Raw genomic sequence first — 57671 nt, 5'->3', positions numbered from 1 at the left:
CTGCACAGCGCCCGCCAGTCGGTCGGCGCGCGCTCCGCCGACGCCGACGAGGCGGGGCTGCTCGGTGAGGCGCCGGGCGCGCCGCTGCTGGCGATGGAGCGCACCACCTTCGACGACACCGGCCGCTCGGTCGAGTTCGGCTCGCACATCTACCGGGCCTCGCGCTACGTCTTCGAGTTCCAGCTCCTCGTCCGCCCCTGAGGTCTGCCCCTCGGGTCCGCCCCTGAGGCACGCTCCCGTGTCCCGGTGGCCAATTGTTCGGACAAAGTATTGACGGGGCCGCGCGACCGCCGCTAGAACTCCCCCCAGCCGCAACGGGGCGGCCGGGAGAGAAGGCGGACCCACCATGCGTACCAACCGAAAGGCGGCGGGCCGTACGGCGGCGGCGCTGCTCACCGCATGCGCACTCGCCCTCGTCGCCGGATGCAGCGGCTCCGGCGGCAAGGACGCCGAGGACAAGGCCGACGACGGCGGCGGAGGTGGTACGGCCGCCAACACCCCCCGTATGAAGATCGCCATGGTCACGCACTCCGGCGAGGGCGACACCTTCTGGGACATCGTCCAGAGCGGCGCCAAGGTCGCGGCCGCCAAGGACAACGTCCAGTTCCTCTACGCGGCCAACAAGGAGGGCAAGGAGCAGGCCCAGCTGATCCAGAGCTACATCGACCAGGACGTCGACGGGCTCGTGGTCAGCCTCGCCAAGCCGGAGGCGGTGAAGGCGGTCCTCGCGAAGGCCACGGCCGCCGGTATCCCCGTCGTCACGATCAACTCGGGCGCGGAGTTCTCCGAGCCCTTCGGCGCGCTCGGCCATATCGGCCAGGACGAGGCCGTCGCCGGTGAGGCCGTCGGCGAGGAGCTGAACAAGCGGGGCAGGAAGAAGGCGCTCTGTGTGATCCACGAGCAGGGCAACGTCTCGCTCGAAGGCCGCTGCGCCGGTGTGAAGAAGACCTTCGACGGCACGGTCGAGAATCTGAGCGTCGAGGGCACCAACATGCCCGCGTCCACGTCCTCGATCGAGGCGAAGCTCCAGAGCGGCAAGGACATTGACGCGGTCGTGACGCTCGGGGCGCCGTTCGCCGCCGCCTCCGTCAAGGCGAAGCAGGGCGCGGGCTCCGCCGCGGAGATCAACACCTTCGATCTCAACGCGGACGTGGTCAAGCAGCTCAAGGCCGAGGAGATCGGTTTCGCCGTGGACCAGCAGCCCTATCTCCAGGGCTATCTCGCGGTCGACGAGCTGTGGCTCAACAAGAACAACGGCAATGTGATCGGCGGCGGGAAGCCCGTACTCACCGGACCCGCGCTCGTGACCGAGAAGGACGTGCCGGCGCTGGAGAAGTACACCGCCCGTGGCACCCGATGACATGCCCCGTACACCGATGACTGATACTTGGGCCGCCGGGCGCGGACCTACCACGCCCGGCGGTACCGGAAAGCACAGCAAGAGGGGCGCGGCGTCGTGGCAAGGGTCAGTCGTTCGGATGGGGCAGGGGTACGGGCGGTGGGCGCGGTGCTCGCGGTGATCCTCGGGGCGGCGTCCCTCGCGGGATGCAGCAGCACCGGCGGCAAGCGCGCCGAGGAGCGCGCCGCCGCGGCCGAGGCGCAGGCGCGGGGACGGGCCGCGGTGAGCACACCGCAGTGGACCGTCGCCATGGTCACCCACTCGGGAGACGGCGACACCTTCTGGGACATCGTCCAGAAGGGCGCGAAGCAGGCCGCGGAAAAGGACAACGTCAACTTCCTGTACGCGCACAGCGACGAGGGCCAGCAGCAGGCGCAGCTCGTCCAGTCGTACATCGACAAGGGTGTCGACGGGCTGATCGTCACGCTCGCCAAGCCCGACGCGATGAAGGCCGTCGTCGCCAAGGCCACCAAGGCCGGTATCCCGGTGATCACCGTCAATTCCGGCTCCGAGCAGTCCAAGTCGTTCGGCGCGCTCAGCCATATCGGCCAGGACGAGTCCATCGCCGGTGAGGCGGTCGGCGACGAACTGGACAAGCGCGGCCGGAAGAAGGCCCTGTGCGTCCTGCACGAGCAGGGCAACGTCGGCCATGAGCAGCGCTGCGCCGGGGCGAAGAAGACCTTCGACGGCACGATGCAGAACCTGTACGTCGAGGGCACCAACATGCCCGACGTCCAGGCGGCCATCGAGGCGAAGCTCCAGAGCGACAAGGGCATCGACGCCGTCGTGACACTCGGCGCGCCGTTCGCCGACACCGCCGTCAAGGCGAAGGAGACGGCCGGCAGCAAGGCCGAGATCGACACGTTCGACCTCAACAAGGCCGTGGCCGCCTCGCTCAGGGCCGGGCGCCTGGGCTTCGCCGTCGACCAGCAGCCGTATCTCCAGGGGTACGAGGCCGTCGATCTGCTCTGGCTCTACCGGTACAACGCCGATGTACTCGGCGGCGGGCGCCCGGTCCTCACCGGACCGCAGATCATCAACAAGCAGGACGCCGCCGAGCTGGAGAAATACGCGGAGCGAGGGACCCGATGACCACAACCGCACCACCCGTGAAGGACCGGCCGGGCGACGGCGGCAGCGGCGGCCCGGCCAGGGACGAGCGCCTGCTCGGTGACTCTCCGCTGCGCAAGTTGCTCGGCAGGCCCGAACTGGGCGCGGTCGTCGGCGCGGTGGCGGTGTTCCTCTTCTTCTCGGTCGTCGCCGACTCGTTCCTGAAGACCTCCAGCTTCGGCACCGTGCTCTACGCGGCGTCCACCATCGGGATCATGGCCGTGCCGGTGGCCCTGCTGATGATCGGCGGCGAGTTCGACCTCTCCGCCGGTGTGCTGGTGACCAGCTCCGCGCTGATCTCCTCGATGTTCAGCTACCAGATGACGGCCAACATCTGGGTCGGCGTCCTGGTGTCCCTGCTGGTCACCCTCGCCATCGGGGTCTTCAACGGCTTCATGCTGACGCGGACGAAACTGCCGAGCTTCATCATCACCCTCGGCACGTTCCTGATGCTCACCGGACTCAATCTCGGTCTGACCAAGCTGATCAGCGACACCGTGTCGACCAAGAGCGTCGGCGACATGGAGGGCTTCGAGTCGGCGCGCAAGGTCTTCGCCTCCGAACTGACCCTCGGCGGCGTCGAGTTGAAGGTCACCATCCTCTGGTGGGCGGGTCTGGTCGCCGTCGCGACCTGGATCCTGCTCCGTACCCGCTTCGGCAACTGGATCTTCGCGGTCGGCGGCAACGCCGAGGCCGCCCGCGCCGTCGGTGTCCCGGTCCGGCTGACGAAGATCGGCCTCTACATGGGCGTCGGCTTCTGCGCCTGGGTCTCCGGCCAGCACCTGCTCTTCTCGTTCGACGTCGTCCAGTCCGGCGAGGGCGTCGGCAACGAGCTGATCTACATCATCGCCGCGGTCATCGGCGGCTGCCTGATCACCGGCGGTTACGGCTCCGCGATCGGCTCCGCGGTCGGTGCCTTCATCTTCGGCATGACCAGCAAGGGCATCGTGTACGCGGAGTGGAACCCGGACTGGTTCAAGTTCTTCCTCGGAGCGATGCTCCTTCTGGCCACCCTGCTCAACGCATGGGTCCGCAAGCGCGCGGAGGCGACCCGATGACCAGCACGCCCGGCACGCCCACGACCCCGACCGGCGCCGCGCCGGGCGGCACGGCGACCACGACACCCCTGGTCGAGCTGGACGACGTCAGTAAGTACTACGGCAACATCCGGGCCCTCGAAGGGGTCTCGCTGGAGGTGCACCCCGGTGAGATCACCTGCGTCCTCGGCGACAACGGCGCGGGCAAGTCCACCCTGATCAAGATCATCGCCGGGCTGCACCGGCACGACGCGGGCGAGTTCCTCATCGAGGGCCGCGGGACGACGCTCGGCTCCCCGCGCGAGGCACTGGACCTGGGCATCGCCACCGTCTACCAGGACCTCGCCGTCGTACCGCTCATGCCCGTCTGGCGGAACTTCTTCCTCGGCTCCGAGCCGACGAAGGGCGCCGGCCCCTTCAAGCGCCTCGACGTCGAACTGATGCGCCGCACCACCCGCGAGGAACTGCTGCGGATGGGTATCGACCTGCGCGACGTCGACCAGCCCATCGGAACCCTGTCCGGCGGTGAGCGGCAGTGCGTGGCGATCGCCCGCGCCGTCCACTTCGGTGCGAAGGTGCTCGTTCTGGACGAGCCGACCGCCGCCCTCGGCGTGAAGCAGTCCGGGGTCGTACTGAAGTACGTGGCCGCCGCGCGCGACGCGGGTCTCGGCGTGGTGCTGATCACCCACAACCCGCACCACGCCTATCTCGTCGGCAACCGGTTCGTCCTGCTCAAGCGCGGTGTCATGGCCGGCAGCCACACCAAGGCCTCGATCACTCTGGACGAGCTGACCCGCCAGATGGCGGGCGGGTCGGAGCTCGAAGAGCTCAGCCACGAACTGGAGAAGGCTCCCGCGCCGGCCCGTCTCGGTGGCCGCCCGGTGGACGACGGTGGGCATCCGGTGGAAGAGGAGGAGAACGGCGAGCCGCCGGGCGGCGGCGCCAAGCCCTGACCGACCTCCCCACCTTCCTGATGGCAGAATCGGCGGCGGTGGCCAACCCCCCACCGCCGCCGCCCCGGACACCGGGCGCGACGTGCCCCCGACCCGCAGGGACGACACGACACGTGCGAGTACCCAGGCCGCGTTCCGGTAGCAGCGCCGCCCGCCCGGCCGACGGCCCCAGCTCGGGAAGTCCCCGGCCCCGCCCGGCCGCCCGGACCGCGGTGGTCCCCCGGACCGCGACGGCCCCCCGGCTCGTGAGGGGGCCGCTGCGATGAGCACCTACCGCGACCTCACCCACCGGGGCACCGCCCGCGCCACCGTCCTGCGCACCGTCGGCACCCGCGAGCGCCGCTCGCACGCGTCGGCGCCGCGCGTGCCCACCGTCGGCATCGACATCGGCGGTACGAAGGTGATGGCCGGCGTCGTCGACCCGGACGGCAACATCCTGGAGAAGATCCGGACCGAGACCCCGGACAAGTCCAAGAGCCCGAAGGTCGTCGAGGACACCATCGTCGAGCTGGTGCTCGACCTCTCCGACCGCCACGACGTGCACGCCGTCGGCATCGGGGCCGCCGGCTGGGTGGACGCCGACCGGGCGAAGGTCCTCTTCGCCCCGCACCTCGCCTGGCGCGACGAACCCCTCAGGGACTCGATCTCCTCCCGGCTCGCCGTGCCGGTGATGGTCGACAACGACGCGAACACCGCCGCCTGGGCGGAGTGGCGCTTCGGCGCCGGACGCGGCGAGGACCATCTCGTCATGATCACGCTCGGGACCGGTATCGGCGGCGCCATACTGGAGGACGGCCGCGTCAAGCGCGGCAAGTACGGGGTGGCCGGCGAGTTCGGCCATATGCAGGTCGTGCCCGCGGGCCACCGCTGCCCCTGCGGCAACCGGGGCTGCTGGGAGCAGTACAGCTCGGGCAACGCGCTCGTCCGGGAGGCCAGGGAGCTGGCCGCCGCCGACTCCCCGGTGGCGTACAACCTCATCGAACGCGTCAAGGGCCACATCCCCGACATCACCGGCCCCCTGATCACCGAGCTGGCCCGCGAGGGCGACGCCATGTGCGTCGAACTGCTCCAGGAGATCGGCCAGTGGCTCGGCGTCGGCATCGCCAATCTGGCGGCGGCGCTCGACCCGTCCTGCTTCGTCATCGGCGGCGGCGTCAGCGCGGCGGACGATCTGCTGATCGGCCCCGCGAGGGAGGCGTTCCGCCGCCAGCTCACCGGGCGCGGCTACCGGCCGGAGGCCCGTATCGCCAAGGCGCAGCTGGGCCCCGAGGCGGGCATGGTCGGCGCGGCCGACCTCTCCCGGCTCGTGGCACGCCGCTTCCGCCGGGCGAACCGGCGCAGACTTGAGCGGTACGAGAAGTACGAGCTGTACGCGGAGGCGATCCGCACCGGCCGGATGCCCCAGGACCTGCGCGAGGAGCAGGAACTGCGGGAGGCCGAGGAGTCCCGGGCGGCGGCCGAGCGCGAGGCGCGGGAGGCCGAGGCGGCGCGAGCGGAGGCCGAGGCGGCGACGGAGCCGAAGCCCGCGTCGGACGAGCACACCTCCGAGACGCCGCGCGCGCCGGGAACGCCGCGGGAACCCCGTAACAGCCCCAGCCGAGCCCCTCGCACCAGCCAGGAACCTCCCTCATGACCGTGCCCCACCAGTCGAAGTCCCCGGACGAGAAGCCGCCGGAGAACCACAGCCACATGGTCCGGCGCCGGTGGCTGACGGCGATAGTGATCGTGCTGCTCATCGGCGTGCCCGCCGGCTATCTCATGGTCTCGGCGGGCCAGAGCCGGCGCAGCGGCCTCGACAAGGAACTGGAGTCCTCGGCGACCGGTCTGACCGACGACGTGCCGTCCCGGATGAAGCAGCGCGTCTTCGAGGTGCCGATCCCCGCCCGCGCCACGAACGTGCGCTACTACGAGACGAGCAACTGGAAGTCAAGCCGTCTGTATGTGCAGTTCAACGTGACGTCCGGCCGGCTCGACACCTTCCTGACCGAACTGGGCACGCACCGCTCGGCGCTCAAGGAGGGCCACGTCAGCATCGCGCCCCGCGACTCGCGCACCGTCGGCTGGAACTTCGTCCCCACCCGGGTGTGGTCGGGCACCACGCACAAGCAGAAGGACCCGCGCCCCACCCAGGACATCACCGTCGACCTGAGCGACCCGGCCATGCCCCGTGTCTACGTCGTCTCCACGACCACCCCGTGACCACCACATGGTGACCACCACCCCGTGAGGTATGGCGGTGACCATCTCACTAACCTGACGCGAGTGAGTGAAGTGAGCGAAGTGAGTGACACGACGATGCCTGCCCCGACACTGACGCTGCAGTACCGCATGGACGGCCCGGACGACGCGCCGGTGCTCATCCTGGGCCCTTCGCTCGGTACCACCTGGCACATGTGGGACAGGCAGACACCGGAGCTGGCCAAGCACTGGCGGGTGCTCCGGTTCGATCTGCCGGGCCACGGCGGCGCGCCCGCCCACCCCGCCACCGGCGTCCCCGAGCTGGCGGACCGGCTCCTCGCCACGCTCGACGGACTCGGCGTCCAGCGCTTCGGTTACGCCGGCTGTTCCATCGGCGGCGCGATCGGCGCGGAGCTGGCGCTGCGCCGCCCCGACCGGGTCGCCTCGCTCGCGCTGGTGGCGTCGTCGCCCCGGTTCGGCACGGCGGACGAGTTCCGCCAGCGCGGTGTCATCGTCCGTACGAACGGTCTCGACCCGATGGCCCGCTCGGCGCCCGAGCGCTGGTTCACGGCCGGCTTCGCCGCCGCCCAGCCCGCGATCGTCGAATGGGCGGTCCAGATGGTCCGTACGACCGACCCGGGGTGCTACATCGCCGCGTGCGAGGCGCTCGCCGCCTTCGACGTACGGGCGGAGCTGGGCCGTATCGGCGTGCCGACGCTCGTCCTGGTCGGCGCCGAGGACAAGGTCACGGGCCCCGCCGAGGCCCGCACGCTGGTCGCGGGGATACCGGACGCCCGGCTCGCCCTGGTGCCGGGAGCCTCGCACCTGGCGCCCGTCGAGCAGCCGGCCGCCGTCACCGATCTGCTCGTCCGCCACTTCTCCACCGCCTGGCAGAACCCCTCCGACACCTCGACCGGTCTGACGGTGCTGCCCGACTGGGCCACCTATCCGGGGCCCGGGGCGCCCGCCGGACCGCCGACCCTCTCGCCGATGACGTCCCCGCTCGCCGAGATCGCCTCCGCCGAGCAGCCCAAGCCCGTCACCGCCGTACGCGCGGATCCTTACGAGGCGGGCATGCGGATCCGCAGGGAGGTCGTCGGGGACGCCCATGTGGACCAGGTCATGGCCGAGACGGACGGTTTCGCCGGTGACTTCCAGGAGCTCCTCACCCGCTACGCCTGGGGCGAGGTGTGGAGCCGGGAGGGCCTGGACCGGCGCAGCCGCAGCTGCGTCACGCTGACGGCCCTCGTCGCCGGGGGGCATCTGGACGAACTCGCCGTCGAGACCAGGGCCGCCCTGCGCAACGGTCTGACCCCGGCCGAGATCAAGGAGGTACTCGTCCAGACGGCCGTCTACTGCGGCTTCCCGGCGGCGAACGCGGCGTTCCGCGTCGTCGGCGCGGTCGTCGAGGAGGAGACCACCCCCGACAGGTAGCGCCGCCGCCCGGCGCCGCGTTTGCCTGTGCCATGCCGGGTGTCGACGATGGAGGTGTGCGATGCCCGTGTCGTACGGAAGACCGCCCCGCAACCGCACCACGAGGTGATCACGGTGAAACTCACCAAGAAGTCCCACGCCTGCGTCCGACTGGAGAAGGACGGGCGGACACTCGTGATCGACCCCGGCGTCTTCAGTGAGGAGGACGCGGCGGTCGGCGCCGACGCCGTTCTCGTCACGCACGAGCACCCCGACCATTTCGACGAAGGCCGGCTGCGGGCCGCCCTCGAAAGCAACCCCGGGGCCGAGATCTGGACCCTGCGCAGCGTCGCGGACCAGCTGTCGTCCGTCTTCCCGGGGCGGGTGCACACCGTGGGTCACGGCGACACCTTCACCGCCGCGGGCTACGACGTGGAGGTGCACGGTGAACTCCACGCCGTCATCCATCCCGACATCCCGAGGGTCACCAACGTCGGCTATCTGGTGGACGGTTCGCTCTTCCACCCCGGCGACGCGCTGACCGTCCCCGCCGGGCCGGTCGAGACGCTGATGCTCCCGGTGCACGCGCCCTGGAACAAGGTCTCCGAAGTGATCGACTACGTACGCGAGGTCAAGCCGCGGCGCACCTTCGACGTCCACGACGCGCTGCTCACCGAAGTGGCGCGGCCCCTGTACGACGGCCTGCTCGGCCGCCTCGGGGGATCCGGCCACCACAGGCTCGCCCCCGGTGAGGACACCGAGCTGTGACCGTGGAACAGGGACGGTCGCGAGGGTGACTGTCAGAGCCCGCGGATAGGCTGGGGACCATGCGCATCGCGACCTGGAACGTCAATTCGATCACCGCCCGGCTGCCGCGGCTGCTGGCCTGGCTGGAGAGCACGGGCACGGACGTGCTGTGCGTCCAGGAGACCAAGAGCACCCTGGAGCAGTTCCCCGCCGACGCCCTGCGGGAGCTCGGTTACGAGTCCGAGGTCAACGCCTCGGGCAGATGGAACGGCGTGGCGCTGATCTCCCGCGTCGGTCTCGACGATGTCGTCAAGGGCCTGCCCGGCGGCCCGCAGTACGAGGGTGTCGAGGAGCCCCGCGCCATCTCGGCGACCTGCGGGGGCGTCGGGATCTGGTCGGTCTACGTGCCCAACGGCCGCGAGATCACTCACGAGCACTATCAGTACAAGCTGCGCTGGCTGGAGGCGCTGCGCGCGGCGGTGGCCGAGGACAGCGCGGGCCGGCGGCCGTTCGCCGTCCTCGGTGACTTCAATGTGGCGCCGACCGACCAGGACGTGTGGGACCCGGCGCTGTTCGAGGGCGCCACCCATGTGACGCCCGCCGAGCGGGAGGCGCTGGCCGCGCTCCGCGCGGGCGGTCTGTCCGACGTGATGCCGCGTCCGCTCAAGTACGACCAGCCGTACACTTTCTGGGACTACCGCGAGCTCCGGTTCCCGAAGAACCGGGGTATGCGGATCGACCTCGTCTACGGCAACGGGCCCTTCACCGCTGCCGTCAAGGACAGTTATGTCGACCGTGAGGAGCGCAAGGGCAAGGGTGCTTCGGACCACGCCCCGGTCGTCGTGGATCTCGACCTCTGATGTTCCGGGGGACGGGGTCGGCATCGGCGGGTCTGACCGTGGGCATTCTGCCTCTGATACCGCCCGCGTGCCCTGAGGTGCGCGGGCACGGGGAAATGGCAGGCTGAGTGGTATGAACATCCCTTTCTTGGACAACTGGCGCAAAAGGAACGGCGCTGACGAGGGGGCGTCGTCGGCGTCCGTCGTCGGGGATGACGCGGAGGGCGTGGCGGAACTTCTCTCGGAGTGCGAGCTGCTGCGGGTCCGGGCGGCCCAGTCCGGGCTCGAACTGGACGATTCCCCGGCCTCGTTGGAGGCCCTGGACCAACTCCCCCCGCACTGGCGCGACGACCCGGAGGAGCTGCCCTGGCTGGGCAACGACGCGGGGCTCTATCTCGGCACGGTCATCGTCCGTACGGTCCAGGGGGCGGCCTGGCACGTCTGGCCCGGCGGCCACCCCGTGGTCCGGCTGCTCTCGGGACGGGAGATCCAGGTCGTGGAGGCCGGGCTCGACTGGGCCGCCAGTGGCGCGCCCGAACTGTCACAGGTGTACGCGGAGGCGTCCGAGGCCTGAGCGGGAGCCGCGGCTCCTGGAGGTTAATACGGCTTATGCCCGATTTATGCGTGTCGGGTGTGAAGTCCCTTGATGCGCTGGATAGTTTGCGCTGACCTCGACAGAGCCGAGAACGGGGAGGGCAGCGCATGGCCGTCGACCACGGTCCGACGGGCGGTCCGCGGGAGGAGCCGCGGCCGAATCCACGACGCATCCGTCCACGACGTGTCCACAGGGCCCCGACCGAATTCCCCGCTCCTGGAGTTCGGGCACGCGGGCGAACGCATCCCGGCGGATCTGGACTACGCTTTGCCGTTCATCCCCACGGTGACGGTGGTCCTGCCCGCAGAGGCCACGGTCGCCGCGTCGGCCCCGGGCACCACCCGGGGGTCCCTGCGCGACCGCCGTGCCCCACGCACGCGGGGATGGTCCCGCCGCCGCCCGACGCGCGGTAGCTCAAGGGACATGGCCCGCCTCCCGCTTCTCGCGGGAGGACCCTCCGGCAGCAGCCGGAGATCACTTCTCGCGCCGCGGGACCGACAGGCACCACGGGTCGGGCGCGGCCGGGGAGAAGGTCAGCTGCGCGCCGGGAGGGGCCGTGTCCGACAGGGAGCGGGCCCACGTCGTCCGGATGTACGGCGAGGGCGCCGCTCGCCGTACGCCCTTCAGCCGGTGGCCCGGTGCGAGGTGCGTACGACCGGGGCCGGCTCCCGCGCCGCCTTGGTGACATCCGCGACCAGCTCGACCACATCGGGGCCGTACGCCTGCGAGTTGACCACCTTCAGCAGCAGGCAGAAGGTGTCGCGTCCGTGCTTGCGGGCCAGCTTCTCGTGGTGCTTCGCCAGATAGCGCGAGGCCGCCTGGTTGGTGATGGCCCGCTGCCCGCAGAAGAGGAAGACCGGCCGGGAGTCCTGACCGGCGGTCAGCCGCGCCAGGATGACGTACTCCGCCACACCGGGCTCGACCCGGTAGCGCTCGGTGCCGATCTGGAAGGCCCCGCGGTCCGGGCCCGGGTCCGGATCAGTGTTGATCTTGACGCCGGGCAGCAGCGAGGAGAGATGCGCGGCCATCCGGCGGTTCGACGCGGGGCCGCCGAGACAGAACTCCGTCCGCTCGCCGAAGCCCTGCTGCGCCGAGTCGTGCTGGACTATCTGGGCGTGCGCGCCGCAGTCCTTGACCAGCGCGGACATCTCGAGAAGCGCGAAGACGTCGTGACGGTGGACGGCGCCGTCGCCGCCCGCCTCCCGGTTGACGACCAGCAGGCACTCGGAGTTGCCGGGCAGCCCGAAGAACGCCTGTTTCCGGTCGAGTTTGCGGCGCCAGATATAGCTACGGGCGAACCAGCCGAGAGAAGCACAGATACCGGCGGCGAGCACCCCGAGAACGATGTCGCGTACGTCGTCAGTCATGGGCGCGCACTTTAGCGGGAGCGCGCCGCGACGGACATCCCGCACGGACTTCGGGGCAAGTGGTTCTGGCGGGGCGCGATCAGTGAAGTTACGCTCCGCGGACGGACGCCCCCCGGAGGTAAAGATGCGCCGCCTCGCCGTACGCAACGTCTCGATCGTCGCCCTCACCGCCGCGATGCTCTCGGTGGGAGCCGCGGCCCCGCCGTCCGCACCCGCCTCGACCCCGCCGACACCCACGAAGGCCCGCGCCTCGGGTGCGGTGATTCCGGCCGCGCCGGCCATCTCGTCGGTACCGACGAAGGCCCCCGTCAAGTCACCGGTCGCCGTCGGCTGGGGCGGGGCGGTGTCGAGCGTCGACAAGGACGCCTCGGCCGCCGGCATCGACGCGCTGCGGCGCGGCGGCAACGCCGTGGACGCGGCGGTGGCCACCGCCGCCGCGCTCGGGGTCACCGAGCCCTACTCGGCCGGCATCGGCGGTGGCGGCTACTTCGTCTACTACGACGCCGGCTCCCGCACCGTCCACACCATCGACGGCCGCGAGACCGCCCCCAAGTCAGCCGACGCCACCCTCTTCCAGGAGGACGGCAAGCCGATCCCGTTCGCCGAGGGGATGACGAGCGGACTCGGTGTCGGTACGCCCGGCACCCCGGCGACCTGGGAGCGGGCGCTCGACTCCTGGGGGAGCATCTCGCTGCGCGAACTGCTGAAACCCGCCGAACGGCTGGCGAAGGACGGCTTCGTCGTCGACGGCACGTTCCGTTCCCAGACCGCGTCGAACCAGGAGCGGTTCGCCGACTTCCCGGCCTCCGCCGCCCTGTTCCTGCCCGGCGGGGAACTCCCGGTGACCGGTTCGGTGTTCAAGAACCCCGGCCTGGCGCGCACCTACGCCGAACTGGGCCGGCTCGGCACCGACGCGCTCTACCGGGGCGAGATCGCCCGCGACATCGTGAGCACCGTCCGCACGCCCCCCGTCGACCCGGACGCCACCCGGAAGGTCCGGCCGGGCGATCTGACGACCGGTGACCTCGCGGCGTACCGGACCAAGAGCCAGGCGCCGACGAAGGTCTCCTACCGAGGGCTGGACGTGTACGGCATGGCGCCGTCGTCCTCCGGCGGTACGAGCGTCGGCGAGGCCCTCAACATCCTGGAGAGCACCGACCTCTCGGCCGCCTCGCAGGAGAGGTATCTGCACCGCTTCATCGAGGCGAGCCGGATCGCCTTCGCCGACCGGGGCCGCTGGCTGGGCGACCCCGCCTTCGAGGACGTCCCCACCAAGGCCCTGCTGTCGCAGGATTTCGCCGACTCGCGTGAATGCCTCATCAAGGACGGAGAGGCGCTGAAGAGCCCCCTCGCGCCCGGCGACCCCGCGAAGCCGGTGCCGTGCGCGGCGGGCGGTACGGCGGCGCCCACGACGTACGAGGGGGAGAACACGACCCATCTGACGGCCGCCGACAAGTTCGGCAACGTCGTGGCGTACACCCTGACGATCGAGTCGACGGGCGGCAGCGGCATCACCGTTCCCGGGCGGGGCTTCCTCCTCAACAACGAGCTGACGGACTTCTCCTTCGCCCCGGCGAACCCGGCCGTCCACGACCCGAACCTGCCCGGCCCCGGCAAGCGGCCGAGGTCGTCCATCTCCCCGACGATCGTGCTCGACGACAACGACCGGCCGCTCCTCGCGCTCGGCTCGCCGGGCGGCGCGACCATCATCACGACCGTCCTCCAGACGCTCACCGGCCATCTCGACCGGGGCCTGCCGCTGGTCGACGCGATCGCCGCGCCGCGCGCCAGTCAGCGCAACGCGGCGCGGACGGAGCTGGAGCCGGGTCTCTACAACAGCCCGCTGCGGGCCCAACTCGAAGCACTGGGGCACGCGTTCACCGAGAACCCGGAGATCGGTGCCACGACCGGCATCCAGCGGCTGCCGGACGGCCGCTGGCTGGCGGCGGCGGAGAAGGTCCGCAGGGGCGGCGGCTCCGCGATGGTGGTGCACCCGTACCCGAACGGGCGGCCGTCCCCGTCCGGGGGGCGGTGACGCGGGGGACGCCACCCCTCGACGTGTACGGCGCCGCCCCCTCGGAGGAGGGGAGCGGCGCCGTACGCGTCCGTCCGGGCCGCCCCGGTCGGAGCCGGGTCAGAGCTGGGTCAGGACGCGCGGGCCCTCGTCGGTGATCGCCACCGTGTGCTCGGCGTGCGCCGCGCGGCTGCCGTCCGACGTACGGATCGACCAGCCGTCCCGCGCCGTGAAGTGGTCGTCGGCCCCGCTGGCGATCAGCATCGGCTCGATCGCGAGCACCATGCCGTGGCGCAGCACCATTCCCCTGCCGGGCCTGCCCTCGTTGGGCACGCCCGGGTCCTCGTGCATGGTGCGGCCGATGCCGTGGCCGCCGAAGCCGTCCGGGATCCCGTAACCGGCGCCCCGGCAGACGAGGCCGATCGCATGGGCGATGTCCCCGATGCGGTTGCCGACGACGGCCGCCGCGATACCCGCCTCCAGCGCCTCGAAGGCCGTGTCGACCAGCCGGGTGTCCTCGGGGCGGGCACGGCCCACGGTGAAGCTGATCGCCGAGTCGCCGACCCAGCCGCCCGCCGAGGCGCCGCAGTCGATGCTGACGAGGTCGCCGTCCCGGAGCGCGTAGTCGTCGGGGATGCCGTGCACGATCGTGTCGTTGACCGACGCGCAGATGACGGCGGGGAAGGGCACCGGCGCCCAGGAGGGGCGGTAGCCGAGGAAGGGCGAACCGGCGTCCGCCTCGGTCAGTACGGCCCGGGCGGCCAGGTCCAGCTCACGCAGGGTGACGCCGACGGCGGCCGACTCCCGTACCGCGGTGAGCGCTTGTGCGACGATCCGGCCCGCGACGCGCATGGCGTCCAGGGACTCGTCCGTTTTGATCTCTACCATTCCAATAACTATACCGGTTGCGTGCGGTATTACAATGACGGCATGGTACGCAGCCCCCTGACCCCCGAAGAGCGCGAACGCGGTGAGCGGCTGGGCAGGCTGCTCCGCGAGGCGCGAGGACCACGCAGCATGGTGGAGATCGCCGCCGCCGCCGGGCTCTCGCCCGAGACGCTGCGGAAGATCGAGACCGGCCGCGCCCCGACACCCGCCTTCTTCACCGTCGCGGCGCTGGCCGGGGCGCTGGGCCTGTCGATGGACGAGATGGTGGCGGCCTGCTCGCCGTTGCCCGCCTAGCGCGGCGGAGGGCCGGCCGAAAGAGGCGCCCACCGGGGGGCGTTCCGTATCCCGGTCACCGCGGAGGTCTCCCTCCGCCACCGCGTACGCTCGGCGCGTGACTCTCGACGAGCTCGGACGCAGCCGCTATGTCAGCCTCACCACGTACCGCAAGGACGGCACCGGGGTCGACACTCCGGTCTGGCACGCCGTGGACGGCGGTGAGTTGTTCATATGGAGCCGGAGCGACGCCTGGAAGATAAAGCGGATCCGCAACAACAGCCGTGTCGTCGTGACCGCGTGCGACGTGCGCGGACGGATCGCGCCGGGCGCGGCGAGCGCCGAGGGGACGGCCCGGCTCCTGGAGGGCGACGAGGTCTCCCGGATCAACAGACTCCTTGCCCGCAAGTACACCTGGCAGTTCTGGATCGTCCAGAAGCCCGCCGCGCTCGTACGGCGCGGCAAGCGCGTGCACACCGGAATCGCCATCAGTTTCTGACGTCTCCCCGGCGCGCCGACTTGTGAAAGAACCTTGACCTCTCACCACATTTTTTCCTCGGAAACGTGACGTCGAACACCCGCTGAAGCCATACTTGAGTGATCGCACCGCACCGTACGCGACAACCCCGCGTAGCCGTCACGTAACACGGCTGCGGTTTCATGCCGGCGGGCCGGACGGTTCCCTTACGGCAGTGCGCAGCAGGGCAGGGGCGGGAAAGACAGCGATGACCAGACATGAACTTCCGGCGGAGATCGGGGCTTTCGCACGGTACTTCCGCGGGGTGACGGAGCTTCTCGACCCGGACGGCGGCTGGTACGCGGTCTTCAGGCAGCGGGACCCCGAGGGGCTCAGGGCCTGTCTCGAAGGCGCCGAGGTACCGCCCTGGGACGTCGTGGAGTCGCTGCTCCACGATCTCGCCGCCGCCCACGAGAACCGGCCGGTCGACCGCGAGACCGCGCGCGCGAGCAGGCTGCACGCCGCGTCCGCCGCCGCGCACGACCGGCTCCCCGGCGGCCCCGACGCCCTCCAGGAGCGGCTCCGGCTGATGCAGCACGAACAGGCCGCGGCGGCGAGCCGCGCCGACGAGGTGATGCGCCGCCTCCGGCTGGTCGGTGAGGGGTCCCCCGAGGCGGACCAGCTCGAATACGACCTGGCCTGGGTCCGCGACGACTACGCGCGCGCCACGGCCCGCTGCACCGAGCTGCGCGAGCGCATGGCCACCCTCGCCGCCCAGCCGAAGGCGCCGGCGGACGCGCGGTCGGGCCAGGGCGCGCCCGCTCCGCGCTCGCCCTCTCCCGCGCACGCCGCCCCCAACCCGGAGTACGGCTCGCCCGAGGCGAGACCGACGGCGGCCGACGGGTGGTACAGGGCCGAGGAGCCGGCGGCCGACGACCGGTCGGTCTTCGGCCGTTCCGACGGCGAGCGGCAGACCGCGCCCGAGGACTGGTTCCGTCCCGAGCCGGCCAGGACCGGCGAGGGCGGCGGCCACGAGGGGCGCCGGGGCTCCGGTGACGCGGGCGACACGGGTGCCAACCCCGCCGTCCGCGTGGACGATTCACAGGAGATGGCGCAGGTGCCCGGCCAGCGCCGCAAGCTGCGCAGACAGCGGGGCGCGCGCTTCGCCTTCACCGAGGGCGCCGATCCCGCGTCGGGGGCCCTCGTCCCGCCCGCCGCCACCGAACCGCCGCGCGGCGCCCGCTTCGGCGGCGCGTCGGGCTCCGACAAGGCCCAGAAGGACGGCTCGGACACCGGGATGACCCGGCAGCAGTCCGAGGCGCGCCGCGCCGCGCTCGACACGGTGGCCGTGCTCGTACGGCTGCGGGCCAGCGGCCGCAGCGGTGAGGCACACGTCGTGCTCTGCGAGGCCGCCGCCGGACCCGCCGAGCAACTGCCCTTCCTCGCCGCCGAACTGCACCGCGCCGAACTGGGCGCCGACTGGGCGTCGGTGCTCTGGGAGGTGTCGTCCCTGCCGCCCGACCGACTCGCGGCGGCGGCGGGCGCGCTCGCCATGGCCGGCCGCGACGCCGACTGCGGGGTGCTGCTGCGCCAGGGTGTCTCCCGGTCCGCCGAGGACATCGCCCACGCGGTCGTCGCCCTCAGCGACGCGGGCCGCGCCCAGGAGGTGCAGGCACTGCTCGGGGCCTTCGTCCGGGCCCGTACGCCCGAGGACGCGGCTCTGATCGCGGTGGTCGACCCGCCCCGGCTGGTGCCGCGCCTGGTCGAAGCGGCCCGGGGCGTCTCCACCACCCATGAGCGGGATCTGGCCCGCGCGCTGCGGAGCGCGGGGATCAAGGCCTGACCTCGGACGCCGGTCCCGGCCGTGTCCGAACGGGGTTGCCGGCCCCGCGCGATGTCCTTTCCGGACCGGTCCTGCGCCGCCTGTGGACCGGCCGGGTGCGAAACATGATCGACTCAGCGGCTTGACAGCGATGGTCTTGCCCCGGTGGGACGGCGGGCTTAGGTTCTCCTCCTACGCACCGTGTCTACGGGCGTAGAAAGCCGGAGTGAACAGCCCGACCTTCCCGCCGAAGGAGCAGCTCGTGGCCAGAGTCGTACGCGCCGCACTCGTCCAGGCGACCTGGACCGGCGACACCGAATCCATGATCGCCAAGCACGAGGACCACGCCCGCGAGGCGGCCCGGCAAGGCGCCAAGGTCATCGGCTTCCAGGAGGTGTTCAACGCCCCCTACTTCTGCCAGGTCCAGGAGCCCGAGCACTACCGGTGGGCGGAGCCGGTGCCCGACGGGCCGACCGTGACCCGGATGCGGGCCCTCGCGCAGGAGACCGGAATGGTCGTCGTCGTACCGGTCTTCGAGGTCGAGCAGTCCGGGTTCTACTACAACACCGCGGCGGTGATCGACGCCGACGGCTCCTATCTCGGCAAGTACCGCAAGCACCACATCCCCCAGGTCAAGGGCTTCTGGGAGAAGTACTACTTCAAGCCGGGCAACGCGGGCTGGCCCGTCTTCGACACCGCCGTCGGCAGGATCGGCGTATACATCTGCTACGACCGGCACTTCCCGGAGGGCTGGCGCCAACTCGGCCTGAACGGCGCCGAACTGGTCTACAACCCCTCGGCCACCTCACGCGGTCTCTCCAGCTATCTGTGGGAGCTGGAGCAGCCCGCGGCGGCCGTCGCCAACGAGTACTTCGTCGCCGCGATCAACCGCGTCGGCCAGGAGGAGTACGGCGACAACGACTTCTACGGGACGTCGTACTTCGTCGATCCGCGCGGGCGGTTCGTCGGCGAGACCGCGAGCGACAAGGCGGAGGAACTGGTAGTCAGGGACCTGGACTTCGGGCTCATCGACGAGGTGCGCCAGCAGTGGGCGTTCTACCGGGACCGCCGCCCGGACGCGTACGAGGGGCTGGTGCAGCCGTGACCGGAGCGACCGCGGATCCCGCCGCCGGATCGACCGCCGCCCACACCGCCCCCGCCGCCCCCGCGTCGACCGCCGCGCACGCCGCCGGTTCGAGCGCCTCCGCCCCCTCCCACGGGGGACCGGTCCAACTGCCGGCCACCGATCTGCACGACCGGCACCGCGCCGTCCTGCCCGACTGGCTGGCGCTCTACTACCGACGGCCCCTCGAACTCACCCACGGCGAGGGCCGGCACGTCTGGGACGCCGACGGCAACCGCTACCTCGACTTCTTCGGCGGCATCCTCACCACCATGACCGCCCACGCCCTCCCCGAGGTCACCAAGGCGGTGAGCGAGCAGGCCGGGCGGCTCATCCACTCCTCCACGCTCTATCTCAACCGCCCCATGGTCGAGTTCGCCGAGCGCGTCGCCCATCTCTCCGGCATCCCGGACGCCCGCGTCTTCGTCACCACCTCCGGCACCGAGGCCAACGACACGGCGCTGCTGCTCGCCACCGCCCACCGCGGCTCCAACCAGATCCTGGCGATGCGCAACAGTTACCACGGCCGGTCCTTCTCCTCCGTCTCCATCACCGGGAACAGCGGGTGGTCCCCGACGAGCCTCTCGCCGCTCCAGACGCTGTACGTGCACGGCGGCGTCCGCACCCGGGGCCCGTACGCGCACCTGTCCGACGCCCAGTTCATCGCCGCGTGCGTCGCCGATCTGGAGGACCTGCTCGGACACACCCGTACGCCCGCCGCGCTGATCGCCGAGCCCGTCCAGGGCGTCGGCGGCTTCACCTCACCGCCCGACGGTCTGTACGCCGCGTTCCGCGAAGTCCTCGACCGCCACGGCATCCTGTGGATCAGCGACGAGGTGCAGACCGGCTGGGGCCGTACCGGCGACCACTTCTGGGGCTGGCAGGCGCACGCCGGGAACGGCCCGCCGGACATCCTCACCTTCGCCAAGGGCATCGGCAACGGTATGTCCGTCGGCGGGGTCGTCGCCCGCGCGGAGATCATGAACTGCCTCGACACCAACTCCATCTCGACCTTCGGCGGCAGCCCGGTCACGATGGCGGCGGGCGTCGCCAACCTCACCTACCTCCTGGAGCACGACCTCCCGGGCAACGCGCGCCGCGTCGGCGGTCTGCTCATCGAGCGGCTGCGCGCGGTGGGGGCCGCCGTCCCCGCCGTACGGGAGGTCCGCGGGCGGGGGCTGATGATCGGCATCGAGCTGGTGAGGCCCGGCACCGACGAGGCGCATCCGGAGGCAGCGGCGGCGGTGACCGAGGCGGCGCGTGAGGGCGGCCTGCTCATCGGCAAGGGCGGCGGCCACGACACCAGCGTGCTGCGTATCGCCCCACCGCTCTCCCTCACCGTCGCCGAGGCCGAAGAGGGCGCGGCGATCCTCGAACACGCCCTGGGCGGCCTCTAGTTCCGACGGTGCCCGGGCTTTCGGGCACCGCCCGCGCCGGTCTCCCGGACCGGGGACGGGGGCCGCGCACGGTAGCTCAGTCACGTCCCGTCATGTCACGGAGGTCAGGTCATGAGTCATCGCACGCTCGTCCGGGGCGGTCTGGTCATCACCGCCGCCGACGAGGTCCACGCCGACGTGCTGACCGAGGACGGCCGCGTCGTCGCGCTCGCCGCGGGCGGCTCGGACGTCGCCGCGGGCTGGACCGCCGACCGGGTCGTCGACGCCACCGGCAAGTACGTCATCCCGGGCGGCGTCGACGGTCACACGCACATGGAGATGCCCTTCGGCGGGACCTTCGCCGCCGACACCTTCGAGACCGGGACACGCGCCGCCGCGTGGGGCGGCACGACCACCGTCGTGGACTTCGCCGTCCAGTCGCCCGGCCAGGCACTGCGCGAGGGGCTCGACGCCTGGTACGCGAAGGCCGACGGCAACTGCGCCATCGACTACGGCTTCCATATGATCCTCGCCGACGTCAACGAACACTCCCTGAAGGAGATGGACCTCCTCGTCCAGGAGGGCATCACCTCCTTCAAGCTCTTCATGGCCTACCCCGGTGTGTTCTACAGCGACGACGGCAAGATCCTGCGCGCCATGCAACGGGCCTCCCACAACGGGGGGTTGATCATGATGCACGCGGAGAACGGCATCGCGATCGATGTCCTCGTGGAGCAGGCGCTGGCCGCCGGACGCACCGATCCGCGCTACCACGGAGAGGTACGCAAGGTGCTTCTGGAGGCGGAGGCGACGCACCGCGCGATCCAGCTCGCCCGCGTCGCCGAAGCGCCGCTCTACGTCGTCCACGTCTCCGCCGAGGAAGCCGTCGCCGAGCTGGCGGCCGCCCGTGACAAGGGACTTCCCGTCTTCGGCGAGACCTGCCCGCAGTATCTCTTCCTGTCCACCGACAATCTCGCCGAGCCCGGCTTCGAGGGCGCCAAGTACGTCTGCTCGACCCCCCTGCGGCCCCGCGAACACCAGGCCGCCCTCTGGCGCGGACTGCGCACCAACGACCTCCAGGTGGTCTCCACCGACCACTGCCCGTTCTGCTTCAACGGGCAGAAGGAGATGGGCCGCGGCGACTTCTCCAAGATTCCCAACGGGCTCCCGGGCGTGGAGCACCGGATGGATCTGCTCCATCAGGCCGTCGTCGACGGGCACATCAGCCGGCGCCGCTGGATCGAGATCGCCTGCGCGACCCCGGCCAGGATGTTCGGCCTCTACCCCAAGAAGGGCACCATCGCGCCCGGCGCCGACGCGGACATCGTGATCTACGACCCGAACGCCGAGCAGACCCTGTCCGCCGAGACCCACCACATGGACGTCGACTACTCGGTGTACGAGGGGAAGCGGACCACCGGCCGGGTCGAGACCGTCCTGTCGCGCGGCGAGGTCGTCATCGACGGCCGGAAGTACACCGGCCGCGCGGGGCACGGCATCTACACCCCCCGCGCCACCTGTCAGTACCTCATCTGAAAGTTGGGAGTGGCCCGGGTCATGGACTTCGGACTTGTTCTCCAGACCGACCCGCCGGCGTCGGCGGTCGTGGGACTCATGCGGCGCGCCGAGCGCAACGGCTTCCGCTACGGCTGGACCTTCGACTCCGCCGTGCTGTGGCAGGAGCCGTTCGTCATCTACAGCCGCATCCTCGAACACACCACCGAGCTGATCGTCGGGCCGATGGTCACCAACCCGGGCACCCGGACCTGGGAGGTGACCGCGTCCACGTTCGCCACGCTCAACGAGATGTACGGCAACCGCACCGTGTGCGGCATCGGCCGCGGCGACTCCGCGATGCGCGTCGCGGGCCGGCCGCCCAACACCCTCGCGCGGCTCGGCGAGGCGATGGACGTCATCCGTGAACTCGCCGAGGGGCGCGAGGCGCTGGTGGAGGGCAAGCCGCTGCGGCTGCCCTGGGTGCGGGACGGGAGACTGCCGGTGTGGATGGCCGCGTACGGGCCGAAGGCGCTGGCCATGGCCGGTGCGCGGGCCGACGGCTTCATCCTTCAGCTCGCCGATCCGTATCTCACCGAGACCATGGTCAAGGCGGTCCGGACGGCCGCGTCCGACGCCGGACGCGACCCGGACTCCGTGACCATCTGTGTCGCCGCCCCGGCCTATGTGAGCAACGACCTCGCGCACGCGCGTGACCAGTGCCGGTGGTTCGGCGGGATGGTCGGCAACCATGTCGCCGACCTGGTGAGCCGCTACGGCGAGCACTCCGACCTGGTGCCCGACGCCCTGACCACGTACATCAGACAGCGCGAGGGCTACGACTACAGCCACCACGGCCGCGCCGGGAACCCGTCGACGGACTTCGTGCCCGACGACATCGTGGACCGCTTCTGTCTGCTCGGCCCGGTGGAGGCGCACATCGAGAAGCTGAAGGCGCTGAAGGCGCTGGGCGTCGACCAGTTCGCCGTCTACAACATGCACGACGCGAAGGAGGCGACGATCGACGTCTACGGCTCCGAGATCATCCCCGCCCTGGGCCCCTGAACGGCACCGGTCACGCGGGACGGCCCGGCGCTCGGGGAGAGCCCATGGGCGCCACCGCGCCCGGGCGTTCGTCCGGGCGCGGTCGCCCGCCGCCCCGAAGCCGAGGTTCGCGACCGGGCCCAGCCGGTCGGCTGCGCCCTCGCATCGGGGCTGGTCGCGCCGCGAGGGGGGACCCCTGCCGTGTCGCTCACGGCACGCGGGCCGTCCAGGCGGCCGTGCCGAACTTCGTCCGGGCCAGCTCACGCGCCCGCGCCATCTCCTCGTCGGTGACCTTTCCCTCGTCGAGGCCGTACCGTCCCCGGAAGGACGCGATCATGCGCTCGATGACCGCCTCGCGCGGCAGGCCCGTCTGACGTCGCAGGGGATCCACCCGCTTCTTCGCGCTGCGCGTGCCCTTGTCGGAGAGTTTCTCCCGGCCGATGCGCAGGACTTCGAGCATCTTGTCGGCGTCGATGTCGTACGCCATCGTCACGTGGTGCAGTACGGCGCCGCCGCCCACCACCCGCTTCTGCGCGGCGCCCGCGATCTTGCCGGCCTCGGTGGCGATGTCGTTGAGCGGCTGGTACCAGGCCTTGATCCCCATGTCGCCCAGCGCGCCGAGCACCCAGTCGTCGAGATAGGCGTAGCTGTCGGCGAACGTCAGGCCGTGCACGAGGGCGTCCGGGACGGAGAGCGAGTACGTGATGGTGTTGCCGGGCTCGATGAACATGGCGCCGCCGCCCGAGATCCGCCGTACGACCGTGACGCCGTGCCGTTCGGCGGCCTCCGGGTCCACCTCGTTGCGCAGGGACTGGAAGCTGCCGATCACCACGGCGGGGGAGGCCCACTCCCAGACCCGGAGCGTCGGCGCGCGGCGGCCCGCCGCGACCTCGGTCGTCAGGACCTCGTCCAGGGCCATGTGGAGCGCGGGCGACTGGGGCTCCATACGGATGAGCTGCCAGTCGTAGTCCGTCCAGTCGGTGGCGTGCGCCAGCGCGCGCCGCACGGCGACGGCGACGCCGTCGGCCGTCAGCCCGTACATCTGTGTGCCGGGCGGGAGCGCCGTGTGGACGCGCGCCGCGAGAGCGGTCGCGTCGAGGTCGGCCGGCGCGCCTTCGAGCGCGCCGTCGATGGTGTGGATGGCCTCGTCCGGTTCCAGGAAGAAGTCCCCGGAGACCCGGACATCGCGCAGCACACCGTCCCGCGCGTCCAGATCCACGACGACGAGCTTGCCGCCCGGCACCTTGTACTCACCGTGCACCGCTGTGCCTCCAGCCCTGGGGGGTGTCACCCCTTGCCGCGTCGTCTCATCGCGTGGACGCGGGTCCGATGAGTGCAACGCGCACCCCCCGGGGGATCATCCCGGGCCCCGTTCGCCCGGAACGAGGGCCTGGGTGACGGGCAGGCGCGCGCACCGGCGGCAGGCGCGGGCGGAGGAGGCCACCAGGCCGTGGAGAAGGGCGGTGACCATGCCCGCGACCGTCACCAGCGGCCAGTTCGTGGCCAGCGGAGACACCACGGCGAGCGCGACCATGGCGACCACCATCGCCACGCAGGCGGTCGTACCGGCCCAGGCGACGGCCAGCGGCAACCGCCGGGGTGTCCGCAGCCGGCGGGCCAGCGCGCCGGTGGCGGCCAGGGCGGCTCCCGCGAGCAGGGTGGCTACGGCCGCGACCGCCGCCAGCTGGACGGCGAGCAGCTGCGCCGTCTGCTGAAGCTGCCAGCCCTGGCCCGAGGTCCAGATCAGATGCCAGCAGGCGATCAGGAACGGGACGGTGAGGGTGACGGACAGGGCGGTCCGCCGGGTCTGCGCGATGGTCAGCTCCCGCTGGCAGCTCGGCACCAGTTCGTCGGGCGTGCCGAACTCCGCCACCGCCAGGCGTGCGGCCCGCTCGGGGGGCACACCGGCGCGGATGTGCGCCTCCACCGTGTCGCCGAGGCCGTCCCGTATCTCCTGGATCATCCGGGACTTGGCCCGGTCCGGGCCGTGGAGCGCGGCGGTCAGCGCCGCTGTGTAGCCCGCGACGGGGTCGGGGGCGTACGCGGTGGTCCGGGTGGTCCCGGTGCTTGAGTCGCTCATGACGCGGGCCCGGGTGCGGGAGCGGGGGCGGCCGGGTTCAGGACCGCGCCGATCGCGGTGGTGAACTCCCGCCACGCGGTCCGTTCGCTCTCCAGGCTGCCGCGCCCGGCGTCGGTGAGCCGGTAGCAGCGCCGGCGCCGCTCGCCGACGGACTCCCAGCTGCTGCCGAGCAGTCCCAGCCGCTCAAGCCTGTTCAGGGCCGGATAGATCGTGCCCGTACGGAGCTGGAGCGCGCCCTCGCTCCGCTGCTGGACCGCCGCGATGATCGCGTAGCCGTGCAGCGGGCCCGGTTCGAGCACGGCCAGCAACAGTCCGTCCAGGTGCCCACGCACCGCGTCTGTCTTCATGAGTAGCCAGCCTACTCATAGAACGCATTGGCGTGGTACCTATTGGCAGCCAACATATTCACGCATCTGCCTGAAAGGGCCCTCGCGGTGACCAAACTGCTGCTGTCCATCCATGTCCTCGCCTCGATCCTGGTGGTCGGACCGATCGCCGTGGCCGCGTCCCTGTTCCCCCGCTACGCACGGCTGGCCGGGGAGGACGGGCGCTCCTCGGGCGCCGCCGCGCTGCTCCACCGGATCTGCAGCGGTTACGCGGTCGTCGGGGTCGCCGTCCCGGTCTTCGGGCTCGCCACCGGCGCGCAGCTCGGTGTGCTCACCGACATCTGGCTGATCGTGTCGATCGTGCTCACGACGATCGCCGCCGCGATACTGGCGCTGGCCATCCTGCCCGGCCAGGAACGGATGATCGAGACGACCGAGGCCGGGGCCGCCGGCGCCGACACCGCGCGTATCGCCGCCCGGCTGGCCGGTCTGACCGGGGTCTTCAACCTGCTCTGGGCGGTCGTCGTCGTTCTGATGATCGTGCGCCCCGGCTCCACGACCGGCGCCTGATCAGCCGTCACCGGCTCACCGGCTCACCGGCTCACCGGTTCATCGGCTCACCGGGTCGGGGCGCGCCCGCCCGCCACGGGACCCGGACCCGGAACCGCCTCCGAGCAGGGAACACCGCCCGCCCCGGCGCCGCCCCGGATGGCCGATAGGGTGGTGCGTGGTCACTGCACGGGAAGCGGCGCGAGCGCCCATCGGTCCCGCCGATGCGCGGGAGCAGCGAGGTGAGGAACCGAATGTTCACGACCCGGCCAACCCTCCAGGGCACCTTCGGCATGGTGTCCTCCACCCACTGGCTCGCCTCGCAGTCCGCGATGGCGGTGCTGGAGGACGGCGGAAACGCCTACGACGCCGCCGTCGCGGCCGGGTTCGTCCTGCATGTGGTGGAGCCGCACCTCAACGGTCCGGGCGGTGAGGTGCCGATCATCGTCGCCCCCGCCGGCGGCGAGGCCCGGGTGCTCTGCGGTCAGGGAACCGCGCCCGCCGGGGCGACCGTCGAGCACTACCGGTCCCTCGGCCTCGAACTCGTCCCCGGCACCGGCCCCCTCGCCGCCGCCGTGCCCGGCGCCTTCGACGCCTGGATGCTGCTGCTGCGCGACCACGGCACCAAGTCCCTTGCGGAGGTGCTGCGTTACGCCATCGGCTACGCCGAGGACGGCCACGCGCCCGTCGAGCGGGTCGGCCAGACCGTGGAGAGCGTCCGCGGGCTGTTCGAGACCGAGTGGACCTCGTCCGCAGACGTCTACCTTCCGGGCGGCCGGTCCCCGGCACCCGGAGAGCTGTTCCGCAATCCCGCGCTGGCCGCCACCTGGCGCCGGCTTACCGCCGAGGCCGAGGCGGCGGGCGGTGAGGACCGGGCCGCCCAGATCGAGGCCGCCCGCGACATCTGGCGCCGGGGGTTCATCGCCGAGGCGCTGATACGCGCGTCCGACCGCCCCACCCTGGACACCAGCGGCTCCCGTCACACCGGCACGCTCACGGCCGCCGACCTGGCCGGGTGGTCCGCGACGTACGAGACGCCCGCGACGTACGAATGGAACGGCTGGACCCTCTGCAAGGCCCCCGGCTGGAGCCAGGGCCCCGCCTTCCTCCAGCAACTGGCGCTGCTGCCTCCCGCGCCCGAGCTTCCGGCGTACGGCTCCGAGGAGTACGTCCACCTCCTTACGGAGGGCTGCAAGCTCGCCATGGCCGACCGGGAGGCCTGGTACGGCGACGCCGCCGACGTACCGCTCGCCACGCTCCTCTCGGAGCCGTACAACACCGCGCGCCGCGCCCTGGTCGGCGACAAGGCCTCCTACGAACTGCGCCCCGGCAGCCCCGACGGGCGCGAGCCCGTGCTCAGTGCCCACGCCACCGCCGTCGCCGCCGGTGAGGCGGGCTTCGACGCGCTCGGCGTCCCGGCGGCGGGCGCGGGGGAGCCGACCGTCGCCCGTGACGGCGCGACCCGGGGCGACACCTGCCACCTCGACGTGGTGGACCGCTGGGGCAACATGATCGCCGCGACGCCGAGCGGCGGCTGGCTCCAGTCCAACCCGGTCGTGCCCGAACTCGGCTTCCCGCTCGGCACGCGTCTCCAGATGACCTGGCTGGAGCCCGGACTGCCCAACTCACTGACCCCGGGCCGCCGGCCCCGGACCACGCTCACCCCGTCCGTCGCCCTGCGCGACGGCACCCCCGTCATGGCCTTCGGCACCCCCGGCGGTGACCAGCAGGACCAGTGGCAGCTCCACTTCTTCCTGGCCGTCGCGCTGCGCCCGCCGGTACGGGGCGGACTCGACCTCCAGGGCGCGATCGACGCCCCCAACTGGCACAACGACAGCTTCCCCAGCTCCTTCTACCCGCGCGGGATGCGGCCTGGGAGTGTCACCGTCGAGCCGTCCATGGACGCGGCCGTCGTAGCAGGACTGCGCCGCCGGGGCCACGACGTGACCGTCGGCGAACCGTGGTCGGAGGGACGCCTCTGCGCGGTCGCCCGGGACCCCCGCACCGGAGTCCTCTCGGCCGCGGCCAACCCGCGCGGCATGCAGGGATACGCGGTGGGCCGCTAGGGCCTGTCCTCACCCGGGCGGCGTCCGGACCGGTTCGGTCGACGGGCGGACGCCGATCGGTCATCGAGCCGTCATCTCCCGCCCCACCTGGGTTGTCGGCGCCCTGTGGTTGTCTGGGGGAATGATCGATGACTTCCTGAACGGTGACCTTTCCGCTGTCGAGGCGGCGGTGCGTGACGCGGCCGCCGCCGAGATCATGCCGCGCTTCCGGCAGCTCGCCGCCCACGAGATCGTCGAGAAGTCCGGCCCCCACGACCTGGTGACCAGCGCCGACAAGGGCGCCGAGGAGCGGCTGACCGCCGCCCTGACCGCCCTGCTGCCCGGCTCGGTGGTGGTCGGCGAGGAGGCGGTCCACGCCGACCCGGCCGTGTACGGGGCGCTGCACGGGGACGCGCCCGTATGGATCGTCGACCCGGTCGACGGCACCCGCCAGTTCGTCCGGGGCGAGCCCGGATTCTGCACCCTCGTCGCGCTCGCCCGGGGCGGCGAGGTGCTGGCCTCCTGGACGTACGCGCCCGTGACGGACGAGATGGCCACCGCCGTACGAGGACGGGGCGCCCGGCTGGACGGCGTTCCCCTCCACTGCGGCACCCCCGAGCCGGGCGCCGTGCTGGACGTCGCCATCTCCCACCCCGACTACACCTCGCCGGAGGAGAAGCGCGCGCTGCTCGGCGTCCGGCACGCCGACGACATCGCCGCGAGGCCCTGCGGCTCGGCGGGGCTGGAGTACCGGGCCATCGCGCTCGGCACGCTCGACGCCGTCGCCTTCAGCTGGGAGCTGGCCTGGGACCACGCGGCGGGACTGCTGCTGGTGACGGAGGCCGGCGGCGCGCAGCTGACGCTCACGGGTGAGCCGTTCCGGGTCACCGGCGGCAACGCGCTGCCCTTCACGGCCGCGCGCGACGAGGCGACGGCCCGGCGGGTGCGGGACCGCCTGCTGACGGGCGCGCGGACACAGGAAGGGGCGGGCGCGGGCACCGGACCGGCCTCCGGAGTCTGACGGCCCGGCCCGAGAAGCGGCCAGGTGGCTCTCCTACCGAGGGAACGGGCCCGGCGGTCGGCCGGGGCCGGGGGGTGTTTCGTCGCCCCGCCGACAGAGTGTCAGAGGCCAGGAATATCCTGGTTCCTCTGGCCATCGGCTGACGAAGGAGTCCGAAGGTGCCGTCGATGCTCGATGCAGTCGTCGTGGGGGCGGGACCCAACGGGCTGACCGCCGCGGTCGAGCTGGCCCGACGCGGATTCTCCGTCGCCGTCTTCGAGGCCCGCGACACGGTGGGCGGGGGAGCGAGGACCGAGGAGCTCACCCTCCCCGGCTTCCGCCACGACCCCTGTTCCGCCGTCCACCCGCTGGGCGCGGGATCGCCCGCGTTCAGGGACATGCCCCTGGCCCGGTTCGGTCTGGAGTGGCTGCACCCCGAGCTGCCGATGGCCCACCCCTGGGACGACGGCACGGCCGCCGTGCTGTCCCGCTCCGTCGCCGAGACCGCCGCCTCGTTCGGCCCGCGCGACGCGGGGGCGTACCGCCGGCTGCTCGCGCCCTTCCTCGGCAAGTGGGACGCGTTCTCACGGGACTTCATGGCGCTGCCCCCGAGAGGTCTGCCGCACGACACCCTCACGCTCGCCCGCTTCGGGCTCGCCGGGCTCCCCTCGTCGAACCTGCTGATGAGGCGGTTCCACGACGAGAAGGCCAAGGGGCTGTTCGCCGGTCTCGTCGCCCATGTCATCGCCCCGCTGAACGGGATCGCGACGGGCGGCGTGGGCCTGATGTTCGCGCTCGCCGCGCACGAGGTCGGCTGGCCGGTTCCGCGCGGCGGCTCCCAGTCCATCTCGGACGCGCTCGCCGCCTATCTCCGCGACCTCGGCGGCACGGTCCACACCGGATTCGAGGTCAAGCGGCTCGACGACCTGCCGCCGGCCCGCGCGTACGTCTTCGACACCTCCCCGACCGCGCTCGCCCGTATCGCGGGCCTCGGCCGGGCGTACGACTCGTACCGGTACGGCCCCGGTGTATTCAAGATCGACTACGCGCTCGACGGGCCCGTGCCCTGGACGGCGGAGGAGGCGCGCCGGGCCGGCACGATCCAGATCGGGCCCACGAAGGGCGAGATCAGCACGGCGCTGAATCTGGCCTACGGCGGCAGCGCCCCCGCGACACCGTTCCTGATCACCGCCCAGCCCAGCGTCGTCGACCCGTCCCGCGCGCCCGACGGCAAGCAGGTCTTCTGGGCGTACGGTCATGTCCCGCACGCCTGGGAGGGCGATCTGACCGAGGCGATCGAGCGGCAGATCGAGCGCTTCGCGCCCGGGTTCCGGGACCGCGTCCTGGCCCGCGCGACCGCCGGCCCGCCCGAGCTGGCCGCCCGTAACGCCAACTATGTCGGCGGCGACATCGCCAGCGGCTCCGTCGCCGGGCTGCGACTGCTGGTGCGGCCCAAGCTCTCCCTGTCGCCGTACAGCACCCAGCACCCCGCTGTCTTCATCTGCTCGTCCGCGACCCCGCCGGGCCCGGGTGTGCACGGCATGTCCGGGCAGAACGCGGCGAAGGCGGTCTGGCGCAAGCTGCGCGCGGCGGCCTGACCGGGCCGGCCCGCGCGAGCCGCCCGCCCGGGGCCCTCCCGCCGGCCCCGGGCTCTCCCCGCCCTGCGGGGCCCGCCGATTCCTGAGACGCTGTTGGCGTCCGGTGTTTTCGGTCGAGGCCGAGGGCGGACGCCGTCGAGGCGCCCACGTCATGAGCGCGCCGAGCGTACGCGATCCCCGCACCCGGGCCGGCCCGCCGACCGCCGCCGGACCCGCGCGGCGTGTGCCGCCACCACGGCCGAGAAACGCGTCGCCGCCACCGCTCACGAAGGGATGGACCGCGATGACCACCGTCACCACCACCGACGGCACCGAGATCTTCTACAAGGACTGGGGCACCGGCCGCCCCGTCGTCTTCAGCCACGGATGGCCGCTCAACGCGGACGCCTGGGACGGCCAGCTCCGTCTCGTCGGCGAGAACGGCTTCCGCGGCATCGCGCACGACCGCAGGGGCCACGGCCGCTCCGGCCAGCCCTGGCACGGCAACGACATGAACACCTACGCCGACGACCTCGCCCAGCTCCTCGACATCCTGGACATCCGCGACGCCGTCCTCGTCGGCCACTCCACGGGCGGCGGCGAGGTCGCCCGCTACATCGGCCGTCACGGCACGTCGCGGGTCTCCAAGGCGCTGCTGCTCAGCTCGATACCCCCTCTGATGCTGCGCACCGAGGACAACCCGGACGGTACGCCGATCGATGTCTTCGACGGACTCCGCGCGGGTCTGGCGGCCAACCGCTCACAGTTCTACGAGGACCTGACGGACGCCTTCTACGGCTTCAACCGCCCCGGCGCCGCGATCTCGAAGGGGACCCGCGACGCGTTCTGGCTGTGGAGCATGCAGGTGGGCATCAAGGCGGCGTACGACTGCGTGAAGGTGTTCTCCGAGACGGACTTCACGGAGGACCTCAAGCGCTTCGACGTCCCCACACTCCTCGCTCACGGCGACGACGACCAGATCGTGCCGCTCGTGGCCGCCAGCCCCAAGTCGGCCGAGCTGATCAAGGACGCGACGCTGAAGATCTATCCGGGTCAGCCGCACGGTCTGTACGGCGACCACGAGCAGGAGTTCAACTCCGACCTCATGGCCTTCATCAGCGACTGAGGCGGCCACACCCCGGTTCGATCGAGACAGCCACATCCGCGCAGGCGGCACGAGGTCGATGTCGGATTCTCGCCAGCGCCCGGCACCCCGGGTACCGGATGCTTGACCCATGCACACCGACACCGAGCGCTGCTTGCGCGCCGTCCGGTCCAAGGACGCGCGATTCGACGGATGGTTCTTCACCGCCGTCCTGACCACCGGCATCTACTGCCGGCCGAGCTGCCCGGTCGTGCCCCCGAAGGCCGAGAACATGGTCTTCCACCCCAGCGCCGCCGCCTGTCAGCAGGCCGGGTTCCGGGCCTGCAAGCGGTGCCGGCCGGACACCAGCCCCGGCTCGCCCGAGTGGAACGCCCGCGCCGACTCCGTCGCCCGCGCCGTACGGCTGATCCAGGACGGAATCGTGGACCGCGAGGGCGTGGGGGGACTCGCCGGGCGCCTCGGCTACTCGCAGCGGCAGATCGAACGGCAGCTCCTCGCCGAACTCGGCGCCGGGCCGCTCGCGCTGGCCCGCGCCCAGCGGGCGCAGACCGCCCGGCTGCTCATCGAGACGACCGCGCTCCCGATGGCACAGGTCGCCTTCGCCGCCGGCTTCTCCTCGATCCGCACCTTCAACGACACCGTCCGCGAGGTGTTCGCGCTCTCCCCGAGCGAGCTGCGGACACGCGCCACCCGCACCCGCCGCCCGTCCACCGCCGGCGGGCCCGTCCCCGGCTCCTCGACCCCCGGAGTGATCTGCCTGCGGCTGCCCTTCCGCACACCGCTCAACCCCGACAACCTCTTCGGGCACCTGGCGGCCACCGCTGTCCCGGGCGTCGAGGAGTGGCGGGACGGCGCGTACCGGCGCACGCTCTCCCTTCCGTACGGACACGGCATCGTCGCCCTGACACCGAGGCCCGACCACATCCGCTGCCGGCTCGCGCTCACCGACCCCCGCGATCTCACCGTCGCCATCAGCCGCTGCCGCCGCATGCTCGACCTGGACGCCGACCCGGTCGCCGTCGACGGACAACTGCGCACCGACCCGCTGCTCGCCCCGCTGGTCGACAAGGCGCCGGGCCGCCGGGTGCCGGGCACCGTCGACGCCGCCGAGTTCGCCGTACGCGCGGTCCTGGGCCAGCAGGTCTCGACCGCCGCCGCCCGCACCCACGCCGCCCGTCTCGTCACCGCGCACGGCACCCCCGTGGACGACCCCGAGGGCGGCCTCACCCATCTCTTCCCCACGCCCGACGCGCTGGCCGGGCTGGACCCCGAGGCCCTCGCGCTGCCGCGCAGCCGCCGCACCACCCTCATGACCCTGGTCCGGGCGCTCGCCGACGGCACGCTGCCGCTCGGTACGGACAGCGACTGGGACGAGGCCAGGGCCCGCCTCCACGCGCTGCCCGGGTTCGGCCCCTGGACCGTGGAGGCGATCGCGATGCGCGCGCTGGGCGACCCGGACGCCTTCCTGCCGACGGACCTCGGGATGCGCCGCGCCGCACAGGCGCTGGGTCTGCCGTCGACACCCGCCGCGCTGACGGCGCGCGCCGCCGCCTGGCGGCCCTGGCGCGCCTACGCCGTCCAGTACCTCTGGGCCACCGAGGACCATGCCATCAACATCCTCCCCGCATGAAGGAGTTCACCGCGTGACACCCCGCACCACCACCATCCGCGCGACCCCCGGCACGGCGACCAGATCGCACACCGTGGTCGACAGCCCGTACGGGCCGCTGACGCTCGTGGCCACCGACGGCGTGCTGAGCGGTCTCTACATGACCGGGCAGCGCCATCGCCCTCCGCAGGAGAGCTTCGGCGAGGCCGACCCCCGGCCGTTCGGCGAGGTGATCGAGCAGCTCGACGAGTACTTCGCGGGCGGGCGCACCGAGTTCGACGTGCCGCTGCGGCTGCACGGCACGCCGTTCCAGCGCAGTGTCTGGGACCAACTGCTGACGATCCCGTACGGCGAGACCCGCTCGTACGGTCAACTGGCGGGCGCGCTCGGCAGGTCGGGGGCCTCGCGCGCGGTCGGACTGGCCAACGGCAAGAACCCGGTCGGCATCATCGTGCCGTGCCACCGGGTGATCGGATCGACGGGCGGCCTCACCGGATACGGCGGCGGGCTGGACCGCAAGCAGCGCCTGCTGGTCTTCGAGGGCGCGGCGAGCGCCCCGCGCGCGGGTAAGGAGTCGGGCGGCGCGGACACCCTTTTCTGACGCCCGCGCGCCCGGCCCGCCCGGTCTGTCCTCGCCCCATCGGTCCGCCGCGTCCGGTCAGCTCGCGTGGAACCGCTTCAGCAGCGTGGGCAGCGCCGTACCGATCGGCTCCCGGATGATCTCGTCGGCCTGATCGTCGTACGGAGTCGGCTCCGCGTTCACGATCAGCAGCCGCGCGCCGTTCCCGGCGGCGATCCCCGCCAGCGAGGCGGCCGGCTGCACCTGGAGGGTCGTGCCGACGGCGATGAAGACCTCGCACGCCTTGGCGATCGACAGGGCCCGCCCGAGCACCTCCGGATCCAGCCGCTCGCCGAACATCACCGTCGCCGACTTGAGGACGGCACCGCAGACGGTGCACGGCGGATCCTCCTCGCCCGCCCCGACCCGGGCCAGTGCCTCCTCCATCGTGGAGCGGGCGTGGCACCCGGTGCAGACCACCGCCCGTGCGGTGCCGTGCAGTTCGAGCACCTTGCGGGCGGGGGTGCCGGCGAGCTGGTGCAGCCCGTCGACGTTCTGCGTGATCACCCGGACCGCCCCGTCGACCGCCGTGTCGAGCTCGGCGACGGCGTGGTGCGCGGCGTTGGGCCGTGCGCGGAAGGCCGGGCTGTCCCGGCGCATCAGCCACGAGCGGCGGCGGATCGCCGGGTCGCTCATGTACGTGTCGTACGTGACGAGCTTCTCGGCCTCGGGATCACGCCGCCACAGGCCTTTGGGACCCCGGTAGTCGGGAATGCCGGAGTCGGTGGAGATCCCGGCGCCGCTGAAAATCGCGACGAGAGTCATGCCGCGAGGGTACGCAGCGGAGCCGGGAGGAGGCGACCCGATAAGCCCTGACCTGCCTCAGTGGAGATGACCGATGTGGCCGATGTGACCCGGGTGGGGCATGTGGCCCGGGTAGTCGGAGGGGTCGGCCGAGTCGTCGGTGTCGTCCGTGACGACCGGTGTGAAGGGGGTCGGCACCTCGCCCGTCCAGCGGTTCATCACGGCCTTGCCGGTCTGCTTGGTGACGCCGTCCTCGACGACCGTGCCCGCCTCGGCGAGGTAGAAGCGGCCGTCGTCGAGCGAGACCAGACCGTACTGGCCGGTCGACTCCCAGCCGTACGTCCCGGACTCGGGGTGGTGCAGCCCCCGCGCGAGGAGCGGCAGCAGCATGCCGCGCTCGGGCTCCGGCTGGCCGGCGACGGGTCCCGGGACCGGGCGCCTGGAGCCGTCGACGACGAAGAGCGAGTAGTTCGGGAACCCCGGCTTCGTGCCCTTGTACGCGGCGAGCAGCCAGTTGCCGCTGTACGCGTCGTAGTCGAGGTTCTGCACGCCGTACGTGGTGTTGCCGGTGTAGCTGAAGTACTTCCCGTCGGGCGAGGCGGGGCCGCTGGTGTGCGGGTCTGCCTCGGTGAGCGGGCGCTCGTACCTCTTCCAGCGGCGGATGTCGTACTGGAGCAGCACCTGGTTGTCGTTGTCCTGCCGGGAGGTGTTGGCGTAGACGCCGTACGCGACGGTGAGCAGCTGCTGACGCGGCCTGCCGTACCCGCCGCCCCACCGCCTGTCGTCGAAGGCGGGGCCGAACGCGACGCCGTCGATGCCGCTGCATCCGTAGCGGTGGTCGGCGGTCCTGGCGGTGTCGCCGTCGAAGACACCGTCGCCGTCCATGTCGGCCGTGTAGTCGTCCACGACCTCTTCGAGATGGACGGTGGAGACGACACCGGTCGTCTCGGCGTCCATGTCCATCCTGGTGATGCGGTCGCCGTCGAAGATCGCGATGTAGAAGGCCTTGGCGGCCTTGTACTCCAGGGAGCCGTAGACCCTGCCGTCCGCGGTGTTGAGGTCCAGGTCCCCGAGGTGCCCGGTGAATCCGGTGACCGAGCCGACGGGCCTGCCGCTGAGGTCGGTCTTGACGAGGAGGTTGGTGAACGAGAAGTACATGAAGCCCTTGCGGCGGTCCACGGCCATGCCCTGGACATGGCCCGACTTCCAGGCGCCGCCGTCCACGGTCGTCGGGAGTGCGCGGGGCCGGACCCTGTCCGCCGTCCTGTCCGCCGTCGTGCCCGCCGAGGCGGTGCCCGCGCCCGCCGCCACAACCGCCGTCGTGAGCAGGGCTGTCAGCAAGCCGCGAATCTGAGGTCGCATGTTCCCTCCGGTGTCCTGGGCCTGGGATTCTGGATCATGCAGGGCACTCGTGCACGGTGGGCCGACGCGGGGTGGAGCGGTGTCAACCGGAAGCGGTCCACCGGGCGCCGCGTACATGACACGCGCGTACATGACATATGAGAACAGCTCCCGCCGCACCCGTCACCACCGCGCACCTCCCATGCCGGTGGCTCATGCGACCGGGCGGCCGTTCTCCAACTCCACGGCCCCCGAACCGGTTTCGAGTACATCGAATGCCGCGAGAATCCGGCCCGAGAGCGACCCGATCATCAGATCGGGAATCTGGGCAGGGGTCACCAGCCGCCACGAGAGCAACTCCTCGTGCTGAAGCCGGATCGCGCCGAGCCGCTCCTCGTCCAGCACCCCGCCGTCGTACAGATACGCCACGATCGCCGGCCGGTCCGGCGCCTGCGACCAGTCCACCGCCAGCAACCGCCCCAACTCGACGTCCAGCCCGATCTCCTCGAACGTCTCGCGCCGTGCCGCCTGACGCGGCGTCTCACCGGCGTCCGACTCGACGGTCCCGCCGGGCAGCGCCCAGCCCGGCCGGTAGTTGGGCTCGACGATCAGTACCCGCCCCTCCTCGTCCCGGAAGAGCGCGGCGGCCCCGCAGAGCACGCGGGGGAGTCCGGCGATGTAGGTGAGGTAGTCGGCGTCGCGAGAGGTCGTCACGCGGAAAGCGTAGATCAGAGGCACCTTCGGGGCGCCGAAACCGGCCCATGTCGTTCCTCCGATCATGGGAGTTTTCTCCGTCTTCGCGCGGTACGTATACCGGGGCGGTCCCCATGGGCAGGAAGCCACCCGGCGGATAGGGTCGGTGCGGCGCGACTGCCTGTTCGAAAGCAAGGGATGACAAGGTGACGGACGGAGCAGTAACCAGGGCCGCGCACGTGCTCGTCGCGGCCGACAAGTTCAAGGGCTCACTCACCGCCGTACAGGTCGCCGAGCGGGTGACGTCCGGGCTGCGCCTGGTCGTTCCCGGCCTCGACGTCGAGGCGCTGCCCGTCGCCGACGGGGGCGACGGCACCGTTGCCGCGGCGGTGGCGGCCGGTTTCGAACGCCGTGAGGTACGGGTCGCCGGACCGCTCGGCGACGAGCTGACTGCGGCGTACGCGCTCCGCGACGGCACGGCCGTCGTCGAGATGGCCGAGGCGTCGGGCCTCCAGCATCTGCCCGCCGGAGTCTTCGCACCGCTCACCGCCAGTACGTACGGCTCCGGCGAACTGCTGCGCGCCGCGCTCGACGCGGGCGCGCGCACCATCGTCTTCGGCGTCGGCGGCAGCGCCACGACGGACGGCGGGGCGGGCATGCTGGCCGCGCTCGGCGGGCGCTTCCTTGACGCGGAGGGGCAGCCCGTCGGACCGGGCGGCGGGGGACTGCGCGCTCTCGCGACCGTGGACCTGTCCGGGCTCGACCCCCGTATCGCGAAGACGGACATCGTCCTCGCCAGCGACGTCGACAACCCGCTGACCGGTCCCAAGGGGGCCGCCGCGATCTACGGACCGCAGAAGGGCGCCTCCCCCGAGGACGTCGGCACGCTCGACGCCGCTCTCACGCACTACGCGCGTGTCCTGGAGGAGACCCTCGGCGCCGGGGCGGCCGAGTCCGCGCTCGCACCCGGCGCGGGAGCGGCGGGCGGTATCGGTTACGGCGCCCTCGTCGGCCTCGGCGCGAGCTTCCGGCCCGGCATCGAGGTCATGCTCGACGTACTCGGCTTCGGCCCCGCCCTGTCCCGTGCCACGCTCGTCATCACCGGCGAGGGATCGCTGGACGAACAGACGCTCCACGGCAAGGCCCCGGCGGGCGTCGCGGCGGCGGCCCGCGCCAGGGACATCGAGGTGATCGCGGTCTGCGGCCGGCTGGCGCTCCGCCCGGAGGCCCTGGGCCGCGCCGGTATCCGCCGGGCGTACGCCCTGACGGACCTGGAACCCGACCCGGCACGCTGCATGGCGGAGGCGGGCCCCCTGCTGGAACGCATGTCGGCGAGGATCGCACGGGACTTCCTGACCTGATCCCCCGTCAGCCGCCGGGCCGGGGAAGGCCGTTGCCCGGCCTGCCCCGGCCCGGACGGCGGGTGCCCCGGCCCCGCCCGGCCCCGGCCCGTACTGCGAGTGCCCCGGCCCGGCCTGCCCGGACCGGCCCGCCCCCGGGCCGGACTGCGGGTGTCGCGGCCCGGCCTGCCGCTGGCCCAGACGGCGGGTGCCCCTGCCCGGCCTGCCGCTGGCCCAGACGGCGGGTGCCCCGGCCCGGCCCGGCCCAGCCCCGGCCCGTACTGCGGGTGCCCCGGCCCGGACTTGCGGGTGCCCCCGGCCCGGCCCGCCCCCGGCCCGGCCCGCCCCCGGCCCGGCCCGCCCCCGGCCCGGACGGCGGGTGCCCCCAGCCCGCCCCGGCCTGCCGCTGGCCCAGACGGCAGGTGTCGCGGCCCGGCCTGCCCCGCCCGGACCGGACTGCGGGTGTAGCCCGGCCTGCCCCGCCCGGCCCGGACGGCGGGTGTCGCGGCCCAGCCCGCTCCCCGGCCTGCCCCCGGCCCGGGCGTCGGGTGTCCCGGGCCGGGATCAGCCCTGGACGACGGGTCGGCCCGTACCCGTCCCCAGCCCCTCACGACGGGCTAGCCCCTACCCGTGCTCACCCCGGCGTCAGCCGGAACGCGTCCAGGGCCAGGGTCATCTCGATCAGGTCCCGGGGGCGCGACAGCGAGCGCGAGGTCAGTTGTTCCAGCCGGCGCAGACGGTTGAAGACCGTGTTGCGGTGGCAGTACAGACGCGTCGCCGCGCGCCCCGCCGAGCCGCCGTACTCCAGCCACGCGTCCAGCGTCTCCAGCAGGACCGCGCGGTCCGCCGGGTCCAGCTCCAGCAGCGGCCCGAACACGTCCGCGATCAGCCGGGCCGCGAGCTCCGGCTGGCTGACCACCAGGGCCGTCGGGAGGCGCTCGTCCAGCCGGACGATGCTCTGCGCGTCCGGCGGCAGCGTACGCAGCGCCGTCTCGGCCAGCAGCCGCGCCCTGCCCAGCTCGGCGAGGCTCTCCACGACCGGGGAGATGCCGCCGGGGCCCTGGCAGGGCCGTAACAGCACCGCCGTCAGCTCCGCGAGACCCGTCTCCCCGTCCAGCGCGACGACCGCGATCTCGCAGTCCGTACGCATCCGCCAGAAGAAGCGCATCCCCTCCTCGGCCGCCACCCGCTGGAACGGTTCGCGCCCGTCCCGTCGCTCCACCCGGACGACCACCACCACATAACGCCCCTGCTCGGGCAGGTCGAGACCGGCGGAAGCGCGCGCCGCGAGCCCCGGAGTGGACCGGCCCTCCAGCAGCGCGTCCAGCAGCGCCTGCACCCGTTCGTCGCTGCGCCGCCGCATCGACTGCTCCGTGCTGCGGTACGCCTCCGCGACCGCCGTCGCCTGCCGGTCGACACCCGCCCACATGTGGGACGCCGTGTGGACGAGCATCGGTACGTCGTCCGGGTCCTTCTCGCTGACGACGCGCAGCAGTTCGTCCCAGACCAGATACCCGGCGTGCCGGTACGCGTGCAGGACGAGGTCCAGCGCCAGCCCCTGCTCCGCCCGCCGCCGGCCGAGCCGTTCCGCGTACGCCAGATCGCGGCGCGGCGCCGACCGGGGGGCCGCGATGGCCTCGATCCCATACCGCATCGCCTCGTTGATCTGCCGCCAGTGCTCGTCGCGCGGTACGGCCGCGTCGAACTGCTCCGAATGGTCGGTGAGTTCGTCCATCAGCTGGTCGGTCAGTGCCGGTACGCGCTCCAGGAGCAGCCGGGACGCGGACACCAGGACCGACCACTCGCGATCAGTGCGCGCTCTGCGGCCACCCATGGCTGGTGAGGATGCCACCGGCGGGCCCCGCGCGACAGCCCTTGTGCGCGTGCACAATCCGGCCACCGCGCCGCTGGTCATCGGCAGCGATTCGGCCCCGCGCCGTGGACGGTGCCCCGGCCCGGTGCTGAGGTGTCCCTCCACGGCATGTCAGGACAACCGGGGAACGCGGTCCGTCGAACGACCGGATCCGCCGGCCCAGACGCGGAGGAGAACGCATGGCGGCGCTCGAAGTGCGTGCCCTGTCCGTCGGTTACGGCCCCGTACGCGCCCTGCACGAGGTGTCGCTCGACGTACCGCCCGGCGGCATCACCGCGGTGCTCGGCGGCAACGGCGCCGGCAAGTCCACGCTGCTGAGAGCCATTTCGCGCACGCTCGGCTTCCACCGGGGCACGGCGGGCGGCGGCACCGTCCACTTCGACGGCCGGCCGCTCGGCGGGCTGGGCCCCGCCGGGGTCGTGGCCGCCGGCGTCGTCCAGGTCCCGGAAGGGCGGCAGGTGTTCGCCCGGATGACGGTCGCCGACAATCTGCGGGCCGGGGCGCTCGGCGCACGCGCCGGCCGCGCACAGTACGCGGCCTCCCTCGCCGAGGTGCACGAGCTCTTCCCCGTACTCGCCGACCGGGCGGGCCAGCGCGCCGGACTGCTCTCCGGCGGCGAACAGCAGATGCTCGCACTCGCCCGGGGCCTGATGGCACGCCCCCGGCTGCTCCTCCTGGACGAACCTTCCCTCGGCCTCGCCCCCCTCGTGTCGGCCCGGATCGCCGAGACGATCCGGCGCATCAACGCAGGCGGCACCTCGATCCTGCTGGTCGAGCAGAACGCCTCCATGGCCCTGCGGCTGGCGTCGCGCGCGTACGTGCTGGAGGTCGGCGAGGTCACGCTCGAAGGGGACGCCGACGAACTGGCCGCGTCCGACGAGGTACGCCGCCGCTATCTCGGCGTCGTCGACGAGACGGCCGCCGAGGACGCGGGCCGGGCCCAGGAGTCCGCACCGGTGCTGCGGAGGTGGACCGCGTGACGGACTCGAAGAAGAAGCCGACCGGCGACGCGGCCCTCGCGGCGGCCGGACATCCCGAACGGACGGTCGGCCGTACCGGGCGGGAAACCCCCATGGCCCCTCCGGCCCCGCCACCCCTCACCGTCACCGACGTCACCGTCCGCTTCGCCGGGCTCACCGCCCTCGACTCCGTCTCCTTCACCGTCGAACCCGGCAGTGTCCACGCCGTCATCGGCCCCAACGGCGCGGGCAAGTCCACCTGCCTCAACGTCCTGTCCGGCGTCTACCGCGCCACCTCCGGCAGCCTCCGCCTCGGCGGAACCGAACTCACCGGCCTCCCCCCGCACCGCGTCGCCGCCCTCGGAGTCGCCCGCACCTTCCAGAATCTCGCGCTTCCCCCGGGCGCCACCGTCGCCGACAGCATGCTCCTCGGCCGCCACCGGCTCACCCGCGCGGGCTTCCTCGCCACCGGCCTCCGGCTGCCCTCCGCCGCCCGCGAGGAGCGCCGGCACCGGGCCAGAGTCGGGGAGGTGGCCGAGTTCGTGGGCCTCGCAGGTGATCTGGACCGCCCGGCGGGAGCCCTCCCGTACGGCAAACAGAAGCTGGTCGAGCTGGGCCGGGCCCTGTGCATGGAGCCCACGGTGCTGCTCCTGGACGAACCCGTGGCCGGCATGACCGCCGACGAGCGGCGCCGTACGGCCGCCGTCGTGGCCGGTGTGCGCGACAGCCTCGGCATCTCGATCGTGCTGATCGAACACGACATGGGGGTGGTGATGCGGCTCGCCGACGCCGTGACCGTACTCGACTTCGGACGCCGGATCGCCGGCGGTACCCCCGCCCAGGTGCAGAGCGATCCGGCCGTCGTCCGCGCCTACCTCGGCGAGACCCCCGACAGCGCCGCCCGCACCACGGCCGACGAGGAGAGCGCCTCATGACCACCTTCGTCGAACTCCTCCTCGGCGGGCTCTCGATGGGCTCCGTCTACGCCCTCATCGCCCTCGGCTTCGTCGTCATCTTCAAGGCCACCGAGGTCGTCAACTTCGCCCACGCCTCGCTCCTTCTCGCGGGCGGCTACGTCACCGCCGTACTCCACGACGACATCGGCTTCTGGCCCGCCCTCGCCGTCGGTGTCGCGGGCGCGGCCGTCGTCGGATCGGCCATCGAGTACGCCGTCATGCGGCGCTACCGGGGCACCGACCACAGCGTCCTCGCCATCGTCACCATCGGCGTCGACATCCTCCTCACCACCGAACTCACCCGCCGTATCGGCACCGACGTACTCGCGCTCGGCGACCCGTGGGGCGACAGGCTCCTCACCGTCGGGGACATCACCATCGCCCAGACACGGGTCGCCGCCTTCGTCGCGGCGGCCCTTCTGATCACCGCGTTCCTGCTCGCCTTCCGCTACACCACCTGGGGCGTCTCGATGCGCGCGGCGGCGGAGAACCCGGCGACCGCCGCGCTCATGGGCGTACGCCTGGGCCGCGTCTCGCTCTCCGCCTGGGCCGTCGCGGGCTCCCTCGCCGCCGTCGCCGCGCTCTTCCTCACGGTCTTCCCGACCCCCGGCCTCGAACGGGCCACCTCCCTCGCCGCGCTGAAGGCCTTCCCCGCCGCGATACTCGGCGGCCTCGACTCCACGACCGGAGCGCTCGCCGGGGGACTCATCGTGGGAGTCACGGAGTCCTTCGCCACCGGCTACCAGAGCGATCTGACCTTCCTGGGGCGGGGCTTCGGCGATCTCGCGCCGTATCTGGTGATGGTCGCGGTCCTGCTCATCCGGCCCGCCGGGCTCTTCGGTACGAAGGAGCTCGCCCGTGTCTGACACGACCGTCCCCGACTCGCCCGCCTCCGACTCGCCCGCCCCCGCGAAGGCACCCGCCACACCCCCCGCCCACCGCACCCCCCGCGCGTACGCCTGGCTCGCCGGCTCCCTCCTGCTCCTCGCCCTCCCCTTCTACCTCGACCGCTTCTGGCTCCAGGCGGGCCTCTTCGCCATGGCCGCCGCCATCGGAGCCATCGGCCTCAACCTCCTCACCGGTGCCACCGGCCAGCTCTCCATGGGCCACTCCTTCTTCCTCGCCGTCGGCGCCTACGGCTACTGCGTCCTCGCGGGCGAGAGCGGCGAGGAGAACGGCCGTCGGCTCACCGGACTCGGACTGCCGACCTGGCTCGCGGTCGTACTCGCCGTACTCCTCGCGGGCGCGGCGGGCGGCCTCTTCAGCCCCATCGCGGGCCGGCTGCGGGGCGCCTATCTCGGTATCGCCACCCTCGCGCTGATCTTCATCGGGCAGCACGTCCTCTTCAACGCCGGGGATCTGACCGGCGGTTTCAACGGCCGCGACGTCCCCGTGCTCTCCCTCTTCGGTTTCGACTTCGACGACTCCGAGGTCGTCGTCGCGGCCGTCCCGTTCGGCTCGTCGGAGAAGCTCTGGTACGCGGGACTGCTCGCCCTCCTCGCCGGCGGACTCTTCGCGCGCGGGGTGCTCCGGGGCAGGCCCGGCCGGGCCATGAACGCGATCCGCGACCACCGCATCGCCGCCGGGGTGATGGGGGTGCCGGTGGCCCGCTACCGGGCCGCGGTATTCGTGCTGTCCTCCATGTACGCGGGGCTCGCCGGCGTACTGATCGCGCTGATCTTCCAGCGGACGGTGCCCGACTACTTCGGCATGATCCTCGCCCTCGAATATCTCGCCATGATCGTCATCGGAGGTCTCGGCACCGTCGCCGGGGCCGTCGTCGGCGCGGCCTTCGTCGCCCTGCTGCCCCAGCTCCTCACCCACTACAGCGACACCCTCCCCCTGGTCTCCGACCCCGGGGGAGGCGGTGTCACACCGGGCGAGGCGTCCCGCTATCTGTACGGCGCCGCGATCGTCGCGGTGGTGCTCTTCCTGCCCGGCGGACTCACCCGCCTGTCAGTTCCGACGGTTCGACGGTTCTCACGGGAGAAGACATGAAGCGACGCGCACGTCACACGCACGCGCCGAGGACCGGTGCGGCGCTGCTGGTCGTCCTGGCCCTCGCGCTGGCCGGGTGCAGCGGCAAGGCCACCGACGGCGACGGCGAGGGGGAGGACGCCGGAGGGGTGAAGACCGGGCAGGGCGTGAGCGACAAGACGATCTCGCTGGGCGTGCTGACCGACATGACCGGCGTCTACGCCTCGCTCGGCAAGAGCGTCACCCAGGCCCAGCAGCTGTGGGCGGACCGGACGAACAAGGCGGGCGGCATCTGCGGCCGCACGATCGAGCTGACCGTACGCGACCACGGCTACGACCCGCAGAAGGCCGTCGCCGCCTACACGGAGCTGGAGCCGGACGTGCTCGGTTTCGCGCAGTTCATCGGCTCGCCCTTCGTCGCCGCCGTCGAGAAGCGCATCGACGGGCAGGACAAGGGCCTCGTGCTGCCGCAGGCCTGGTCGGCGAGTCTGCTCGGCAGCCCGTACGTACGGGTCGTCGGCGCCACGTACGACATCGAGACGATCAACGCGATCGACTACCTCCTCAGCAACGACCGCATCGCCGAGGGCGACAAGATCGGCCACGTCTACTTCGAGGGCGACTACGGCGAGAACGCCCTCGTCGGCTCCGAGTACGCCGCCGAGCAGGCGGGTCTCACCGTCGTCGAGCAGAAGATCAAGCCGACCGACAACGACATGTCCGCGCAGGTCGCCGCGCTCAAGAAGGCGGGGGTCAAGGCGATCGTGATCAGCGCGGGGCCGCGCCAGGCGGCCTCGCTGGTGGGGGTGGCGGCGGCGGGCGGGTTCAACGTCCCGGTCGTCGGCAACAACTCGGCGTTCGCGCCCCAGCTCCTCGCCACGGCGGCGGGCCCTGCGCTGATGAAGGACTACTACATCGCCTCGTCCACCCTGCCCATCGGCTCGGACGAGGCGGCGCCCAAGAAGCTGGCCACGGAGTACGCCGCCGCCTACCCGGACGACGGTCTCGACAACGGCGTCGTCTCCGGCTGGACGGCGGCCTCGCTCTACGGCGAGCTGCTGAAGAAGGCGTGCGAGAACAAGGACCTGACCAGGGAGGGCGTCGACAAGGCGCTGCTGGGGCTCGACTCGTTCTCCACCGGCTTCGGGATCACCCATGACTTCTCGGACCCGGCGGCGCCCTCCACCCGCGAGTCCGTGATCATGAAGCCGGACTCCAAGGTGCCGGGCGGGCTGAAGGTCGTCCAGGAGGCACGGGTGGCCAAGCCCGCCGAGGGCTTCACCTTCGGCGGCTGACCCCTCGCCCCGCACCCGGAGGGCATAAGGAAGGGCCCGGACGCCTCAGGCGTCCGGGCCCCTGCCGTGTGTCGGTACGACGCGCCGCCTACGGCAGCTGCGCCGCCCGCGCCTCACGCCGATTGTCACGGAACGTGTTCACCCGTCGCGCCGTGGCGAAGACGGGGATCACAGCGCCGGTCACGACCTGGAGCGCACAGCCTGTCTGGAGCAGCAGCTGCCCGCCGGGCGCGTCGAACGCCCAGGCCACCAGCATCGCCATCGCGGACACGATCCAGCTGAGCATCGCCACCGCGAGGATGCCCCGCGGCTTCGGATACTCGACCCGGCTCACCATCAGCCACGCCACACCGATGATGGCCAGCAGCGTCGGTACGAAGGGGAGCTCCAGGAGCACGATCGAGACGACCGTCAGCGCGCCGAAGGGGCTCGGCATGCCCTGGAACATGCCGTGCTTCAGCGTGACGCAGGAGAATCTCGCGAGCCGCAGGACCACCGCCAGCAGGACGACGACGGCGGCCAGGGCCGAGACCCGCTGATGCGCGTCGTCGGCGACCATGCCGTAGACGAGCACGAAGTACGCGGGCGCGAGCCCGAAGCTGATCAGGTCGGAGAGGTTGTCCAGCTCGGCGCCCATCGGGGAGCTGCGCAGCTTGCGGGCCACCAGTCCGTCGAAGAGGTCGAAGACCGCGGCGCAGAGCATCAGGATCACCGCGGAGGCCGCGGAGTGGCGCGCCATACCGGACTCTTCGCTGCCCGTGAGGTGCGGGATCAGGATGCCGGTGGTGGTGAAGTACACGGCCATGAAGCCGCAGGTGGCGTTGCCGAGGGTGAGGGTGTCCGCTATCGACAGCCGCATCGACAACGGCATTTCCTCCGCGTCGTCCTCCTCCTCGGCCTCGGCGACCCAGCCGGCCGGTGCGTCGGGATCAATCACGGTCAATTCGAGTCACCCCTGCGGTCGTGGCCTGACCGACCTCGACGGCGACGTCCACACCTTCGGGAAGGTAGATGTCGACGCGTGAGCCGAAACGGATCAGGCCGATGCGCTCGCCTTGCTCCAGCTTGGTCCCCTGCGGTACGTACGGCACGATCCGCCGGGCCACGGCGCCGGCGATCTGGACCATCTCGATGTCACCGAGCTCGGTGTCGAAGTGCCAGACGACGCGCTCGTTGTTCTCGCTCTCCTTGTTGAACGCCGGGACGAAACCGCCGGGGATGTGCTCCACGGACGTCACGGTGCCCGCGAGGGGGGCGCGGTTGACATGAACGTTCAGCGGGCTCATGAAGATCGCGACGCGGGTGCGCCCGTCCTTCCACGGCATGATGCTCTGCACCACTCCGTCGGCCGGCGAGATGACCCGGCCCTGCGTGATCTCTCGCTCGGGGTCCCGGAAGAACCACAGCATGCCTGCCGCGAGAGCGGTGGCGGGCACGGCGATGGCGGCGGCGCGCTTCGAGCGGCGCGCGCGGACCAGACTGAGTGCTGCGGTGGCGACGGTCGGCAGAAGCCACGGCGATGCTCCGCGCGCAAGGCGGACGCTGCCGCGTGGTGCAGAGGTTTGGCTGTGGGGCATGGATGACCTTCGTAGCGGATGATGCCGCACGGGCAACGGGGACGGCGGCTTTCCGTCGATGGTATCGGTTGCCAGGTGCAACTGGGCAATGCAGAAGCCGAGTCGGAGGCCGGAAGACGATGACGGGGTGTGATCTCGGGGGCGGTCAAATGGGACCATAGACCGCGATCAACCCTGGAATCGGTACTCCTCCAGCAGTCGGCGACCAATGATCATTTTCTGGATCTCGGCGGTACCTTCGCCGATGAGCAGCATCGGCGCCTCGCGGTAGAGACGCTCGATCTCGTACTCCTTCGAGAAGCCGTAACCACCGTGGATACGGAAGGCGTCCTCGACGACTTCCTTGCAGTATTCGGAGGCGAGGTACTTCGCCATCCCTGCCTCCAGGTCGTTTCGTTCACCGGAGTCCTTTTTGCGTGCCGCATTGACCATCATCGCATGAGCTGCTTCGACCTTGGTGCCCATTTCGGCCAGCTTGAACTGGATTGCCTGGTGTTCGGCGATCGGTTTGCCGAAAGTCCGACGCTGCTGGGCGTATGCGACGCCGAGCTCGAACGCGCGTTGTGCGACGCCACAGCCACGCGCGGCGACGTTGACGCGGCCGACCTCGACGCCGTCCATCATTTGGTAAAACCCTCGCCCGGTGTCCCCGCCGAGGACCCGATTGGCCGGAATGCGTAGTCCGTCCATGATCAACTCGGTGGTGTCGACGCCCTTGTAACCCATCTTGTCGATCTTGCCGGGGATGGTGAGACCGGGCCGTACCTCACCGAATCCGGGCTCCTTCTCGACCAGGAACGTGGTCATCGACCGGTGACGCGCGGTGCCCTCGGGGTGGCCTTCGTCACTCCGGCACAGGACCGCGACGAGCGTGGACGTGGCGCCGTTCGTCAGCCACATCTTCTGGCCGTCCAGCACGTACTCGTCGCCGTTCCTGACGCCCTTCGACGTGATGGCCGACACGTCGGACCCGAGACCGGGCTCGGACATCGAGAACGCGCCCCGTACATCGCCGGCCGCCATGGGCGGCAGGAAGGTGTCCTTCTGCTCCTGTGTGCCGTACTGCTTGAGCATGTACGCCACGATGAAATGCGTGTTGATGATGCCCGAGACGGACATCCAGCCGCGGGCGATCTCCTCCACACAGAGCGCGTAGGTGAGCAGGGACTCGCCCAGACCGCCGTACTCCTCGGGGATCATCAGCCCGAACAGGCCGATTTCCTTGAGCCCTTCGACGATCCGGGTCGGGTACTCGTCGCGGTGCTCCAGCTCCGTGGCCACCGGCAGGATCTCTTTGTCGACGAAGTCCCTGACCGTGGAGAGGATCTCCCGCTGGATGTCGGTCAGGTCGGCGGTCCGGGCGAGACGGCTCATGGGTCAGCTCTCCTGAGTGATCGGCTCGGGGCGGCCGGGCTGTTCGCCGCCGCGCTTGTCGATGTAGGTCGCGGTCGGCACCATCACCTTGCGGCGGAAGACGCACACGACCGTGCCGTCCTGCTTGTAGCCGGTGGTCTCGACGTACACGACGCCCCGGTCGTCCTTGGACCGCGACGGCGTCTTGTCCAGGACCCTCGTCTCGCCGTACAGCGTGTCGCCGTGGAAGGTCGGCGCGATGTGCTTCAGCGACTCGACCTCCAGATTGGCGATGGCCTTGCCGGAGACGTCGGGGACGGACATGCCGAGCAGCAGCGAGTAGATGTAGTTGCCCACCACGACGTTCTCGCCGAAGTCGGTCGTCTTCTCTGCGTAGTTGGTGTCCAGATGGAGCGGATGGTGGTTCATGGTGAGCAGACAGAACAGATGGTCGTCGTACTCGGTGACGGTCTTTCCCGGCCAGTGCTTGTAGACGGCCCCGACCTCGAACTCCTCGAAGGTGCGCCCGAATCGCATCTCTCAGGCCTCCGGTGCTTCGAAGACCGACGTCCGCCGCAGCCCGGCCGCCCGGCCCTTGCCGGAGACGACCAGCGCCATCTTGCGGCTCGCCTCGTCGATCATCTCGTCGCCGAGCATCGCCGACCCCTTCTTGCCGCCCGCCTCTGACGTCGCGTAGTCGTACGCGTCGAGGATCAGCTCCGCGTGGTCGTAGTCCTCCTGCGACGGCGAGAAGATCTCGTTCGCGGCGTCGATCTGGCCCGGGTGCAGGACCCACTTGCCGTCGAAGCCCAGCGCGGCGGCCCGGCCCGCGACCTCGCGGAACGCGTCGACGTCCCGGATCTGGAGGAACGGCCCGTCGATCGCCTGGAGATCGTGGGTACGGGCGGCCATCAGGATCCGCATCAGGATGTAGTGGTAGGCGTCCGCGCCGTAACCGGGCGGCTGCTGACCGACCACCAGCGTCTTCATGTTGATCGACGCCATGAAGTCGGCCGGGCCGAAGACGATGGTCTCCAGCCGGGGCGAGGAGGCCGCGATCTCGTCGACGTTCACCAGGCCCTTGGCGTTCTCGATCTGTGCCTCGATACCGATACGGCCGACGTCGAAGCCCATCGTCTTCTCGATCTGGGTGAGCAGCAGATCCAGCGAGACGACCTGCTGGGCGTCCTGGACCTTGGGCAGCATGACGCAGTCCAGATTGTGGCCCGCGCCCTCCACGACCGTGATCACATCGCGGTAGGTCCAGTGCGTCGTCCAGTCGTTGACGCGTACGACACGCGTCTTGCCGGTCCAGTCGCCCTTGTTGAGCGCGTCGACGATGGTGTGCCGGGCGCCCTCCTTGGCGAGCGGCGCGCAGGCGTCCTCCAGATCCAGGAAGACCTGGTCGGCGGGCAGGCCCTGGGCCTTCTCCAGGAAGCGCGGGTTGGAGCCGGGGACGGCGAGGCACGAGCGCCGGGGCCGGAGCCTGTCCATGGGCGTCTGGGACGCGGAAGACGCCGGGGACGTGGGCGACGTGGTCATGTGCGGACCTCCAGGGGGTCGAGCTTGTTCGCGTGACGGATCTCGTCGACGATACGGTCGATGATCTCGGTGATCCCGAAGTCCTTCGGGGTGAAGACGGCGGCCACTCCCGCGGCCCGCAGCGCCTCGGCGTCGGCGCCCGGGATGATCCCGCCGACGATCACCGGGACGTCCCCGGCCCCCGCCTCACGCAGCCGGCCCAGCACGTCCGGCACCAGCGCGGCGTGCGAGCCCGACAGGATCGACAGGCCCACGCAGTGCACGTCCTCGGCGACGGCGGCGTCCACGATCTGTTCGGGCGTCAGTCTGATGCCCTGGTAGACCACCTCGAACCCGGCGTCCCGCGCCCGTACGGCGATCTGCTCGGCCCCGTTGGAGTGCCCGTCCAGCCCCGGCTTGCCCACCAGCAGCCGCAGCCGCCCGGAGCCGATGTCCGCTGCCGTACGGGACACCTTCTCCCGTACGGCGGCCAGCGCCGACCCGCTGTCGGCGGTGACCGCCACCGGCGCGCCGCCCACCCCCGTCGGCGCCCGGAACTCACCGAAGACGTCCCGCAGCGCCCAGGCCCACTCGCCGGTGGTCACACCCGCCCGCGCGCACTCCACGGTGGCCGCCATCAGATTGTCGGTGCCGGCCGCGGCCCGCTTCAGCGCGGTCAGGGACTCGGCCGCCCGCACCTCGTCCCGGTTCTCCCGCCAGGTCCGCAGCGCCGCCACCACCCGGGCCTCGTTCTCCGGATCGACCGTCATGATCGCGGTGTCGAGATCGGCGGTCAGCGGATTGGGCTCGGTCGGCTCGAAGCAGTTGACGCCGACGACCTTCTCCTCGCCCGACTCGATACGCGCCCGGCGCTCGGCGTGCGAGGAGACCAGCCGCGACTTCAGATAGCCGGACTCGACGGCGGCCATCACGCCGCCCATCTCCTCGATCCGGTCCATCTCCGCCAGCGAGTCCTCGACGAGGGAGGCCACCTTCGCCTCCACGACGTGCGACCCGTCGAAGATGTCCTCGTACTCCAACAGGTCGCTCTCCAGGGCGAGTACCTGCTGTATCCGCAGCGACCACTGCTGGTCCCACGGTCGGGGGAGCCCCAACGCCTCGTTCCAGGCCGGGAGTTGTACGGCGCGGGCCCGCGCGTCCTTGGACAGCGTCACGCCCAGCATCTCCAGCACGATGCGCTGGATGTTGTTCTCCGGCTGGGCCTCCGTCAGACCGAGGGAGTTGACCTGGACGCCGTAACGGAAGCGCCGCTTCTTCTCGTCCCGCACTCCGTACCGCTCACGGGTGATCCGGTCCCAGATACGGCCGAAGGCGCGCATCTTGCACATCTCCTCGACGAAACGCACCCCGGCGTTCACGAAGAAGGAGATACGGGCCACGACGTCGCCGAACCGCTCCGGCGGCACCTGCCCGCTGTCGCGCACCGCGTCGAGCACGGCGATCGCCGTGGACATCGCGTACGCGATCTCCTGGACCGGCGTGGCCCCGGCCTCCTGGAGGTGGTAGCTGCAGATGTTGATCGGGTTCCACCGGGGGATGTGCGCGACCGTGTACGTGATCATGTCGGTGGTCAGCCGCAGCGAGGGCACCGGCGGGAAGACGTGCGTCCCGCGCGACAGGTACTCCTTCACGATGTCGTTCTGCGTCGTCCCCTGGAGCAGGTCGCTGTCCGCGCCCTGCTCCTCGGCGACCACCTGGTAGAGCGCGAGCAGCCACATGGCCGTCGCGTTGATGGTCATCGAGGTGTTCATCCGGTCCAGCGGGATGTCCTGGAACAGCCGCCGCATGTCGCCGAGATGGGAGACGGGGACACCGACCCGGCCGACCTCGCCGCGCGCCAGGACATGGTCCGGGTCGTAGCCCGTCTGGGTCGGCAGGTCGAAGGCGACCGAGAGACCGGTCTGGCCCTTGGCCAGGTTGTTGCGGTACAGCGCGTTGGACGCCTCGGCCGTCGAATGGCCGGCGTAGGTCCGCATCAGCCACGGCCGGTCCTTCGGCCGCCTGCCGCTGGCGGGGCCGGCGGCGGTCCGTCCGGGGTCGGGTTCCGGCATGTCACACGTCCCGGAAGCGGTTGATGGCGTCGACGTGCCGGGCGCGGGTCTCCGGGTCGCCGACCCCGAGGCCCTCGCGGGGCGCCAGCGCGAGCACGCCGACCTTGCCCTGGTGGCGGTTGCTGTGGACGTCGTACGCGGCCTGGCCGGTCTCCTCCAGCGGGTACACCTTCGACAGCGTCGGGTGGATCTTCCCCTTGCCGACGAGCCGGTTGGCCTCCCACGCCTCGCGGTAGTTGGCGAAGTGCGAGCCCACGATCCGCTTCAGCGACATCCAGAGATAGCGGTTGTCGTACTCGTGGGTGTAGCCGGACGTCGAGGCGCAGGTGACGATCGTGCCGCCCTTGCGGGTGACGTACACGCTGGCGCCGAAGGTCTCCCGGCCCGGGTGCTCGAAGACGATGTCGACGTCCTCACCGCCCGTCAGCTCACGGATGCGCTTGCCGAACCGCTTCCACTCGCGCGGGTTCTGATGGTGCTCGTCCTGCCAGAACCGGTACTCCTCGGCCGTGCGGTCGATGATCGCCTCCGCCCCCATGCGCCGGCAGATTTCGGCCTTGCGGCCGCTGGAGACCACACAGACCGGGTTGGCGCCGCCCGCGAGCGCGAACTGGGTGGCGTACGAGCCGAGTCCGCCGCTCGCCCCCCAGATCAGCACGTTGTCGCCCTGCTTCATCCCGGCGCCGTTGCGCGACACCAGCTGGCGGTACGCGGTGGAGTTGACCAGGCCGGGGGCCGCGGCCTCCTCCCAGCTCAGATGCGCGGCCTTGGGCATCAGCTGGTTGGACTTGACGAGCGCGATCTCGGCCAGGCCGCCGAAGTTGGTCTCGAAGCCCCAGATGCGCTGCTCGGGGTCGAGCATCGTGTCGTTGTGCCCGTCCGAGCTCTCCAGCTCCACGGAGAGGCAGTGCGCGACGACCTCGTCACCGGGATGCCAGGTGTTGACCCCGGGTCCGGTGCGCAGGACGACCCCCGCCAGATCGGACCCGATGACGTGGTACGGCAGGTCGTGGCGCCTGGACAGCTCGCTGAGCTTGCCGTAGCGCTCCAGGAAGCCGAAGGTCGACATCGGCTCGAAGATCGAGGTCCAGACGGAGTTGTAGTTGACCGAGCTGGCCATGACGGCCACCAGGGCCTCGCCGGGGCCGAGTTCGGGCACGGGCACGTCGTCGACGTGCAGGGACTTGCGCGGGTCCTTCTCGCGGGAGTCGAGACCGGCGAACATCTCGCTCTCGTCCTTGTGCACGGTCACCGCGCGGTAGGTCTCGGGCAGGGGCAGTGCGGCGAAGTCGGCGGACGTGCTGTCCGGCGACATGATGGCGTCCAGGATGTCCTTCACGGTGTGGCCTCCGGCGGAGCGTGTTGCGGGAACGCTGAACAGGTCCCTGAGGGATGGGACGAGGGGCCGCGCTGTGCGCGTGGGGCGATGGAGGTGTGCCGTCGGTTCGGCGGGGGGTGGTGCGCGGCGACGCCGGGTGGGCGTGCGGAATGCCTGTGACGCAGGCGTCCGGGCGCGCGGGCCGGGTGGCTCGCGGGGACAGTCGGCGTACGAGGGAACTCGGTGCGCCGGCCGCCCGGACACCCATAACGTATGGCACGCCGTGTCATACGACAAGGCACTGCGTGCCAAGAATCTCTCTCAGTTGTCATCCGTGGGGCACGCATGAGCACCGGCAGTCCACTCTGTGAGGTGAAATGTCACCTTAGGTGGCTGTTTGGCGGCGGAGCGGCTCAGTTGAGGCGTGTCACAGCGGACGTGTCGGTGAGAGGTGGCGGTGAGGGCGGCGCCGAGGGGCGTGCGGGGTCGTGCCGGGTCGTACAAGGGCGGACCACGGCGGGCGTTTGCCCCGGCAGGCCGTCACGCGTCCTTGAGCGCCTGCTTGATCGTCCGCATGACCTCGTCCAGCGGGGCGTCCGTACGGGCCACCGCCACCAGCACCTCGCCGCTCGTGCTCACCGAGGCCGCCGGCTGCCGGCCCCCGCCCATGGCCCGGCCCGCGGCGATCCCCGAGCTGAACGTGTCCCGGACGATCGCGAAGGCGTGGTCGAGCTGCGCCTCCACATCGCCCTGGCCGTCGGCCCGCAGCCAGCGGCGCAGCACATGGTTGTGCGCGGTGACGACGGCGGACGCGGCCACCTCCGCCAGCAGCGGGTCGTCGTTGCCCTCCGGGTGGTCGTGCTCGTCGAAATGGCCCAGCAGATAACGGGTGAAGAGCCGCTCGTAGCGGGCCACCGAGGCGATCTCCGCCTCGCGCAGGGCGGGCACCTCGCGGGTGAGCTGGTAGCGCGCCACGGAGAGCGTCGGCGACGCCGCGTACATCCGCATGACTTCCTTGATGCCCCGGCACACCGTGTCGAGTGGATGCTCGTGCGCGGGTGCCGCGTTCAGGACCGCCTCCGCGCGCACGAGGGTGTCGTCGTGGTCGGGGAAGATCGCCTCTTCCTTGGAACGGAAGTGCCGGAAGAACGTCCGGCGCGCGACCCCGGCCGCCGCGGCGATCTCGTCGACGGTCGTCGCCTCGTACCCCTTGGTCGAGAACAACTCCATCGCCGCCGCCGACAGTTCCCGGCGCATCTTCAGCCGCTGGGCTGCCGCGCGGCTGCCGGCCGCGCTCTCCGGCGCGTCGGACGTCGTGTTCGTACGGGCGGGCCGTCGGGCGGAGTCAGCGGGCTGGGCCATGACCCGAACGTACTGCATCCGCGCAGGACGGCGCGCCTTCGGGGGCCGTCACCGGGCCCCCGCCGGAGCTCCCCGCCGGCCCTACCGGCGGGCGGCGTACTCGCGGAAACCGCGGCCCGTCTTACGGCCCAGACAGCCCGCCGCCACCAGGTGCTCCAGCAGTGGTGCCGGGGCCAGTCCGGGATCGCGGAACTCGCGGTGCAGGACCCGTTCGATGGCCAGCGAGACGTCCAGTCCGACCACGTCCAGCAGTTCGAACGGCCCCATCGGATAGCCGCCGCCCAGCTTCATCGCCGCGTCGATGTCGTCCAGCGTCGCGTAGTGCTCCTGGACCATCTTCACCGCGTTGTTCAGATACGGGAACAGCAGCGCGTTCACGATGAAGCCCGCCCGGTCGCCGCAGTCCACCGGATGCCTGCGGATCGTCGCGCACACCTCGCGGGCCGTCGCGTGGACCTCGTCCGACGTGAGGACCGTACGGACCACCTCGACCAGCTTCATGGCCGGGGCCGGGTTGAAGAAGTGCATACCGATGACATCCTGCGGACGCGTGGTGGCGCGGGCGCAGGCGACGACCGGCAGCGACGACGTCGTGGTGGCGAGCACCGCGCCCGGCTTGCAGACCTTGTCCAGCGCACCGAACAGCTGCCGCTTGACCTCCAGGTCCTCGGTCACGGCCTCGACGGCGAGATCGACGTCGTCCAGCGCGTCCAGCGAACCGGCCGCTGTGATCCGCGCCAGCGTGTCGTCGCGCGCCTCCCCGGTCAGCCGCCCCTTGTCGACGGAGCGGCCCAGGGACTTGGCCACGCGCGCCTTCGCGGCGTCCGCCTTCTCCTGGCTGCGGGCGGCGAGCACCACGACGTAACCCGCCTTGGCGAAGACCTCGGCGATACCGCTCGCCATCGTGCCCGAGCCCGCCACGCCGACCGAGCGCACCGGCCGTTCGCCGCCCTTGCCGCGCGCGCCGTCCAGCGGGGTCAGCGCGTCGCGCACCACCGTGCCGCTGCCCGGCGCCTCGTACGTGTAGAAGCCGCGCCCCGCCTTGCGGCCGGTGAGCCCGGCCTCGCTGAGCTGCCTGAGGACCGGCGCCGGGGCGTGCAGCCGGTCGCGCGAGGCGGCGTACATCGCCTCCAGGACCGTACGGGCGGTGTCGACGCCGATCAGGTCGAGCAGCGCCAGCGGGCCCATCGGCAGCCCGCAGCCGAGCCGCATCGCGGCGTCGATGTCCTCGCGGGACGCGTACTTGGCCTCGTACATCGCGGCGGCCTGGTTCAGATAGCCGAAGAGCAGCCCGTCCGCGACGAAGCCGGGCCGGTCGCCCACGGCGACGGGCTCCTTGCCCAGCTCGCGCGCCAGCGCGGTGACGGCGGTGACGGCCGCCGGGGCGGTCAGCACCGACGACACGACCTCCACCAGCCTCATCGCGGGGGCCGGATTGAAGAAGTGCAGGCCGAGCACGCGCTCGGGATGCGCGGAGTCGGCGGCGAGGCGGGTCACCGACAGGGCGTTCGTGCCGGTGGCCAGGACGGCGGTGGGGGAGACGATGCCGTCCAGGGCGCGCAGGACCTGCTGCTTGATCTCGTACGACTCGGGGACGACCTCGATGACGAGACCGGCGTCCGCGGCGGCTCCGAGGTCCGTGAAGGTACGGAAGCGGGCGAGCATGGCGCGCCGCTCCTCCTCGGTGATCCGCCCGCGCTCCACGGCGCGCGCGGTGGACGCCTCGAACACGCCGACCGCGTGGGAGGTGGCGCTCTCGTCGATGTCGATGCCGATGACCTCGCGGCCGGCGCGGGCGAGGACCTCGGCGATACCGGTCCCCATCGTGCCGAGGCCGACGACGGCGATGGTGGAGAGAGGGATGTCCATCAGGGGACTCCAGGGGTGAGTGACGACTGAAGAAAGAAAGAGGACGGGTGCGTGTCACGTGCCGCCCGGATCTACCGGCGGCGGTCGATGGCGTGCAGAGGCGAGAGCCGGCGGACCCTGTCCCGGGGTCGCGCCGCACGGCCGCTGTGAGAACAGCCGCGGTGATGCCGAACCGCGTAATGCCGAACCGACGGACACTCACGGTGGCTGCGTCACCAGGCCACCGGGAGCCGCGGGGGTTTCCCGCTCACTTGAGATTAACCGGCGGGTAACGAGCGCGCCAGCCCTGCGGAGATGTGCGGTGCGTCACCGGCGGAAACCGGCCGTTCGCCGCTCCGGCGGTCACGGAGAGCTGCCTTTCGGACACGGAGCGCGGATACGCTGCCCGGCATGAGCGAGCTGGAACGGCAGGCAGGACCTGCGGACACGGCGGGGGCGGCGAAGGCGGTCGGGGTGGCCCCACCCCGGGCGTCGGTCACCGACCGTGCCGAACAGGGCATCATCGACGAGGACTTGCGCTCACTCGCCGAGCGGGTACGGGAGGAGTCCGGCGGCTCCGCCACGTACCGGCGGCTGATCGCCACCGAGGACCGCGAGGAACTGGCGGAGGTGCTCGTCGCGCCCCAACACCCCCTGTGGGCACGGGAGATCGCGGCCTTCCGGCTCGGCTGCGCGGGTGACCGGCGGGCGTTCGAGACCCTGGTGCTGCTTCTCAACCACCGCGATCCCGAGCGCTGTGTGTCGGCGTCCCACGCGCTGGCGCGGCTCGGGGACCCCCGTACGCCGCGCGCGGCCGCCGCGCTCGCCACGAACGTGCTGCGCACCGCGTACGCCCTCCAGCCGGTGCGGCTGCTCACCGAGCTAAGGGCACCGGAGTCCGTACCGGCCCTGATCACCACCCTGGAGCGGCTGCTCGCGCCCGGCGAGACCCACTGGCGGGTGGCGCTCGCCTGCGTCGAGGGCCTGGGGCAGCTGGGCGACCGGCGCGCGCTGCCGCTGCTCCGGGCCGCCCGCGCGCACCCCCGGCTGTCCGGGCCCGCGTCGGAGGCGCTCAGCCGGCTGGGATGAGCGGGCGCGCGTAACGCACCTCCGGCACGGACGCGCCGCCGACCTCGAAGGGCTCCTCGGCGCCGTCGGGTGTGAATCCAGCCTTTTCGTAGAACCGCCGGGCCCGGCGGTTCTCCTTCAGGACCCAGAGCAGAAGAGGGGAGCGGCCGTCCGCCGCGGCGTGGTCCAGACAGGTCTCCAGCAGCGCGCGGCCGACGCCGGTGGAGACGTGCTCCGGCCGTACGTAGAGCGCGTACAGCTCCAGTGCGCCGGCGGGCACGTCCTCGTCCCGGCACGGCCCGAAGCAGACCCACCCGACGACGGCGCCGTCACGCTCCGCGACGAGGTTCACGACCCGGCCGTCTCCGTCCGCGAGCCGGGCGCGACGCTGGGCGGCGTCCTCCTCGACGCTCATCGCGTCGAGGTACGCCGCCGGCATCAGCCCCGCGTACGCCCACCGCCAGCCGCCGACGCGCACGGCGGCGACGGCCTCGCAGTCGTCGGCGGTCATCGCGCGTATGCCGACGTCCATGGCTCAGCCGTCCTCGCGGTCTTTCTCGCCCTCGTCCTCGCCCTCGCCGACGATCGCGAACGCCTCGATCTCGACGAGCAGTTCGGGCCGGAAGAGGGCGGCCACCTGGACGGCGGAGCTGGCGGGTGGCCGCTCGGTGTCGATGACCTCGTCGCGCGCGGCGCGTACGGCGGGCAGGTGCGCGACGTCGGTCACGAAGTACGTCAACTTGACGACGTCCCCGAAGGTGGCCCCGGCCTCGGCGAGACAGAGCCGCAGATTCTCGAAAACCTGCCGAGCCTGCGCCCCGGCGTCCCCCACCCCGACGACCTCACCGTCACCCCCAAAAGCACACTGCCCGGACACGGCAACGAACCGCCCGGTGCCCCAGACGACGTGACTGTAACCACGACCGGGGGCGACGCCGGCGGGGGAATGCACATGAGTAAGTCGAGTCATGCGCCCCATCCTCGCGGACGGGCGGGAGACGGGACGAGGGGTTTCCGCGGGGCGGCAGGCGGCGGGACCTTGTCCGGGGCGAAGCGCGGCCCGGTGCGGATGGGCGGGGTCCTGCCGTCGGGCGCGCGGGCCCGGGGGGCTGCGGTGCCCCGCGCCTTGGGGCGTCGGCTGGTGCGCTCACCGACGCGCAGCGGCGCCGCCTCCTGTTGTACGTCTACCGGAGGGGATCGGTCGGTCCGTGTGTGCCGACGGGGTGGAGTGGCGGTGGGGTCGTCCGGCTTGGGGTATTGCGCGTTGCCGCGCAGCGGGCGCGTTACCTGCCGGCGCTTGGGAGTTGGTCCGGAGCGGTGCGGGAGTCGCCTCCT

Annotated in this window: 52 protein-coding genes and 1 pseudogene (1 of these 53 only partly in view); 33 read left to right on the top strand and 20 right to left on the bottom strand. The window is 71.7% G+C overall.

Features of this window, described 5'->3' with window-relative positions; translation table 11 throughout:
• From ACFWU9_RS11955 to ACFWU9_RS11905, 11 genes and pseudogenes are all read left to right on the top strand, one after another.
• Nucleotides 1–201, top strand: the 3' end of a protein-coding gene (locus ACFWU9_RS11955) for a GntR family transcriptional regulator (RefSeq protein ID WP_384316852.1). 588 nt of this gene lie to the left of the window's left edge; only the last 201 of its 789 coding nucleotides appear in the window; its start codon lies off the left edge, out of view; it ends in the stop codon at nt 199–201.
• 145 nt (nt 202–346) lie between these two features.
• On the top strand, nt 347–1360 hold the full coding sequence (locus ACFWU9_RS11950; RefSeq protein WP_384316850.1) for a sugar ABC transporter substrate-binding protein: 1014 nt from the start codon (nt 347–349) through the stop codon (nt 1358–1360).
• 138 nt (nt 1361–1498) lie between these two features.
• A complete protein-coding gene (locus ACFWU9_RS11945; RefSeq protein WP_384316848.1) occupies nt 1499–2491 on the top strand; it encodes a sugar ABC transporter substrate-binding protein in 993 nt (330 codons plus the stop codon).
• Nucleotides 2488–3567 carry an ABC transporter permease gene (locus ACFWU9_RS11940; RefSeq protein WP_384316846.1) on the top strand — a complete coding sequence of 360 codons (1080 nt, stop codon included), beginning with the start codon at nt 2488–2490 and terminating at the stop codon, nt 3565–3567. Before ACFWU9_RS11945 ends, ACFWU9_RS11940 begins: the two co-directional genes overlap by 4 nt.
• A complete protein-coding gene (locus ACFWU9_RS11935) occupies nt 3564–4499 on the top strand; it encodes an ATP-binding cassette domain-containing protein (protein ID WP_384316844.1) in 936 nt (311 codons plus the stop codon). Before ACFWU9_RS11940 ends, ACFWU9_RS11935 begins: the two co-directional genes overlap by 4 nt.
• A gap of 262 nt (nt 4500–4761) precedes the next feature.
• A pseudogene (locus ACFWU9_RS11930) lies at nt 4762–5907 on the top strand (ROK family glucokinase); the annotation flags it as partial.
• A gap of 221 nt (nt 5908–6128) precedes the next feature.
• The gene (locus ACFWU9_RS11925) at nt 6129–6698 is read left to right on the top strand and encodes a hypothetical protein (protein WP_384316842.1); all 570 of its coding nucleotides are present in this window, start codon (nt 6129–6131) and stop codon (nt 6696–6698) included.
• A 96-nt stretch (nt 6699–6794) separates the two neighbouring features.
• Nucleotides 6795–8111: an alpha/beta fold hydrolase gene (locus ACFWU9_RS11920; protein WP_384316920.1), complete on the top strand. Its 1317-nt coding sequence runs from the start codon at nt 6795–6797 to the stop codon at nt 8109–8111.
• Nucleotides 8112–8225: 114 nt separating this feature from the next.
• Nucleotides 8226–8858, top strand: coding sequence for an MBL fold metallo-hydrolase (locus tag ACFWU9_RS11915; protein ID WP_384316918.1), 633 nt, complete (start codon nt 8226–8228; stop codon nt 8856–8858).
• A gap of 59 nt (nt 8859–8917) precedes the next feature.
• Nucleotides 8918–9697, top strand: a complete 780-nt coding sequence (locus tag ACFWU9_RS11910; protein ID WP_384316840.1) for an exodeoxyribonuclease III — start codon at nt 8918–8920, stop codon at nt 9695–9697.
• 112 nt (nt 9698–9809) lie between these two features.
• Nucleotides 9810–10250 (top strand): DUF6278 family protein, encoded by a 441-nt coding sequence (locus ACFWU9_RS11905; protein ID WP_384316838.1) that lies wholly within the window; start codon nt 9810–9812, stop codon nt 10248–10250.
• A 644-nt stretch (nt 10251–10894) separates the two neighbouring features.
• Here ACFWU9_RS11905 and ACFWU9_RS11900 read toward each other — a convergent pair.
• Complete coding sequence (locus ACFWU9_RS11900; RefSeq protein WP_384316836.1) at nt 10895–11638, bottom strand: hypothetical protein; 744 nt, start codon at nt 11636–11638, stop codon at nt 10895–10897.
• Nucleotides 11639–11762: 124 nt separating this feature from the next.
• Between ACFWU9_RS11900 and ggt the strand changes: the two genes are divergently transcribed.
• Entirely contained in the window at nt 11763–13673 is a 1911-nt protein-coding gene (ggt, locus tag ACFWU9_RS11895) for a gamma-glutamyltransferase (RefSeq protein ID WP_384316834.1), read from the top strand.
• Between the two features lie 99 nt (nt 13674–13772).
• On the opposite strand, the gene map is transcribed toward ggt, so the two are convergent.
• Nucleotides 13773–14540 (bottom strand): type I methionyl aminopeptidase, encoded by a 768-nt coding sequence (map, locus tag ACFWU9_RS11890; protein ID WP_384316832.1) that lies wholly within the window; start codon nt 14538–14540, stop codon nt 13773–13775.
• Nucleotides 14541–14582: 42 nt separating this feature from the next.
• Here map and ACFWU9_RS11885 point away from each other — a divergent pair, with 42 nt between their 5' ends.
• From ACFWU9_RS11885 to ACFWU9_RS11855, 7 genes are all read left to right on the top strand, one after another.
• A complete protein-coding gene (locus ACFWU9_RS11885) occupies nt 14583–14834 on the top strand; it encodes a helix-turn-helix domain-containing protein (RefSeq protein WP_384316830.1) in 252 nt (83 codons plus the stop codon).
• Nucleotides 14835–14931: 97 nt separating this feature from the next.
• On the top strand, nt 14932–15312 hold the full coding sequence (locus ACFWU9_RS11880) for a PPOX class F420-dependent oxidoreductase (protein WP_384316828.1): 381 nt from the start codon (nt 14932–14934) through the stop codon (nt 15310–15312).
• A gap of 226 nt (nt 15313–15538) precedes the next feature.
• A complete protein-coding gene (locus tag ACFWU9_RS11875) occupies nt 15539–17113 on the top strand; it encodes a hypothetical protein (protein WP_384316826.1) in 1575 nt (524 codons plus the stop codon).
• A 241-nt stretch (nt 17114–17354) separates the two neighbouring features.
• A complete protein-coding gene (locus ACFWU9_RS11870; RefSeq protein ID WP_384316916.1) occupies nt 17355–18197 on the top strand; it encodes a nitrilase-related carbon-nitrogen hydrolase in 843 nt (280 codons plus the stop codon).
• 128 nt (nt 18198–18325) lie between these two features.
• Nucleotides 18326–19612, top strand: coding sequence for an aspartate aminotransferase family protein (locus ACFWU9_RS11865; protein WP_384316914.1), 1287 nt, complete (start codon nt 18326–18328; stop codon nt 19610–19612).
• 111 nt (nt 19613–19723) lie between these two features.
• Nucleotides 19724–21127, top strand: coding sequence for a dihydropyrimidinase (hydA, locus tag ACFWU9_RS11860; RefSeq protein WP_384316824.1), 1404 nt, complete (start codon nt 19724–19726; stop codon nt 21125–21127).
• 21 nt (nt 21128–21148) lie between these two features.
• A complete protein-coding gene (locus ACFWU9_RS11855) occupies nt 21149–22150 on the top strand; it encodes a TIGR03842 family LLM class F420-dependent oxidoreductase (RefSeq protein WP_384316822.1) in 1002 nt (333 codons plus the stop codon).
• 187 nt (nt 22151–22337) lie between these two features.
• On the opposite strand, the gene ACFWU9_RS11850 is transcribed toward ACFWU9_RS11855, so the two are convergent.
• The 3 genes from ACFWU9_RS11850 to ACFWU9_RS11840 form a co-directional block, all read right to left on the bottom strand.
• Nucleotides 22338–23390 (bottom strand): biotin/lipoate A/B protein ligase family protein, encoded by a 1053-nt coding sequence (locus ACFWU9_RS11850; RefSeq protein ID WP_384316820.1) that lies wholly within the window; start codon nt 23388–23390, stop codon nt 22338–22340.
• A 96-nt stretch (nt 23391–23486) separates the two neighbouring features.
• Nucleotides 23487–24209 (bottom strand): permease prefix domain 1-containing protein, encoded by a 723-nt coding sequence (locus tag ACFWU9_RS11845; RefSeq protein WP_384316818.1) that lies wholly within the window; start codon nt 24207–24209, stop codon nt 23487–23489.
• The gene (locus tag ACFWU9_RS11840) at nt 24206–24556 is read right to left on the bottom strand and encodes a PadR family transcriptional regulator (protein WP_384316816.1); all 351 of its coding nucleotides are present in this window, start codon (nt 24554–24556) and stop codon (nt 24206–24208) included. Before ACFWU9_RS11840 ends, ACFWU9_RS11845 begins: the two co-directional genes overlap by 4 nt.
• An 87-nt stretch (nt 24557–24643) precedes the next feature.
• On the opposite strand from ACFWU9_RS11840, the gene ACFWU9_RS11835 reads away from it, so the two are divergent.
• From ACFWU9_RS11835 to ACFWU9_RS11805, 7 genes are all read left to right on the top strand, one after another.
• Nucleotides 24644–25105: a DUF2269 family protein gene (locus tag ACFWU9_RS11835; protein ID WP_384316814.1), complete on the top strand. Its 462-nt coding sequence runs from the start codon at nt 24644–24646 to the stop codon at nt 25103–25105.
• Nucleotides 25106–25338: 233 nt separating this feature from the next.
• Nucleotides 25339–27150, top strand: coding sequence for a gamma-glutamyltransferase family protein (locus tag ACFWU9_RS11830; protein ID WP_384316812.1), 1812 nt, complete (start codon nt 25339–25341; stop codon nt 27148–27150).
• A gap of 121 nt (nt 27151–27271) precedes the next feature.
• Nucleotides 27272–28150 carry an inositol monophosphatase family protein gene (locus tag ACFWU9_RS11825; RefSeq protein WP_384316810.1) on the top strand — a complete coding sequence of 293 codons (879 nt, stop codon included), beginning with the start codon at nt 27272–27274 and terminating at the stop codon, nt 28148–28150.
• A gap of 158 nt (nt 28151–28308) precedes the next feature.
• Nucleotides 28309–29727: a phytoene desaturase family protein gene (locus tag ACFWU9_RS11820; protein WP_384316808.1), complete on the top strand. Its 1419-nt coding sequence runs from the start codon at nt 28309–28311 to the stop codon at nt 29725–29727.
• Nucleotides 29728–30010: 283 nt separating this feature from the next.
• Complete coding sequence (locus ACFWU9_RS11815) at nt 30011–30832, top strand: alpha/beta fold hydrolase (RefSeq protein WP_384316807.1); 822 nt, start codon at nt 30011–30013, stop codon at nt 30830–30832.
• Nucleotides 30833–30941: 109 nt separating this feature from the next.
• Nucleotides 30942–32441 (top strand): AlkA N-terminal domain-containing protein, encoded by a 1500-nt coding sequence (locus ACFWU9_RS11810; RefSeq protein ID WP_384316805.1) that lies wholly within the window; start codon nt 30942–30944, stop codon nt 32439–32441.
• A gap of 34 nt (nt 32442–32475) precedes the next feature.
• Nucleotides 32476–33021 (top strand): methylated-DNA--[protein]-cysteine S-methyltransferase, encoded by a 546-nt coding sequence (locus ACFWU9_RS11805; protein WP_384316912.1) that lies wholly within the window; start codon nt 32476–32478, stop codon nt 33019–33021.
• 57 nt (nt 33022–33078) lie between these two features.
• On the opposite strand, the gene ACFWU9_RS11800 is transcribed toward ACFWU9_RS11805, so the two are convergent.
• From ACFWU9_RS11800 to ACFWU9_RS11790, 3 genes are all read right to left on the bottom strand, one after another.
• A complete protein-coding gene (locus tag ACFWU9_RS11800; RefSeq protein WP_384316804.1) occupies nt 33079–33804 on the bottom strand; it encodes an NAD-dependent deacetylase in 726 nt (241 codons plus the stop codon).
• A gap of 57 nt (nt 33805–33861) precedes the next feature.
• A complete protein-coding gene (locus ACFWU9_RS11795) occupies nt 33862–35145 on the bottom strand; it encodes a hypothetical protein (protein WP_384316802.1) in 1284 nt (427 codons plus the stop codon).
• 192 nt (nt 35146–35337) lie between these two features.
• Nucleotides 35338–35838, bottom strand: coding sequence for an NUDIX domain-containing protein (locus ACFWU9_RS11790; protein ID WP_384316800.1), 501 nt, complete (start codon nt 35836–35838; stop codon nt 35338–35340).
• A gap of 185 nt (nt 35839–36023) precedes the next feature.
• Here ACFWU9_RS11790 and ACFWU9_RS11785 point away from each other — a divergent pair, with 185 nt between their 5' ends.
• Entirely contained in the window at nt 36024–37178 is a 1155-nt protein-coding gene (locus tag ACFWU9_RS11785) for a glycerate kinase (protein WP_384316798.1), read from the top strand.
• Nucleotides 37179–37791: 613 nt separating this feature from the next.
• On the opposite strand, the gene ACFWU9_RS11780 is transcribed toward ACFWU9_RS11785, so the two are convergent.
• Nucleotides 37792–38991 (bottom strand): PucR family transcriptional regulator, encoded by a 1200-nt coding sequence (locus ACFWU9_RS11780; RefSeq protein ID WP_384316796.1) that lies wholly within the window; start codon nt 38989–38991, stop codon nt 37792–37794.
• Between the two features lie 218 nt (nt 38992–39209).
• On the opposite strand from ACFWU9_RS11780, the gene ACFWU9_RS11775 reads away from it, so the two are divergent.
• The 5 genes from ACFWU9_RS11775 to ACFWU9_RS11755 all read left to right on the top strand — a co-directional run bounded on the left by ACFWU9_RS11775 (nt 39210) and on the right by ACFWU9_RS11755 (nt 44217).
• Nucleotides 39210–40010, top strand: a complete 801-nt coding sequence (locus ACFWU9_RS11775) for an ABC transporter ATP-binding protein (RefSeq protein WP_384316794.1) — start codon at nt 39210–39212, stop codon at nt 40008–40010.
• 92 nt (nt 40011–40102) lie between these two features.
• On the top strand, nt 40103–40924 hold the full coding sequence (locus ACFWU9_RS11770; RefSeq protein ID WP_384316910.1) for an ABC transporter ATP-binding protein: 822 nt from the start codon (nt 40103–40105) through the stop codon (nt 40922–40924).
• A complete protein-coding gene (locus ACFWU9_RS11765; RefSeq protein WP_384316792.1) occupies nt 40921–41811 on the top strand; it encodes a branched-chain amino acid ABC transporter permease in 891 nt (296 codons plus the stop codon). Before ACFWU9_RS11770 ends, ACFWU9_RS11765 begins: the two co-directional genes overlap by 4 nt.
• Complete coding sequence (locus ACFWU9_RS11760) at nt 41804–42943, top strand: branched-chain amino acid ABC transporter permease (RefSeq protein WP_384316790.1); 1140 nt, start codon at nt 41804–41806, stop codon at nt 42941–42943. The genes ACFWU9_RS11765 and ACFWU9_RS11760 overlap by 8 nt, the downstream gene beginning before the upstream one ends.
• Complete coding sequence (locus tag ACFWU9_RS11755) at nt 42940–44217, top strand: ABC transporter substrate-binding protein (protein ID WP_384316788.1); 1278 nt, start codon at nt 42940–42942, stop codon at nt 44215–44217. The genes ACFWU9_RS11760 and ACFWU9_RS11755 overlap by 4 nt, the downstream gene beginning before the upstream one ends.
• An 88-nt stretch (nt 44218–44305) precedes the next feature.
• On the opposite strand, the gene pssA is transcribed toward ACFWU9_RS11755, so the two are convergent.
• From pssA to ACFWU9_RS11710, 9 genes are all read right to left on the bottom strand, one after another.
• Nucleotides 44306–45160 (bottom strand): CDP-diacylglycerol--serine O-phosphatidyltransferase, encoded by an 855-nt coding sequence (gene pssA, locus ACFWU9_RS11750; protein WP_384316786.1) that lies wholly within the window; start codon nt 45158–45160, stop codon nt 44306–44308.
• Nucleotides 45147–45794 carry a phosphatidylserine decarboxylase gene (locus ACFWU9_RS11745; protein ID WP_384316784.1) on the bottom strand — a complete coding sequence of 216 codons (648 nt, stop codon included), beginning with the start codon at nt 45792–45794 and terminating at the stop codon, nt 45147–45149. Before ACFWU9_RS11745 ends, pssA begins: the two co-directional genes overlap by 14 nt.
• A 168-nt stretch (nt 45795–45962) precedes the next feature.
• Complete coding sequence (locus tag ACFWU9_RS11740) at nt 45963–47168, bottom strand: acyl-CoA dehydrogenase family protein (RefSeq protein WP_384316782.1); 1206 nt, start codon at nt 47166–47168, stop codon at nt 45963–45965.
• Between the two features lie 3 nt (nt 47169–47171).
• A complete protein-coding gene (locus ACFWU9_RS11735) occupies nt 47172–47684 on the bottom strand; it encodes a MaoC family dehydratase (protein WP_384316780.1) in 513 nt (170 codons plus the stop codon).
• A 3-nt stretch (nt 47685–47687) separates the two neighbouring features.
• The gene (locus ACFWU9_RS11730) at nt 47688–48689 is read right to left on the bottom strand and encodes an HpcH/HpaI aldolase/citrate lyase family protein (protein WP_384316778.1); all 1002 of its coding nucleotides are present in this window, start codon (nt 48687–48689) and stop codon (nt 47688–47690) included.
• On the bottom strand, nt 48686–50740 hold the full coding sequence (locus ACFWU9_RS11725) for a protein meaA (RefSeq protein ID WP_384316776.1): 2055 nt from the start codon (nt 50738–50740) through the stop codon (nt 48686–48688). Before ACFWU9_RS11725 ends, ACFWU9_RS11730 begins: the two co-directional genes overlap by 4 nt.
• Before the next feature lies 1 nt (nt 50741).
• The gene (ccrA, locus tag ACFWU9_RS11720; RefSeq protein ID WP_384316774.1) at nt 50742–52079 is read right to left on the bottom strand and encodes a crotonyl-CoA carboxylase/reductase; all 1338 of its coding nucleotides are present in this window, start codon (nt 52077–52079) and stop codon (nt 50742–50744) included.
• Between the two features lie 519 nt (nt 52080–52598).
• On the bottom strand, nt 52599–53438 hold the full coding sequence (locus ACFWU9_RS11715; protein ID WP_384316772.1) for a TetR family transcriptional regulator: 840 nt from the start codon (nt 53436–53438) through the stop codon (nt 52599–52601).
• Between the two features lie 63 nt (nt 53439–53501).
• Nucleotides 53502–55289: a 3-hydroxyacyl-CoA dehydrogenase family protein gene (locus ACFWU9_RS11710; protein ID WP_384316770.1), complete on the bottom strand. Its 1788-nt coding sequence runs from the start codon at nt 55287–55289 to the stop codon at nt 53502–53504.
• Between the two features lie 498 nt (nt 55290–55787).
• Between ACFWU9_RS11710 and ACFWU9_RS11705 the strand changes: the two genes are divergently transcribed.
• Nucleotides 55788–56357, top strand: a complete 570-nt coding sequence (locus ACFWU9_RS11705) for an adenylosuccinate lyase (protein ID WP_384316908.1) — start codon at nt 55788–55790, stop codon at nt 56355–56357.
• Here ACFWU9_RS11705 and ACFWU9_RS11700 read toward each other — a convergent pair.
• Both ACFWU9_RS11700 and ACFWU9_RS11695 read right to left on the bottom strand, forming a co-directional pair.
• On the bottom strand, nt 56341–56868 hold the full coding sequence (locus ACFWU9_RS11700; protein WP_384316768.1) for a GNAT family N-acetyltransferase: 528 nt from the start codon (nt 56866–56868) through the stop codon (nt 56341–56343). The genes ACFWU9_RS11705 and ACFWU9_RS11700 overlap by 17 nt on opposite strands.
• Before the next feature lie 3 nt (nt 56869–56871).
• A complete protein-coding gene (locus ACFWU9_RS11695; RefSeq protein WP_384316766.1) occupies nt 56872–57315 on the bottom strand; it encodes a RidA family protein in 444 nt (147 codons plus the stop codon).
• Nucleotides 57316–57671 lie beyond the last annotated feature (356 nt).

It is taken from the genome of Streptomyces sp. NPDC058653 (assembly GCF_042716895.1).
Classification (GTDB): Bacteria; Actinomycetota; Actinomycetes; order Streptomycetales; family Streptomycetaceae; genus Streptomyces.
The sequence above is the reverse complement of the archived record's forward strand: the minus strand, read 5'-3'. Positions and strand labels throughout refer to the sequence as shown.

Coding starts and splice junctions, on each gene's coding strand:
- ACFWU9_RS11950 (WP_384316850.1), top strand. CDS start 347: ATGCGTACCAACCGAAAGGCGGCGGGCCGTACGGCGGCGGCGCTGCTC.
- ACFWU9_RS11940 (WP_384316846.1), top strand. CDS start 2,488: ATGACCACAACCGCACCACCCGTGAAGGACCGGCCGGGCGACGGCGGC.
- ACFWU9_RS11935 (WP_384316844.1), top strand. CDS start 3,564: ATGACCAGCACGCCCGGCACGCCCACGACCCCGACCGGCGCCGCGCCG.
- ACFWU9_RS11925 (WP_384316842.1), top strand. CDS start 6,129: ATGACCGTGCCCCACCAGTCGAAGTCCCCGGACGAGAAGCCGCCGGAG.
- ACFWU9_RS11920 (WP_384316920.1), top strand. CDS start 6,795: ATGCCTGCCCCGACACTGACGCTGCAGTACCGCATGGACGGCCCGGAC.
- ACFWU9_RS11910 (WP_384316840.1), top strand. CDS start 8,918: ATGCGCATCGCGACCTGGAACGTCAATTCGATCACCGCCCGGCTGCCG.
- ACFWU9_RS11905 (WP_384316838.1), top strand. CDS start 9,810: ATGAACATCCCTTTCTTGGACAACTGGCGCAAAAGGAACGGCGCTGAC.
- ACFWU9_RS11900 (WP_384316836.1), bottom strand. CDS start 11,638: ATGACTGACGACGTACGCGACATCGTTCTCGGGGTGCTCGCCGCCGGT.
- ggt (WP_384316834.1), top strand. CDS start 11,763: ATGCGCCGCCTCGCCGTACGCAACGTCTCGATCGTCGCCCTCACCGCC.
- map (WP_384316832.1), bottom strand. CDS start 14,540: ATGGTAGAGATCAAAACGGACGAGTCCCTGGACGCCATGCGCGTCGCG.
- ACFWU9_RS11885 (WP_384316830.1), top strand. CDS start 14,583: ATGGTACGCAGCCCCCTGACCCCCGAAGAGCGCGAACGCGGTGAGCGG.
- ACFWU9_RS11875 (WP_384316826.1), top strand. CDS start 15,539: ATGACCAGACATGAACTTCCGGCGGAGATCGGGGCTTTCGCACGGTAC.
- hydA (WP_384316824.1), top strand. CDS start 19,724: ATGAGTCATCGCACGCTCGTCCGGGGCGGTCTGGTCATCACCGCCGCC.
- ACFWU9_RS11855 (WP_384316822.1), top strand. CDS start 21,149: ATGGACTTCGGACTTGTTCTCCAGACCGACCCGCCGGCGTCGGCGGTC.
- ACFWU9_RS11845 (WP_384316818.1), bottom strand. CDS start 24,209: ATGAGCGACTCAAGCACCGGGACCACCCGGACCACCGCGTACGCCCCC.
- ACFWU9_RS11840 (WP_384316816.1), bottom strand. CDS start 24,556: ATGAAGACAGACGCGGTGCGTGGGCACCTGGACGGACTGTTGCTGGCC.
- ACFWU9_RS11830 (WP_384316812.1), top strand. CDS start 25,339: ATGTTCACGACCCGGCCAACCCTCCAGGGCACCTTCGGCATGGTGTCC.
- ACFWU9_RS11825 (WP_384316810.1), top strand. CDS start 27,272: ATGATCGATGACTTCCTGAACGGTGACCTTTCCGCTGTCGAGGCGGCG.
- ACFWU9_RS11815 (WP_384316807.1), top strand. CDS start 30,011: ATGACCACCGTCACCACCACCGACGGCACCGAGATCTTCTACAAGGAC.
- ACFWU9_RS11810 (WP_384316805.1), top strand. CDS start 30,942: ATGCACACCGACACCGAGCGCTGCTTGCGCGCCGTCCGGTCCAAGGAC.
- ACFWU9_RS11800 (WP_384316804.1), bottom strand. CDS start 33,804: ATGACTCTCGTCGCGATTTTCAGCGGCGCCGGGATCTCCACCGACTCC.
- ACFWU9_RS11795 (WP_384316802.1), bottom strand. CDS start 35,145: ATGCGACCTCAGATTCGCGGCTTGCTGACAGCCCTGCTCACGACGGCG.
- ACFWU9_RS11780 (WP_384316796.1), bottom strand. CDS start 38,991: ATGGGTGGCCGCAGAGCGCGCACTGATCGCGAGTGGTCGGTCCTGGTG.
- ACFWU9_RS11775 (WP_384316794.1), top strand. CDS start 39,210: ATGGCGGCGCTCGAAGTGCGTGCCCTGTCCGTCGGTTACGGCCCCGTA.
- ACFWU9_RS11770 (WP_384316910.1), top strand. CDS start 40,103: ATGGCCCCTCCGGCCCCGCCACCCCTCACCGTCACCGACGTCACCGTC.
- ACFWU9_RS11765 (WP_384316792.1), top strand. CDS start 40,921: ATGACCACCTTCGTCGAACTCCTCCTCGGCGGGCTCTCGATGGGCTCC.
- ACFWU9_RS11755 (WP_384316788.1), top strand. CDS start 42,940: ATGAAGCGACGCGCACGTCACACGCACGCGCCGAGGACCGGTGCGGCG.
- ACFWU9_RS11745 (WP_384316784.1), bottom strand. CDS start 45,794: ATGCCCCACAGCCAAACCTCTGCACCACGCGGCAGCGTCCGCCTTGCG.
- ACFWU9_RS11740 (WP_384316782.1), bottom strand. CDS start 47,168: ATGAGCCGTCTCGCCCGGACCGCCGACCTGACCGACATCCAGCGGGAG.
- ACFWU9_RS11735 (WP_384316780.1), bottom strand. CDS start 47,684: ATGCGATTCGGGCGCACCTTCGAGGAGTTCGAGGTCGGGGCCGTCTAC.
- ACFWU9_RS11730 (WP_384316778.1), bottom strand. CDS start 48,689: ATGACCACGTCGCCCACGTCCCCGGCGTCTTCCGCGTCCCAGACGCCC.
- ACFWU9_RS11725 (WP_384316776.1), bottom strand. CDS start 50,740: ATGCCGGAACCCGACCCCGGACGGACCGCCGCCGGCCCCGCCAGCGGC.
- ACFWU9_RS11715 (WP_384316772.1), bottom strand. CDS start 53,438: ATGCAGTACGTTCGGGTCATGGCCCAGCCCGCTGACTCCGCCCGACGG.
- ACFWU9_RS11710 (WP_384316770.1), bottom strand. CDS start 55,289: ATGGACATCCCTCTCTCCACCATCGCCGTCGTCGGCCTCGGCACGATG.
- ACFWU9_RS11700 (WP_384316768.1), bottom strand. CDS start 56,868: ATGGACGTCGGCATACGCGCGATGACCGCCGACGACTGCGAGGCCGTC.
- ACFWU9_RS11695 (WP_384316766.1), bottom strand. CDS start 57,315: ATGGGGCGCATGACTCGACTTACTCATGTGCATTCCCCCGCCGGCGTC.